This window comes from Catenulispora sp. MAP12-49, from assembly GCF_041262705.1.
Taxonomy (GTDB): domain Bacteria; phylum Actinomycetota; class Actinomycetes; order Streptomycetales; family Catenulisporaceae; genus Catenulispora.
Genome location: NZ_JBGCCP010000049.1, coordinates 1 through 56,563, shown reverse-complemented (window position 1 = coordinate 56,563; position 56,563 = coordinate 1). Strand labels below are relative to the sequence as shown.

The window sequence follows — 56,563 nt, the reverse complement described above, 5'->3', positions numbered from 1 at the left end:
GGTGGCGCCGAGGTGGGTGCGGAACAGGACCTGGACCGCGTCCTCGGTGGTGACGGCGACCTGGTCGGCGGCTGTTTCGGCCGATTCCAGGGCGCTTTCGGCTCCGCTTCCAGTAAAAGTCTCCCGCCCGGCGGCGGCACGCTGCGGCAGCACGGTCTGGGCGGCGGCGGTCAGCTCGCTGATCCGGTGCCCGCTGATCCACTCGACCAGGTCGCACCAGTGCGAGCCGATGTCGGCGAACGCCCGGGACGCCCCGCCGACGGCCGGATCCACGCGCCAGTTGTTGTCGTCCGGGCGCGCCAGCCAGTCCTGCAAGTAGTGGCCGTGGATGAGCCGGACGGCGCCGATGTCCCCGCGCCGCACGCGCTCGCGGGCCTCGACCGTCATCGGGTGGTAGCGGTAGACCAGCGGGACCGCGTTCACCAGGCCGCTGTCGGCGGCCAGCGCCACCAGGGCCTCGGAGTCCGCGCCGGTCAGGGACAGCGGCTTCTCGCAGACCACGTGCTTGCCGGCCGACAGCGCCGCGCGGACCAGCGGGCCGTGCAGGGCGTTCGGGGTGCACACGTGCAGCACGTCGATCTCGTCGGAGACCGCCAGTTCCTCGGCGGAGTCGAAGGCGCGGCCCGCTCCCACTCTGGGGGCCGCCGCCTTCGACCGCTCGGGCGTCGAGGCGGCGACACCGGCGACCGAGCCCCCGGCGCGGCGGATCGCGTCGGCGTGGACCGCCGCCACCATTCCCGCTCCGGCTATGCCCGCTCGTACCGTCATCTGTCCTCCTGAACGCCGTTTCCCGCCACAAGAGCCGACCCTCACCGGCTCCGAGATCGACGATATGGCGGCCCTTTACGACTAGCAAGAGTCATCATTAGGCTTAGTTCTGTCATAAAGAAGCGGTCGGCGAGGCTGCGGAAAACCCTCGCCGGACGCGGTCGGGAGGGGCTTTGATGAACAGTGCGGCCAAGCGGCGCATGGCGTCGCTCAGCGAACTCGCCGGGCTGGTCGCCGACGGTGCGGCGACCACGCGCTCGGCGATCGTCGGCGCCACCGGACTGTCCCGCGCCGCCATAGCGCAGCGCGTCGATCTGCTCATCGAGCGCGGGCTGCTGGTGGAGACCGAGCCCGCGGCCACCGACCGCGGCCGGCCGCCGCTGGCGCTGGACCTGTCCGACGCGCGGATCGTCGTCGCGGGCTGCGATCTGGGCGCCACCCACAGCCGCATCGCGGTCGCCACCCTGTCCGGCCGGGTGCTGGCCGAGCGGGCCCGGGCCATCGACATCAACGCCGGCCCCGAGGCCGTGCTGGCCGGCGTGCGCGCCGACCTGGAGGAGCTGCTGGCCGCCGCCGGGCGCCCGGCCGACCACCTGCGGGCCGTGGGCATCGGCGTCCCGGGCCCGGTGGAGTTCGCCAGCGGCACCGTGGTCCGCCCGCCGATCATGGCCGGCTGGGACGGCTGCCGCGTCCCGGCCTTCTTCGAGGGCCGCTACGCGGCTCCGGTCCTGGTCGACAACGATGTCAACGCCATGGCCCTCGGCGAGTACACGCACCGCCAGGCCAGCCGCCACCTGCTGTACGTGAAGGTCGGCACCGGCATCGGCTGCGGCATCGTCTCCGACGGCGTCCTGCACCGCGGCGCCTCCGGCGCGGCCGGCGACATCGGCCACATCCAGCTGCCCGGGCACGAGGACGTGCTCTGCCACTGCGGCAACACCGGCTGCGTGGAGGCGGTGGCCTCGGGAGCGGCGATAGCGGCAGCGCTGCGGGCGCAGGGCGCTGACGCCGCGCGCGCCGCCGACGTGGTCCGCCTGGTCTCCGAGGGCCACGCCGCGGCCCGGCGCCAGGTCCGGCTGGCCGGGCAGCGCATCGGCGAGGTCCTGGCCTCGCTGGTGTCCTTCCACAACCCCGACACGATCGTCATCGGCGGCATCCTCGCGCAGCTGCACGAGGACCTGCTCGCGGACGTGCGCGCCGTCATCTACCGCCGCGCGCTGCCGCTGGCCACCCGCAGCCTGGCGATCGAGACCTCGGTGCTGGGCGAGCGCGCCGGGATGCTCGGCGCGGTGCGGCTGGCCGCGCGGCACCTGCTCTCGGCCGAGGGGATGGCCGGAATCATCGGAGACGTGTGATCGGCGCTCCGGCATACTGCCGTCATGATCGATGACGCGGTGCCGGAGTCGGCCAGGCGGGCGCTGGAGCATGTGGCGTCGCGCTCGTCGGGGCCGCGGGTGGACGATGCGCTGCGGGTCACGCTCAACTTCCATCCGGACCGCGGCGACCCGCCGATCCTGGCCGCGCTCGCCGAGCAGGGGGTCTACCGTTCGCAGTTCGTCACCGGGACCAGCAACGGCGGCCTGACCGCGCACCCCGGCGGGGACCGCTGGCGGTGGGAGAGCCGCATCTTCGGCGGCGCGTACGACGCCGCCGGGGCCCAGGAGCGGCCGGTCTACGGCGCGCTGAACTTCCGCGGCAGGCCGGTCGGGGCCGCGCCGCGCTTCGGGTCGGCGTTTTTCATGCTGGGCGCGCCGGCCGTGGCGCGGGCGACGTTCTGCTACCCGGACAGCTTCCTGGAGCCGGAGCACTTCGGGGTCGCGGCGGCCATGGACCTGATCGGCGTGGCGCTCGCCGACACCGGCGGGGACCCGCTTGACGGCTACATCGAGGCCCAGGTCCACGGCCCGGTGCGGCTGGACGCGGACATCGAGGCGCTGGTGCTCGACCCCTGCTATCGGGGCACGGAGGTCGAGGAGCTGGCCGGCGCGCTGCCCTGCCGCGTGCGGTGGCATCCCGGGTTCCGCCTCACGGTCGAGGAGATGGCCCGCCACCGGGACTACCGGGGGCCGGAGTTCGTCGAGCTGGCGCGCGAGATCGCCCCCGACGGGCTGCTGACGCCGCGCGTGATCGGGCAGGCCGTCGCGACCGGGAAGTACGACCCGCAGTCGCTCAAGCGGGTGTGGCACTACGTGGCGCTGTTCGGGGCGCCGCCTTCAGAGGGCTGGTTTCAGAAGGCTGATCTCGAGAGGCTGATTTTTCAGAAGCCTGATTTTCCAGAAAGCTGAGTGCGGCCCGGCCGGATCCCTCACCGCTCCGGCCGGGCCGCGTCCGGCGCCGGACCCCCGCTCCCATGACAAGGGGCCCGGCAGCTATCTCCAGGCGCGGCCCGCTGGTTCGCGAAGCCGCGCCGCGTCTCACGCCGAAGCCCGCACCACCAGCGAGTTCGGCAGCACCACCGACTCCGGCGAGCGGTCCCCGGCGATCTGCTTGAGCAGCGAGGCGACCATCGCGCGCGCCATGGCCGACAGCGGCTGGTGGACCGTGGTCAGCGGCGGCTCGGTCAGCTCGGCGACGTCCAGGTCGTCGTAGCCCACCAGCGCCACGTCGTCCGGGACGGTGCGGCCGGTCGCCTTCAGGGCGCGCAGGGCGCCGGCGGCCATCAGGTCGCTGGCGGCGAACACGCCGTCCAGGTCCGGCTCGCGCCGCAGCAGCTCGGTCATCGCGGCCTCGCCGGAGGCCATGCTGAAGTCGCCGTGGGCGACGATGCCGGGGCCGTCGAGGGCCTGCCGGTAGCCCAGCAGGCGGTCCACGCCGGCGCACATGTCCGTGGGGCCGGCGATGGTGGCGATCTTGGTGCGGCCCAGGGCCCGCAGGTGGCCGGTGGCCTGCCGGGCGCCGTCGACGCTGTCGGAGTCCACGTGCGGGATCGGCAGCGGGCTCATCGGCCGGCCCATCAGCACCACCGGCAGGGGCGAGTCCGAGAGCTGCTTGACCAGCGGGTCGTCGCCGTGCAGCGACATCAGCATGACGCCGTCGACGTGCCCGCCGAGCAGGTAGCGGGTCAGGCGGCGGCGGCCGGAGTCGGCCGGGACCATCATCAGGACCAGCTGCAGGTCGGTCTCGGCCAGCGCCTGGCCGATGGCGCGGGTGATGCCGGCCAGCATCGGGTCGCTGAACACCCGGGCCTCCGGCTCGCTGACCACCAGGGCCACCGAGCCGGTGCGGCGGGTCACCAGGGACCGCGCCGCCCGGTTGGGGGAGTAGCCCAGGTCGGCGATCGCCGCCTCGACGGCGGTGCGGACCTCCGGGGAGACCCGCGCGCCGCCGTTGACCACCCGTGACACCGTTGCGCGGGAGACGCCGGCCGCGGCCGCGACCGTTTCCAGGGTGGGCGAGGCCACGATCCCGGCCACGCCCTTGTCGTCGACGCCTCCAGCGTCCCCCGCACTCACAAACCGCTCCCGTTGCCCTCGACGATCCGGCGGTACCAATGTCCACTGGCCTTCACGACGCGCTTCCCGGTCGCGAAGTCGACACGTACGATGCCGAACCGCTTGGAGTATCCGTAGCTCCACTCGAAATTATCCAGCAGCGACCACACGAAGTAGGCGCGCATGTCGACGCCGGCCGCCAGGGCGTCGCGCACGGCCGCGATGTGCGCCTGCAGGTAGGCGATCCGGCGCGGGTCGTCCACCTCTCCGTCGGGCCCGACCACGTCCTCGAACGCGGCGCCGTTCTCGGTGACCGCCATCGGGATCGGGCCGTACTCGGTGTTGATCCGCAGCAGCAGGTCGTACAGGCCGGAGGGGTCGACGACCCAGCCCATCGCGGTGCGCTCGCCGTCCTGCCGCGCGAACCGCACCGCGCCCTCGCTGCCCACCCAGGGCGAGTGCTCGGAGGCGCCGTGGCCGTCGTCGCCCGGGCCGGTCTCGACGCCCGGCGGCAGCGGCGCGGCGACCAGCGAGGGGTTGTAGAAGTTGATCCCCAGCTGGTCCATCGGCGCGCTGATCAGCTCCAGGTCCCCGGGCTCGACGAAGGACCAGTCGGTGACCGCGGCGGTGTCGCGGATCAGGTCCTCGGGGTAGGCGCCGCGGAACAGCGGGTCCAGGAAGATCCGGTTCTGGATCGCGTCCACCCGCCGCTGCGCGTCGCGGTCCTCTGGGGAGTCGGTCAGCGCCCGGAACTCGGTGGCGTTCAGGGTGATCGAGACCTGGGCGTGCTCCGGCAGGGCCGCGCGCAGCGCTCGCAGCGCCAGGCCGTGGCCGAGCAGCAGGTGGTGCGCGGCGCGCAGCGCCACCTCGGGCTCGTGCCGGCCCGGGGCGTGGACCCCGGAGGCGTAGCCCAGGAAGGAGGAGCAGAACGGCTCGTTCAACGTCGTCCACTGCTTCACCCGGTCGCCGAAGCGCTCGGCCACGATCGCGGCGTACTCCGCGAAGCGGTAGGAGGTGTCGCGGGCTCCCCACCCTCCCGCGTCTTCCAACTCCTGCGGCAGATCCCAGTGGTACAGCGTCAGCACCGGCTCGATGCCGGCCCCGAGCAGCTCGTCGACCAGCTCGTCGTAGAAGGCGAGCCCCTCGGCGTTGGCCGGTCCGCGCCCGCCCGGCTGCACCCGCGGCCAGGCCGTGGAGAACCGGTAGGCGCCCAGGCCCAGCTTGCCCATCAGGGCGACGTCCTCGCGGAAGCGGTGGTAGTGGTCGGCGGCCACGTCGCCGGTGTCCCCGGCCAGGACCCGGCCGGGGGTGTGGCTGTACGTGTCCCAGATCGACGGGCCCCGGCCGCCCTCGGCGGCACCGCCCTCGATCTGGTACGCCGCCGTGGCCGCGCCCCACAGGAAGCTCTCTGGAAAAACCCCGTCGCTCATCCCTTGACAGCTCCTTGCATGATCCCGCCGACGATCTGCCGGCCGAGGATGACGAACACCGCCAGGACCGGCAGGGTCCCGAGCAGGGTGCCGGCCATGATGATCGACTCGTCCGGCACATAGCCCGAGCCGAGGTTGTCGATGGCCACCTGGACCGTGGGGTTGTCGCTGGTCAGCACCACGATCGGCCAGAAGAAGTCGTTCCAGCTGGCCATGAAGGTCAGCATCCCGAGCACCGCCATCGCGGGCCGGGCGATCGGCAGCACCACCGAGAGGAAGATCCGCAGCGACGAGGCGCCGTCCACCCGGCCGGCCTCGACCAGCTCGTCGGGCAGCGCGTTGAGCAGGTACTGCCGCATGAAGAACACGCCGAACGCGCTGACCAGGGTCGGGAAGATCACCGCTTCCAGGTGGTCGCTCCAGCCCAGCTTGGTCATCAGCAGGAACAGCGGCACGATGCCCAGCTGGTAGGGCACCATCATGGTGCCGATGGTCAGGCCCAGCAGCACGTTGCGGAACCGGAAGCGCAGCTTGGCGAAGGCGAACCCGGCCAGCGTGGAGAACATCACGGTCCCGGCGGCCACGCAGCCGGAGACGATCAGCGAGTTCAGCAGCGCCTTGCCCATGTCCACGTTGCTCAAAGCGGCGTGGAAGTTCTTGAGCAGGTTGCCGCCGGGCAGCCAGTTCGGCGGGACCTTGTTGATCTCGGTGTTCGAGGTCGAGGCCGCCAGGATCGTCCAGTAGAACGGGAAGATCGAGATCAGCACCACCACGGACAGGATCACGTAGGTGAGCTTCGAGCCGTGCATCTGCTTGCCGGCCATGTTCACGCCGCCGCCCTTGCGGCCGCGGCGCGGCGGCCGCCCGGAGGCAGTCGTCGGTATCACTGTCGCCATGTCAGCGCACGCTCCTTACTTCGCCGACCGCGTACGGCGGGCCAGCAGGGTGTTGATCAGGACGAACAGCACGATCATCAGGAACATCGCCCAGGCGATCGCGGCGGCCCGTCCCAGGTGCTGGTCGGTGAATCCGCGTTCGTAGAAGTACATGGACAGGGTCTGGAACTGGCGGTTCACGCCGCCCATCTCCGGGTTGCTGCCGCCGCCGCTGAACAGCAGCGGCTCGCCGAACAGCTGGCTGGCCCCGATCGTGGAGACCACGATGGTGAACACGATCGTGGGGCGCAGGCCCGGGATGGTGACGTGCCGGAACTGCTGCCAGCGGTTCGCGCCGTCCATCGCCGCGCTCTCGTAGAGCTCGCCGGGGATGGACTGCATCGCGGCCAGGTAGATCAGTGCGTTGTAGCCGGTCCAGCGCCAGGTGACGATCACCGAGATGGCGATCTGCGCCGACCAGGTGCCGTTCTGGAAGTCGATGTTGTGGAAGCCGAAGAAGTGCAGCACCCAGTTGATGAAGCCGTAGTCGCGGCCGAAGAGCTGCGCGAAGACCAGGGTCGCGGCGGCCACCGAGGTGGCGAACGGCGACAGGACCGCCACCCGCCAGAAGGTGCGCCCGCGCAGCTTGTAGTTCAGCAGGTGCGCCAGGCCCAGGGCCATCAGCAGCTGCGGGACCGTGGAGAGCACACCCATCTGGAACGTGTTGCGGAAGGCGTTCCAGAAGTTGTGGTCGGTGAGCAGGTCCGTGTAGTTCTTCAGGCCCACCCAGCTGGCCTGGTCCGGGTTCTCCAGCTCGACCTTGTGCAGCGAGGTCCAGGCGGTCCAGATCAGCGGGTACAGGCCGAAGGCCGCGAACAGCACGAAGAACGGGGAGACGAACGCGTACGGGGAGAACTTCAGGTCCCACCGGGCCCGCCTGCTGCGCCAGGTGTTGTTCCCCGGCGGTGGGAGAGCCTTCTCGAGAGGGGATTCTGTGGTCGCCACGGCCATGCTTCGTCCTCGTATTTCGCGGTCACGTTCACGGTCAGTTCGCACCTGAACAGGGGCGGGCCCGTCGGGCCCGGCCCTTGATCGGGAAGAATGGGATCCGGCGGTCCGTCCTCACGCCCCGAGGACGGACCGCCGTCTCACCGACGGATCATCAGCCGCTGGTGGCGGACTTGATGTCGGACAAGGCCTTCGCCCACGAGGCGTCCGGGGACTGGCCCTGGGCCTCCACGCGGGTGATCGCCTTGGAGAACGTGTCCTTGATGGTCCCGTCCTTGGCGCCCAGGACGGCCTGCGGGATCGTGGTCGCCGAGGCGGAGTAGATCTGGCCCAGCGGCGAGTTGCCGAAGTACGGGTCGGTGTAGGAGGCGATGGACGGGTCCTGGGCCGCCGTCTGCGAGGACGGGAAGTGGCCCTGGCTGGTGAACATCGTCTTCTGCTGCGCCGGCGAGGTCAGCCAGTTGATCAGGTCGTAGGCCTCCTTCTGGTGCTTGCCGGCCTTGGGGATGCCCAGGTAGGAGCCGCCCCAGTCACCGGTGCCGCCGGGGATCTTGGCCACGCCCCAGTCGCCGGTCATCGCCCCGGCCTCGCTCTTGATGTAGCCGGTCATCCACGCCGGGCACGCGATCGTGGCGAACGAGCCGGTGGTGAAGGCCTGGTTCCAGGCCGGCGTGAACTGGCTGAGCTTGGCCGTCAGACCCTGGGTCGACAGCTGCATCGCGATGTCCCAGGCGTTCTTCACGGCCGGGTTGCTGTCCGCGATCTCCTTGCCGCTGCTGTCGTAGTACTGGTTCGCCGACTGCCCGACGATCGCGTTGAACGTGCCGCCGGCGGTGTCGGTCCAGGCCTGGTTGGCCGGGGCCTTGGCCTTGTACTGCAGCCCGGTCTTGACGTAGCTGGCCCAGTCCGGCCACAGCGCGCTGACCGAGGCGCTGTCGGTCGGCAGGCCGGCGGCCTTGAACAGGTCGGTGCGGTAGCAGATGGCCAGCGGTCCGTAGTCGGTGCCCAGGGCCATGACCTTGCCGTCGGAGGTGGTCGCCGCGGCCCACTTCGCCGGGTAGAAGGAGCCCTTCAGGCTCGCCGCGCCCAGGGTGTTCAGGTCGACGAACTTGCTCGACAGGTTCTGGTCGACGTCGGCGATGCGGCCGACCTCGATGCCCTGGATGTCGTCCAGCCCGCTGCCGGCCGACAGGTGGGTCTGCAGCGAGGTGTAGTACTGCCCCTCGTCCTCGACGCTGTCCTCGACGATCTTGATGTTCGGGTGCAGCTTCATGTACTGGTCGTAGAGCCCGGCCTCCTTGAAGCCGAAGGTCCCGAACAGCCCGATCTTCAACGTGATCTGCTGGCCGCTGCCGCCGGCCGCCGAACCGCTGCCCGACGAGGACGACTTGCTGCTGCTGCACCCGGACGCGAGCAGCGCGCCGGCGGCGAGGACGGCCAGCACCGCAGCGGTTCTCTTCCGTGCCCTGAGCATTGTTTATGCCTCCTGAAGTGGACCGCGCGCGGCGGCCACGAGGTGAGGTGCGATGGAGTGAGAGCGCTCTCATCCGGATGTGCGCGGGGTGTGAGAGCGCTCTCATGGGATTGCTCAGAGGGTGCTCTTCGCGGCGGTGGCCGTCAAGGTTCCGTAACCGATTCGTTGCGCGGGGAGGGGGGTTGGGGGTGATTTCGGCGGGGTGGGGCCGGTGGCGTGATCGTTGAGGAGGCGTGGCGGAAAACCAGAATCATGGTGAAAGGCCGGGCCTCCGGCGGCGCCTGCGCGTCGGGCGCCGCCGGAGGCCCGGCCTTTAACCTCCGCTGAAGCCGCTGAAGCCGCTAAAGCGCAGCGAACAGATCCACGCCGCTCCCATCCGGATCGATGACCGACGCATAGCGCTGTCCCCAAGGCGCGTCCCACGGACCGCGCAGCCCGTGGAACCCGGCGTCCATGAGCTCGGCGAACTTGGCGTCCACGTCGTGCGGTGTCTCGAACTCGAAGCAGACGGTGGTGCGCGGGCTGCCGAAGGGCCGGGTCCAGGCCGAGGTGAAGGTCTGGATCGACTCCTCGGTGTCCAGCATCAGGCGCAGGCCGTCGCCGAGCGCGGCCTCGGTGTGGCCGTGTTCGGGGTCGGCGAAGGCGAGGCCGAGGTGCTCGTAGAAGGCGACGGACACGGCCAGGTCTGCGACGACGATGCCGATCGCGGCGGCTTTCGCGCTCATGAGGCTGACCATAGTCGCGGCGTGGGAGGCTGTCGCGGTGGACAAGGGCATACGGTGGCGGGGGCCACGGCGGTGGGCCGGATTGCCGGCGGGGGCGAAGGCGGCGCTGGCCGTCTACGCGATCGGGTTCCTGGAAGGCGCCTGTTCGCACATCCTGCAGATCGCCGGCGGGGGCGTGCACACCTACGACTGGGTCTGGTGGCCCTCGCAGGTGCTCTACTACACGCTCGTCGTGTGGGACTCCCTCGTGGTGTACCTGGCGGTGCGGGCGCAGGCGGCGGTCGTTCCGCTCGGGGTGGCGATCATGGTGCTGGACCTGGGTTCCAACTGGCACTACAACTGGTCCGCGATCCGCGCGGACCCCGGTTTGTTCTGGGCGCCTGTCGGGTTGCTGCCGATGTCGTCGTTCGGCCTGTTCGTGGTCGCGGCCGGGATGCCGCTGTGGCGTGTGTTACGCCGGCGGCGCGCAACGGAAGCCACGCCGGACATCTGGTGATTCCTCCGCATCGATGGATGCTCGCGCGGCCACTATCCTGGCCCTCGTGACACACCACACACATGATCTGACCGACCGCCTCGCCCGCGCCCAAAAGGCTGCCGCCGAGGCCGGTATGGACGCCCTCCTGATCAGCCCTGGTGCCGACCTGCGCTACCTGACCGGCTATGAGGCACTGCCGCTTGAGCGGCTCACCTGTCTGGTTCTTCCCGCGAGCGGCGACCCCCTGATGGTCGTCCCGGCGCTGGAGAAGCCCGCCGCCGAGGCCTCGCCGCTGGGCGGGCTCGGCCTGGACATCGTTCCGTGGGCCGAGACCGACGACCCCTACGCGCTGGTCGCCTCCCGCCTGCCTTCCGGGCTCGGGACCGTCGGCCTGGACAACCACATGTGGGCCGAGAAGGTCCTGAACTTCCGCCGCGTGCTGCCCGGCGCGGAGCAGGCGCTGGCCGGGCAGGTGCTCGGCGACCTGCGCATGCGCAAGACCGCGGCGGAGGTGGAGTCCCTGCGTGCGGCGGCGGCCGCCATCGACGCCGTGCACCGTCAGGTGCCCGAGTGGCTGCGGCCCGGGCGCACCGAGCGCGAGGTCGGCAAGGACATCGCCGACGCGATCCTGGCCGCCGGGCACGCCACCGTCGACTTCGTCATCGTCGGCTCCGGCCCGAACGGCGCCTCCCCGCACCACGAGCTGTCCGACCGCGTGATCCAGGCCGGCGACCAGGTCGTGGTCGACATCGGCGGCGCGATGCCCGACGGCTACTGCTCGGACTCCACCCGCAACTACAGCCTCGGCGCGCCCTCGGCGCAGTACGCCGAGTACTTCGCGGTCCTGCTGGCCGCGCAGAAGGCCCAGTGCGACGCGATCCGGCCCGGCATCACCGCCGAGGAGCTGGACGCGGTCGGCCGCGACCTGATCGCGCAGGCCGGCTACGGCGAGAACTTCATCCACCGCACCGGCCACGGCATCGGCCTGGAGACGCACGAGGAGCCCTACATCGTCTCCGGCTCGGCGCGTCCGCTGGAGCCCGGCATGGCCTTCTCGGTGGAGCCCGGCATCTACCTGGCGGGCAAGCACGGCGCCCGCATCGAGGACATCGCGGTGTGCACCGCCGACGGCGGCGAGCGCCTGAACCTGACCACCCGCGAGCTCGTGGTGGTGGATCTCTGATGGTCGCGGTCGACAGGACTCTCCCGAGCGACGAGTCGCGTGCCCTTTTTGATCTGGTTCAGGATCTTTGCGCCAAGGAGCTCGCGCCGCGCGCGGCCGAGTACGAGGCCGCCGAGCGCTTCCCGCGCGAGGTGTTCCGGACCCTGGGCCAGGCCGGCCTGCTGAGCCTGCCCTACGACGAGAAGTACGGCGGCGGAGGCCAGCCCTACGAGGTCTACCTCCAGGTGGTCGAGGAGCTGGCGCGCAACTGGCTCACCATCGGCCTGGGCGTCTCAGTGCACTCCCTGGCCTGCTACGGCCTGGCCAACTTCGGCTCGCAGGAGCAGAAGGGCAAGTGGCTGCCGGACATGCTCGGCGGCGACCAGCTCGGCGCGTACTGTTTGTCCGAGCCGCAGTCCGGCTCCGACGCCGCGGCGCTCACCACGCGCGCGGTGCGTTCTGGGGATGCCAGTGTCTATACGGTCAACGGCACCAAGGCCTGGATCACGCACTCGGGCCAGGCCGATTTCTACACCCTGATGGTGCGCACCTCCGACGACGGCGCCAAGGGCATCAGTGCTCTGCTGGCCGAGCGCCGGACGCCGGGCATGTCCTTCGGCAAGCCGGAGAACAAGATGGGCATGCGCGGCTCGGTGACCGCGCAGGTGCTGCTGGACGGCGCGCAGGTCCCGGCCGACCGCCTGATCGGGACCGAGGGCCAGGGCTTCTCCATCGCGCTGTCGGCGCTGGAGGCCGGGCGGCTGGGGATCGCGGCGTGCGCGGTCGGCGTGGCGCAGGCGGCGCTGGACGCGGCGGTGGAGTACGCGATCTCGCGGCAGCAGTTCGGCAAGGCGATCTCGGAGTTCCAGGGCGTCGGCTTCATGCTCGCCGACATGGCCACCTCGGTGGCCGTCGGGCGCGCGGCCTACCTGGCGGCGGCGCGGCGCCGGGACGCGGGGCTGCCGTACGGGACCGAGGCGGCCATGGCCAAGTTGTTCTGTACTGATATGGCGATGAAGGTGACCACGGACGCCGTGCAGGTCTTCGGTGGTTATGGTTATACGGCGGACTTTCCTGTCGAGCGCTATATGCGCGAGGCGAAGGTGCTGCAGATCGTCGAGGGAACCAATCAGGTGCAGCGCCTCGTTATCAGTAGGACGCTGACGCGACCGTGATGGTCGGTCGGATGACAGGCACCGTACAAGCGCATACGTAAAACGGCGGGCCCCGAGAAGAAACCCGCTATTCCCAGATGGGGACGAATCGGGGCCTTCCGACGTCTGGTCGCGGATCGTCTTATCAGTACATCGGCAGACCATGTACCGTGCTGCCCATGACGCAGCAGCCGAATCAGAACTACCCCCAGCAAGGGGGATGGGGTCAGCAGCCCGCGCAGCAACCGCAGCAGCCGGGTTGGGGACAGCAGCAGCCGCAGCAGCAGGGCGGCGGCCAGTGGGGGGCCCAGCAGCCCCAGCAGCAGTACGGGCAGGCGCAGCCGGCCCAGCAGCAGTACGGCGGGGGCGCCCAGTACAGCGGCGGTACCGCCGGCGGCGGGGCGGGCACCGCGGTGTGGGCCAAGGCCTGGGGCTTCTACGCCACCGGCGGCCTGGCCGTGGTCGCGGCCGTCGGGGTGTTCCTGGCCTGGGCCAGCGTGAAGATCACGGCCGAGGGCAAGAGCATCACCAGCACGATCAACGCCATCGGCTCGGCCTCGACCTCGGTCAAGGGTGCCGACACCAGCGACAGCGGCGTCACCGGCATCTGGGGCTGGCTCCTGCTGGTCACCGCGGTCGTGGCGATCGCCGGCGTGGTGATGGTCTTCGTGATGAAGACCCCGTGGTCCGGCTGGGTCGCGGTCGGCGGCGCCGGCGGCGCCTTCGTGTTCGCCGTCGTGGGCGCGCTGTACTTCAACGGCAAGGCCTCCGACGCCAAGAAGCAGATCATGAACGAGGGCCTGCCGCCCGGCACCAAGTACTCGATCGGCCTGGGCATCGGCGCGTACGTCGCGCTGGCCGCGGCGCTGATCGCGGTGGTGTTCGCCGTGTTGGCGCAGCTGTCGATCAACCAGGCCGGGGCCACGGCCGCCGCGCCGTCCTACAACCAGGGCTACCAGCAGCAGGGCTACCAGCAGGGCGGCTACGCCCAGCAGGGCCAGCAGCAGGGGCAGCAGCAGGGCTACCAGCAGCCGCAGCAGCAGCAGGGCGGCTGGGGCCAGCAGCAGCCGCAGCAGGGGCAGCAGCCCCCGCAGCAGGGCCAGCAGCAGGGGCAGCAGCAGTGGGGCAACCCGCAGCCCCCGCAGCAGGGCGGCCAGCAGTGGGGCGGCTACAACGACCCGGCGGCCAACCAGCCGACCCAGGCCGTGCAGCCCGGCTACATGCCGGGTCAGCAGCCGCCGCAGCAGTAACGTCATCAGCGCACGGGGTATCTTCAGCAGCGGCTGCTGAATCCTGCGTTAGTACATAGGGGAGCGGCGGTCCGTGGAGTCATCCACGGGCCGCCGCAGTTTTTTGCTATCAGAGCTCTTAGCGGTCCGCGGAGTGCTCATCGTGCCCGTCGTGTTCAGTGTGCTCGTCGTGCTCATCGTGCCGCTGGCGCTCGGTGACCGCCCGGCGCAGCTGCTCGAACCGGACCGGCAGCGGGATCCAGCCGGGGGAGCCGGCCAGGGCCATGTTCGCCTCCACCACGGCGCGGGTGTAGGCGCGCTGCATGCCGCGCGGCATCAGGGGCATGCCCGGGGGGCGGCGGATGGCCTCGCCCTCGACGTTCAGCCGCCCGGCGTGGTTGGGCATCACCGAGACCCACAGGGCCTTGGCGGTGCCGTGCAGCGGCTGCACGAGGGTCTCGCGGACCTCGAGCCAGGCCTTGAGGGCGGCGCGCGTGCCGTCGGAGAGTTTGACGGTGTCGTGCACCGCCTCGCTGACGGTGCGGGCCTGCGGGCGGCGGATGATGCGCAGGGAGCTCAGATCCTCGGCGAGGTCGTCGAGCGTCAGCGCCGCGAGCTCGCCGACCCGGGCGCCGGTGTCCAGCTCCACGCCGATCAGCGCGAACAGCCGGACCCGGGCGGCCGGCGCGCCGACGTGCTCGGCCCGCTTGGCGAGGTAGTCGCGCAGCTGGGAGCGGGACGGGCCGTCCACCGTCTCGCGCAGCTCCGGCAGGCCCGGCCGGTCGGCGACGGCGACCAGGATGCCGGCGTGCTCGCCGAGGATCTTCAGGCAGTCGGCGCGGATGCGCATGGAGGCGTTGGTGGCGCGCGCGTCGCCGGCCTTGGCGCGCCGCCGCAGCTCGCCGCGGGCGGCCAGGTCCAGGTAGGCCGTTATCGGGCCGGGCTCGAGCAGGTCGGCGGCGCCGGAGGACTCGCGGAACGGGAACTCCTCGTGGTTGCGCACCAGGGCCAGCTCGCCGGCCACCCAGCGGAGCTGGCGGGCGCGGGACTTGCTGACCTCGCGCTCGGTGATGACGCGCTCGGTCCAGGCCTCGATGCCGGCCTTGCCGGCCTCGCTGGCCTTCTTGGCCCCGCTCACCGTCTTGGCCCCGCTCACCGTCTTTGCCGGCTGCTTCGGCACGGCGCGTTCCTCTCGCTGGGCGACAGATAACTGGCCCTTAGCCTGCCATAGTGAGCGACCGGCCGGACTGAGGCTCACGGTAGAACACGTGTCTGACAGATCCGCGGGCACACGCGAGTGACTGCCGGGGCGCGTGGGAAAGGCCGGCGTGGCGCATGAGGGCGGACCATGGCGAGATCCACCGCTTCGGCTGGCATTCTGAGGACACTGACATACCCTGTTCACTATGAGCGCGCCACTGCTGTTCCTGGACGTGGACGGCGTCGTCCTGCCCTTCGGCGCGGAGCCCGGCGATCTCGGGACCGACCTCGGCGCCCGCCTGACCGCACTCCCGGCGGAGCTGGTCTGGGCCACGGCGTGGGAACACGGCGCGAACGACGAGATCGCCCCCCGCATAGGCCTGCCCCGGCTCCCGGTGGTGGAGTGGGAACTCCCGACCCGCGCCGAGGAGACCCTCGACGAGTACTTCGGCCTGCACTGGAAGACCCGCCAGGTGGTCGAATGGGCCGGCGGCCGCGACTTCGCCTGGGCCGACGACGAGGTCACGGCCGCCGACCGCGAGTGGGTGGCGCAGAACCACCCGGGACGCGCGATGCTGCACCGGGTGCGCGCGCTGCTGGGGCTGACCGGGATGGACTTCGACGTGCTGGACGAGTGGCTGCGGGCGGTGGGCGGGGGCCCGGGCACGCAGGATGGCGCGCCGGGACCCGGACCCGGGCCGGAGCCGGGGCCGGGGCCGGGGCCCGAGTCCGAGCCAGAGCCAGAGGACGAGCGCCCGGCCGCACTCTGAGGAGTCTGCCTACCCCTCCAGCCTCTCCAGCCTCTCCAGCCTCTCCAACCCCTCCAACCGCCCCATCCGCACCCGCAGCGCCCGCTGGAACCACTCGAACACCGGCCCCAGGCTCTCCGGCTCCGGCCACCGGTTCACCGCCGCGAGCAGCCGCCAGTAGCGCTCCACGCGCGGGTCGGCGGCCACCTCCAGACGGCGCCACAGCCACGCGCGCAGCGCCGGGTCGTCGGGCTTGCCGAAGGTGGTGGCGTACTGCGCCGCCAGCTCGGCGATGATCGGGTCGGCGGCCGGCGACTCGGGGTCGACGCCGTCGGCGATCGCGCCGGCGATGCGTTCGCGGACCAGGGCGGTCAGGTCCTGGTGCAGGCCGCTGGTGTCGCCGTCGGCGCGTTCGGCGGCCTGGTATTCGGCCATGCGTCGGACGCTGGTGCGGAAGTCCGGGTCCTGGGTCAGCTCCGCCAGTTCGATCCAGGCCTCGACCTGCTCGGCGGTGGCGTCCTCGGGCAGGTCCGGGGTGGCTGCCCGGACCAGCTCGACCAGCTCCGGGTTGGCGTCGAGGTCGCCGAAGGCGCTGTCGACGAAGTCCTCGATCATGCGCTTGCGTTCGGTGTCGGACATTCTGGCGATCTTGTGCATGAGATCCATCTCCTGGTGTGTGGCACCCCGGGCCGCGACCGTGCCCAGGACCGCGCGCCGCAGTCGCAGGGTGCGGATCTGGACGTCCAGCGCCTGCGCGTGCGAGGCCGCGACCTCGGTCAGCGTCGCCTCGCGCGCCAGCACGCGGCGGATCGTCGGCAGGTCCACGCCCAGTTCGCGCAGCGTGCGGACCAGGTCCAGGCGGGCGACGGCCTCGACGTCGTAGACGCGGTAGCCGCTCGGGGTGCGGCCGGTTTCCGGGACGATGCCCTCATCGGCGTAGAACCTGATCGTCTTCACCGGCAGGCCGGTGCGGCGGGACAGATCGCCGATGGTGTAGCGGGTGTCGTCCTCGTTCATGGCCTCACCTTCGGGGCTCCAGCAAATGGAGACTCAAGTACCGTAAGCGCCGTGGACGATATCGACAGGCACATCGTGGCGGCCCTGGTCGCCGACGGCCGGATGAGCTACACCGACCTCGGCAAGCTCATCGGGTTGTCGACCTCGGCGGTGCACCAGCGCGTGCAGAAGCTGGAGGAGCGCGGGGTGCTGCGGGGGTTCCGGGCGGTGGTGGACCCCGAGGCGCTGGGACTGAGCCTGACGGCGTTCATCTCGGTGAAGCCCATCGACCCGGCGGCCCCGGACGACGTCCCGGACCGGCTCAAGGGCCTGGAAGAGGTCGAGGACTGCTACAGCGTCGCCGGCGACGAGAACTACATCCTGAAGGTGCGCGTCGGCACCCCGGGCCAGCTGGAGTCCCTGCTGAGCCGCATCCGCACCGCCGCCGAGGTGTCCACCCGGACCACCGTGGTGCTCTCGACGCCGTTCGAGGCCCGGATGCGGGGCGACAACGGGTCGCCTTAAGGCGGGCGCGGAGCCTGGTCATGCGTACGAGACACTGTTCAGCATGACGAACACCGCCGAGCCAGACCCCGAACGACCCCTCCCGCAGCGCGTCCTGCTGCGCGGCGGCACCATCCACTCCCCGGAGGAGCCGTTCGCGACGGCGATGCTGGTCGAGGACGGCGCGGTGGCCTGGCTCGGCTCGGACAGCGCGGCCGACGTCGCGCACGCGGATTCCGTCGACGAGATCGTCGAGCTGCGCGGCGCGCTGGTCACCCCGGCCTTCGTCGACGCGCACGTGCACCTGACCTCCACCGGCCTGACCCTGGCCGGCCTGGACCTGCACGACGCGCCCTCGCTGGCCGCCGCCCTGGACCGCGTCGCCGCCTTCGCCGCGGGCGTCCCGGCCGGCCAGATGGTGATCGGCCAGGGCTGGGACGAGTCGCGCTGGCCGGAGCGCCGCGTGCCCTCCCTGGCCGAGCTGGACCGCGCCGTCGGCGGCCGGCCGGCGTACCTCTCGCGGGCCGACGTGCACAGCGCCCTGGCCTCCTCGGCGCTGATCGCGGCGGTCCCGGAGGCGCGCGGCGCGGTGGGCTTCGAGGAGTCCGGCCAGCTCCGGCAGCAGGCGCACCACCTGGTGCGCAAGGCGGCCTTCAGCATGCTGAGCCCGGCCGTGCGCGGCGAGTTGCAGGCCGCGGCGCTGCGCCGGGCCGCGGAGCTCGGCATCGGCGCGCTGCACGAGTGCGGCGGCCCGGACATCAGCGGCGAGGCGGACTTCCTCCAGGTGCTGGCCTCCGGGCTGAAGGGCATCGGGCCCGAGGTGTTCGGGTACTGGGGCGAGTTCGGCGGCGTGGAGAAGGCCGGCTTCCTGGGCGCGGTCGGCGCGGGCGGGGACCTGTTCCTGGACGGCGCGCTCGGCTCGCACACGGCCTGCCTGGCCCACGCCTACGCCGACAAGGACACCCTCGGCGCCGCCTATGCCAGTGCCGAGCAGGTCGCCGAACATGTCGTGGAGTGCACGCAGGCCGGGATGCAGGCCGGCTTCCACGTGATCGGCGACGCGGCGATGGCCACCCTGCTGGACGGCTTCGACGCCGCGGCCGCCAAGGTCGGGCGCGACGCGCTCCACCGGATCGGGCACCGGGTCGAGCACGCGGAGATGATCCCGGCCGGCGGCATCGGCCGGCTGCTGGACTTCGGCATCGTGGCCAGCGTGCAGCCGGCCTTCGACGCGGCGTGGGGCGGCCCGGACGGCATGTATGTGGAGCGTGTCGGCGCCGAGCGCGCCCAGGCGATGAACCCCTTCGCGGCGCTGCAGAAGGCCGGGGTCCCGCTGGCGTTCGGCTCCGACGCCCCGGTGACGCCCCTGGACCCCTGGGGCACGGTGCGGGCCGCGGCGTTCCACCAGACCCCCGAGCACCGCGTCTCGGTCCGCGCCGCCTTCGCGGCCCACACCCGCGGCGGCTGGCGGGCGCTGGGCGCGCGGGCGACGTCGACCGGCGTGCTGCGGGTCGGGGAGCCGGCGACGTACGCGGTGTGGGACGTGGCGCCGGAGGACGTGGTCGTGCAGGCCGCCGACGAGCGCCTGTCGGCGTGGTCGACGGACCCGCGCTCGGGCGTGCCGGGACTGCCGGACCTGACGCCGGGCCGTCCGCTGCCGACCGCGGCGCGCACCGTGGTGCGGGGACGGACGGTGTTCGACTCGGGGCGGCTCGCTGAGGGGTAGCAAGGCAGCGGGGCAGCGGGATAGCCGGACGCGGCGGGCCGCTGGCCGCAAGTCGGCGGTTGGTCGCCGGCCAACCAGCGGTCGGTCGGCGGGCAGCCGGCGGTCGGTCGGCGGTCGGTCAGCGGTCGGTCGGCGGACAAGTCGGCGAGCAGTCGGCGGCATGTCGCGGCGATGTTGAGGTGTTGAGGGCGTCGCCGCACGCCCGCGGCACCGGCGCGCCGGGTGCTTGAGCACGGTTCGGTCACAAAAATCCCCCGCGCCCTTCCGAGTGATCGTCGCCCCTGCTGCCCGCTTTCGCCGACGGCACTGTGACCTGCGCTTTTATCGCATTCGCGCAGGCCACGACTGGTCGGATCACTGGTTGACAGGAGTCCCTGCAGTCCGCGTAGCGTGGGTGACCACGTCCACCGGCCGCACGCGTCGCACGGTGGTCCTGTCTGGCCGCGGTGCGATCCGGCGCCGGGGCGTCTGCACGGGGGCATGGCGACGGATGCGGCGAAAGATGGTGGGTCTTCACCGGGAACCCGGCGGATCCAGTAGACAACGGCGTGCGGGACTCGCAACCAACGGGTCCGCAGCCGGTCCGAAGGGTGCCGCCGGGTTTTCGCGTGGACCGGGGCACCCGGCAGCGGCGGCGCGGTGATCTCGGCGGCTTCGCGCTGGTGAACCTGCCCTCATGCTCACCGCCGAAGGTGTCCTGCGGCTTTCCGGCAGGTGAAGAGTGTTTCCCGCCGGGCCCAATCTTGAGATCCTGGATTCACACCCTGCTCGTATAGGGTGCGCTCAACGTGTGTCCGCAGATCTTTTCTAGGGTGGGTCCCGCTGGTGGCGAAAGTGGATGAGGCCGGTACCCGCCGGCGGCGGCGGTTCGGGTTCCGCCGGCCGAGCGCGCAGTCGGTGCGCCTGGCCGCTCTGGCCCTGTTCGCCGGGGCCGCGCTGAACCTGGCCTTCGCGCCGATCGGCTGGTGGCCGGTGGCGCCGCTGGCGGTGGCCGCTTTCTCGGCGCTGGTGTCGAACAAGACCGGCCGGCGCGGCATGCTCGTCGGGTTCTGGTTCGGGACCGGTTTCTGCTGGGTGATGTTCCAGTGGCTGCGGGTCTTCGGGCCCGGGGCGCAGGAAGCGGTCGGCATCGTCGAGTCGCTCTACTTCATCCCGTTCGGCTGGGGCATGGCACGCGTGTCGATGATGCGCTTCGCGCCGCTGTGGCAGGCGTGCCTGTGGGTCACCGAGGAGTACGGCCGCTCGCGCTGGCCCTTCGGCGGCTTCTCCTGGGGCCGGCTGGCGTTCTCCCAGCCGGACTCGCCGTTCACGCCGCTGGCGGCCGTCGGCGGGGCCCCGCTGGTGACCTTCGCGGTCGCGCTGTCCGGGGCGCTGCTGTGGCGCGCCGTGGTGGTCCTCAGGCGCGATCAGCGGGCCGGGATCAAATGGGTCGCCGCTCTGCTCGCCGGGGCCTTGGTGATCCCCGCGCTGGGCTATGCCGTGCCGTTGCAGTCCCCGGACTCCGGCACGCCGGTGCGCATCGCGCTGATCCAGGGCAACGTGCCGCGCGTCGGCTTCGGGCGCGAGGAGCAGGAGGCCGCGGTCCTGGACAACCATGTCAAGGAGACCGAGGCCCTGGCCGCCGACATCCGCTCGGGCAAGGCGGTCAAGCCGGACCTGGTGGTCTGGCCGGAGAACGGCTCGGACATGGACCCCTACTCCGACCCGGGCGTGGCGGCCCTGATCCAGCAGGCCGTCGACGACGTCGGGGTCCCGGTGCTGGTCGGCGCGGTGATCAACGCCAACCCGGCCGGGACCAACGTGCTGAACCGGCTGATCGTGTGGACGCCGGACCCCGGCGGCGGCATGGGCGCCACCTACGACAAGACCCACCTGGTGCCCTTCGGGGAGTACCTGCCGTTCCGCGCCATCCTGACCAAGATGATCACGCGGTTCAACATGATCCCGCGCGACTTCGTCCCCGGCCACGGCAAGGGCGTGCTGACCCTGGGCGGGGTCACCGTCGCCGCGGTCATCTGCTTCGAGGTCGCCTACGACGACGTGGTCCGCAACGCGGTCAAGGGCGGCGGCCAGGTCCTGCTGGTCCCCAGCAACAACGCCTCCTACATGGGCACCGGCCAGACCTACCAGCAGTTGGCGATCGCCCGCTTCCGCGCCGTCGAGCACGGCCGCTGGACCATGGAGGCCGCGACCTCCGGGGTGTCGGCGGTCATCGACCCGCACGGCAAGATCCTGGCGCAGACCGGGGAATATCAGGCCCGATACCTGGACATGCAGGTGCGCCGGAACACCGCGATCACCCTGGCCGACCGGGTCGGCGCCTGGCCGGAGTACGTCTTCGCGCTGCTCGGGCTGCTCGCCGCGATCGGACTGGGCGGCGCGGCGACGACATGGCGACGTACTCGGTCCCTGATTCCGGGTAACAGAGCTCCAACCGATACCCTGCCCGATGCCCCGGACGGCGCGGCGGCCCCCAGCGGGTCCGACGACGCCGCCCTCCAACCCGTTCAGACCGCTGTGAAAGGCCGAGCACGTTGACGAACCTGCGCGTCCTGGTGATCATCCCGACGTACAACGAGGCGGAGAATCTGCCCACGATCGTCGCCCGGGTGCACACGGCTAATCCCGACGTGCACATCCTGGTCGCCGACGACAACTCCCCGGACGGCACCGGGAAGCTGGCCGACGAGCTCGCCGAGAAGGACGAGCGGGTCAAGGTCCTGCACCGGGCCGGCAAGGAGGGCCTGGGCAAGGCCTACCTGGCCGGCTTCGCCTGGGGGATCGACCACGAGTACGACGTCATCTGCGAGATGGACGCCGACGGCTCGCACCGCCCCGAGGACTTCCCGGCGCTGCTCAAGGCCCTGGTCGACACCAACGCCGACCTGGTCCTGGGCTCGCGCTACGTGCGCGGCGGCAAGACCGTGGGCTGGCCCAAGCACCGCGAGATCCTGTCCAAGGGCGGCAACACCTGGGTCCGCCTGGTCACCGGCATGAAGCTGGCCGACGCCACCGGCGGGTACCGGCTGTTCCGCCGCGAGACGCTGGAGCGCATAGAGCTCTCCACGGTCGCCAGCGCCGGCTACACCTTCCAGGTGGACCTGGCCTGGCGCACGGTGCGCGCCGGCCTGAAGGTGGTCGAGGTGCCGATCACCTTCGTCGAACGCGAACTCGGGGCGTCGAAGATGAGCACGAACATCGTCGCCGAGGCCTTGTGGCGCACCACCGTCTGGGGGATGCAGTACCGGGTGAACCGGTTGCTGGGCCGGCGCTGAGAGCCTGACGCTGACGGGGAGACCGTCGAGGAAAAGGCCCGAGCCGCACTGTCGGGGGGATGCAGTGCGGCTCGGGGATTGTGGGCGCGCCACCGACTGAGGTGACCGCGCAGCTTCTACTGTAGTCGTATCGATGGGTTCTGTGCGCGGATCATTCGCGCCTCGCGCAGGACTCAGTCGGACGTGTGCGCCACGGCCTTGCGTGCGCCGGCACGGGCCGCGGTGGACTTCGGCTTGCCCGCCGGGGCGGCCGGAGCCTTGACCGAGGATGCCTTAGCCGCCGCCGCCGACTTCTTGGCCCGCCCGCCCATGGTGCGGGCCGGGGCCGGGCGCACGACGTCGCTGTTGGCGATGCCGCCGTCGCGAAGGACGGCCAGCCGCTCGGCCAGGACCTCCTCCAGGTCGGCCATGGTGCGGCGCTCCAGCAGCATGTCCCAGTGGGTCCGGGCCGGCTTGCCGGCCTTCTCCTCCGGAGCGGTGCCGTCGACCACCAGGGCCGTGGCGCCGCAGACCTTGCACTCCCAGGTCGCCGGTACGTCCGCCTCCACGGAGAAGGGCATCACGAAGCGGTGCTCGTTCGGGCACACGTACTCGATGTCCTGGCGGGGGGCGAAGTCGATCCCCGCGTCGCTTTCATAGCTGGTCGCGCCGAGGCGCGTCCCGCGCAGTGCCCGCTCGCTCATTGGTGTTCCCTCCAGATCGTCTCACCCGCTCACAACGCGTCGCGGCGTACGTTTTGTTCCGGGCCGGGGCCGGTCGGCGCGGGCGGGTGTGCCAGCCAGAGCCTCCCACGGATGGGTTCCACCGGGCAAAAACGGGCAAACGTCTTTAGTCGCTTCATAGGAGTAGTGCGACGTGGGCTTTGTCACACTGCGTGATGGTGACCTGGGGAGGAGGGCCTGGCGGGCTACAGACGTTCGGGGACCGGGTTGCCGGCGGTGCGGATGGCGGTGCGCAGATCGGTGCGCGCCAGCAGCACCAGCCCCACCACGAAGAACACCACCAGCGAGATGATCGCCAGCCGGTAGGACCCGGTGAACTGGATCGCCAGCGCCACGGTCAGCGAGCCGATCCAGGCCACGCCGTTCTGGCTGACCTCGTACAGCCCGAAGTACTCGCTCTCCTGCCCGGCCGGGATGATCTGCGCGAACAGCGAGCGCGACAGCGCCTGCGTCCCGCCGAGCACCAGGCCGATCGCGCAGCCCAGGACGTAGAACTGCCAGGCGGCGTGCTTGGTCATCACGAAGGCCGCGGCCAGCAGCACGATCCAGGCCAGCAGCGAGCCGCTGATGGTCCGCCGGGTCCCGTGCCGCGCGGCCAGCCGCCCCATCCACAGCGCCCCGCCGAAGGCCACGAACTGCACCACCAGGATGGCGCTGGCCATCACGGACTGGCCGAGGTCCAGCTGCTTGGTGCCGTAGGTGGAGGCGAAGGAGATGACGGTCTGCACGCCCTCGTTGTAGGCCATGTAGGCGAGCAGGAACAGCAGCGCGTTGCGGTTGCGCGACAGTGCCGCCAGGGTCCGGCCGAGCTGGCGGTAGCCGGTCCCGGAGTCCGGGCCTGCTCCTTCCGGGCGCCGGTCCCGCGGGAGCCGCGAGGTGCCGGCGGTCAGCCGCCGGATCCCGGCGGTGCCGAAGACCAGCCACCACAGGCCGGCCGAGGCCAGCGCGACACGCGCGGCGTGCCCCTCGGACAGGCCCAGTGCGCTGTGCGCGGTGTAGATCGCCAGGTTCACGGTCAGCAGCACGGCGCCGCCGAGATAGCCCACGGCCCAGCCCTTGGAGCTGATCGCGTCGCGCTCGTCGGGCTCGGCCAGCGTCGGCAGGTAGCCGTTGGCCAGCACATTGGCGGTGGAGTAGCCCAGCGAAGCAGCCAGGAACAGCGCGCCGCCCCACAGGTAGGCGCCGCCGGTGACGGTGTAGAAGAGCAGGGTCGCGACGACACCCAGGCCCATCGCCCCGGCCAGTAGCCCGCGCGTGCGCCCGCTGCGGTCGGCGGCGGCGCCGACCAGCGGCAGGACCGCGGCCTGCAGGAGCGCGGCGGCGGTGACGGCGAAGGGGTAGAAGGACTCGGCCCGCACGCTCAGGCCCGCCAGGTGCAGGTAGTGGTTGTCGCCGCCGGCGGCGTTGCGCGCGATGTCGGTGAGGTAGGGCCCGAGGAAGACGGCGGTGACGGTGGTGGGGAAGGCGTGGGCGCCCCAGGCGTAGCGGTACCAGCCTTTGCGGCGGGAGAGCTGGGCCGGGTCGGCGGGTGGTTCTGTGGGTTCGGCGGCGGGTTCGGCTATGTCCGGCGCCTGCGTGGTCGGCTCAGCGAAAACCGCGGCACCACCCCCGGCCGCGAGTGGGCCCACGGAGCCCAGCGTGGAGGAGACCCCGGCGCCGTCGGCGGTGAACGCGTCGGCGGTGTCGTCGATCGGCATCAGGACCAGGTCCCTCGTTTCGTCAGCACGGTTTTGAGCGTGTCCAGCCGGTCGGTCATGATGCCGTCCGCGCCCAGGTCGAGCAACCGTTCCATGTCAGCGGCCTCGTTGATGGTCCACACGTGCACAGGCAGCCCGACGGTGCGGGCGGCGGCCAGCAGCCGGTCGTCGACCACGACGATGCGCCCGAGGGCCGGCGGCAGCTGCAGGCACGCGGCGTCCAGCGGCGGCAGCAGGTCCGCCTCCGGGACCTCACCGGGCTTGAGACGGCGCGAGGCCCGCCAGAACCGGAACGCCTCGCGCGGCCCGGCGCTCGTGCACAGCGCGGGCCCGAACGCGGCGCGCATCGCGGCCAGGCGGGTGTCGGAGAAGGAGCTGATGCAGACCCGGTCCACCGCGTTCATGTGGCGCAGCAGGACGGTCAGCGGGCCGATCGTGTTCGGCTCCTTGACGTCGATGTTGAACCGCGCGTCGGGGAAGGCCTCCAGCAGGTCGGCCATCGTCGGGATCGGCTCGTCGCCGATGCGCGCCTGGGCCACCTCGGCGGCGGTCAGCACCCGGATGCGGCCCTTGGCGTCCGTGACGCGCTGCAGGCGCCGGTCGTGGAAGGCCAGCAGCACGCCGTCGGACGTGGCGTGCACGTCCGTCTCCAGGTACCGGTAGCCGGTGTCGACGGCGATCTTGAACGCGGACAGCGTGTTCTCGCCGGCCGGACCGTCGGCGCCGCCTCGGTGGGCGAACGCGATGGGGCCGGGGTGGTCGAGGAACGCGTGGCGGGCGGTGCGGGCGGACATGGGCGCAAGTATCCCAAGCGCCGGGTCACAACTTCATCAAAGTGCGCGTGGCGGCATGCGCGGCAGGCCGCCAGTCCATACTCTGATGCGATCGCAGCCCGGGGGGAGCGAGTTTCATGGTTTGCTGAGGGCGCGATGGCGCGAGCGAGCGTGGGGAGTGCGGGTTGAGTACGGCGGGCCGGACGGCGGACGATGCTGAGTCGGCCGGGGGCGACGACGCCGACCTGGACCCTGCCCCGGAGCAGGACTCGGAGCAGGCCGGCGGGGGCGGGCGGTTACGCCGTGCCTCGGACATCCTCGGCGAGGTGCTGTTCGGCGGCGGGGCCGGACGTGCGAAACCGGGTGAGGAGCGCCGCTCCGGCCTTGGAGCAGATCCCGATTCCGAAGCAGATCCCGGATACGACCCCGCACCAGGCCCCGAAAAAAGACGCGACCCCGCACCAGGCCCCGGGCCTGCCCGCCCCGCCGAGTACGTCGCCCCCGCCCCCAGCGTGGCCACCGCCCCGACCGCGCCCCGCCTAACCCCCATCCCCACCCCCACCTGGTCCGCCCCCGCCCCGGGCGACGAAGCCACCCGCTACCTGTGCGCCGCCACCCACCTCGACGCCGCCTTCACCCGGCGCGCCCTGAAGGAGTTCGTCTTCGACGAGGGCCGCGCCCCGGCCCCGGCGTCCGGCGTCGACGAAGTCCTGGTGCTGCGCCACGCGCTGGCCGCGCGCACCCGCCGCCTGCACCGGGACATGGCGCTGGTCGCCCTGATCGGCGTCGCGCTGCTGGTGTCGGTGTGGACCGTCGCGGCGTGGCTGGTGTGGGGCGCCGGGCTGCGGCTGCTGCTGGCCGGCGCCGGGCGTGGCGTGCCGGGCGACGGCCAGACCGGCCGCCCCGAGGACTGGGCCGGCTCCGGCTCGGGGCCCGCCGACGCCCTGCGGCCGCCGCAGACCGGCCCCGCGCCGGCCGGGCGGGTCGCGACGCCCTCGTTCGCCCCGCTGGCCCGCTTCGTGGCGCTGGTGTGGGGCGTGGCCGGCGCGGGCGCGATCGCCTCGGCGGCGGGCCTGGCGCACCCCTTCGGTCTGCGCGTCCCGGCGCGCTTCCACGACGCCGGCCCCGGCGCGCCGTGGGTGGCCTGGCTGTTCGTCCCGTTGGCCGGGGCCCTGACCGCGTGGCTGATCGTGCTGGCCGAGCGGCTGGCGGCCCGCCACGTGCTGGTCGACAAGCTGCGCCGGGACCGCTTCGGCACGCACCGCTGGATCACCACCGAGACGGTCTGGGCCCGCCGCGCGCTGGCCGAACTCGCCGCGCGCGCCCCCAGCGAGCGCCAGGTCCTGGCCGACCCCGCGCGCCCCTTCGCCGGCTCGGGCCGCCAGGTCCTGCGCCGCCGCTGGCTGCTGGAGACCGGCCCGATCCGCTACGACGTCGAGGACCTGATCGAGCGCGTGACCGAGGCGCTGGCCGCCGGCGTGCCGGGCCTGGGCCCGGAGGGGCTGCTGGACAAGGTGGCCTGGGACGACTTCGTGGTCGCCACCGGCCCGGTCCTGGCCGTCGGCCAGACCACCGACGCCTCCCTGCGCCTGCTGCCCTCACCCCGCAACACCGCCGGGCCCCGGGTCTTCCGCCGCTTCCGCATCGCGGCGGACCCGGCCGAGACCGTGGTGACGGTCTACCTGTCCGGCTCGGCCGCCCCGGGCCTGGCCCTGATCGAGATCCACGGCCTGGTCCTGGAGCCGGTCGCGGCGGCCTACCGAGGCGTGGACCGCCTGCCGGGCCTGGGGGTCGCGGCGGCTCTGGTCGAGGGCTGGCACGCCGCCGCCTCGGCCCCGCGCCTGCTGTTCGCCGCCCCGCACGCCGCCGCCGGCGCGGCCGCCGACCCCTGGCGCTGGCGCCACCGCCGCGCGGTCCTGGACCGCGCCGCCGCCCGCGGCCTGCCGGCGGCCGACGGCGCCCGCACGTCGCTGCGCGAACTCGGCGTCGCCGGCGGCCGCAGCGGCCCCCACGGCCCGCTGGTGGACCGCGAGGGCGCCCCGTTCGCCCGCGAGGACGCCAACCTGGCGCTGGCGGTGGTGGAGCGGCGGGTGCGCGAGGCGCTGCGGCCGCTGCTGTAGGGCGGTCGGACGCGGGTCGGGTGCCGGTCGCACGCCGGTCGCACGCCGGTCGCACAGTCGCGCGGGCCTCAGCTAGCCTGCCGGGCATGGAGTTCCTCACCCGGCTTCGCAGGGCGCTGCGCGCAGCCAAGGCACCGCTGTACACGGACCTGGGTACGACGGTCGCCGAGGCCGCCTCGACCGTCTCGATCGCGAGCGGGATCAGCGGGGGAGCGCCGCTGCCGAAGGAGAAGCAGCCGCGGGATTAAGGGCCCCGCCCCAGCCTCACATCTCCGCCGACTCGCTCATCTCCGCCCACACGATCTTCCCGTGCTCCGTGGGCCGCACCCCCCACCGCCGCGACAGCTGCGCGACTATCAGCAGTCCGCGGTGCCGCTCGTCCATGTGCTGCGTCACCGCCGGGCGCGGGATGCGGCCGTCGGCGTCGGCGACCTCCACCATCAGGCGGCCCGGGTGGGAGCGCAGGGCCAGTTGGCTGGTGGTCGCGGCGTGCTGGGTGGCGTTGGTGACCAGTTCGGTCACCACCGAGAGCACGTCGTCGGTCAGGTGCTCCAGTTCCCACTCCTGCAGGGTGGTCGTCACGAACCGGCGGGCCGCGCGCGCGGCCATCGGGTCCGGGTCCAGGTCCAGGGCCGCCTTGCGGATGCGGGTCTGCCGGGTGCGGACCATCAGCAGGGCCACGTCGTCGTGCTCGTCGCCGGAGAGCATCGCGTGCAGCAGGCGGTCGCAGGTGCGCTGGACGGTCTCCGCGCCCAGCGGGGCCGAGGTGCCCAGGGGGCCGTCCTCGGGCCGGACCAGTTCGGTGGCCAGGCGGTTCAGGCGCTCGGTCAGCGGTGCGTTGTGGCACTCCACCAGGCCGTCGGTGTACAGCAGCAGCCTGCTGCCGCCGCCCAGGGGCTGGACCTTCTCGTCGAAGACCGCCTCCTCGATGCCCAGCGGCATCCCGAGGTCGTCCTCCAGCAGGTGCGCGGTGCCGGCCGGGGTGATCAGCGCCGGGGGCATGTGGCCGGCGCTGGCCCAGGTCAGCACCTCCTCGGCCGGGTCGTAGACCGCGTACACGCAGGTCGCGATCTGCTCGGTGACCCCGTCGTCGACCGGTCCCAGGGCCCCGATCCCGGCCGGGTGCGTGCCGGAGGCACTCAGGGCGCTGATCGCCGCCGAGCTGCTCGCCGCCGAGGCCGGCATCGTGCAGACCAGGCGGTTCAGCAGGTGCATGATCTGCCCCGGCGGCAGGTCCATCACCGCGTAGGCGCGCACCGCCGTGCGCAGCTGCCCCATGATCGCCGCGGCCTTGATGCCGCGTCCCATCACGTCGCCGATGACCAGTGCCACCCGGCCGCCGGCCAGCGGGATCACGTCGAACCAGTCGCCGCCGACCTGCGTGCCCTGCGCGCCGGGCAGGTAGGTGAACGCGATCTCCAGCTCCGCCAGCCGCGGCGGGTAGGCCGGCAGCAGGGAGTTCTGCAGCTCCACCGCGGTCTCGCGCTCCTGCCGGTACAGCCGCGCGTTGTCCATCGCCGAGGCCGCCTGGCCGGCGATGCCCTTGACGATCTGCTCGTCGCGCTCGGTGAACCGGTTCGGCTCGGAGTGGCCGAAGTACATCGAGCCCAGGACCGTGCCGCCGATGGTGGTGATCGGCAGTGCCAGGAACGACTTCACCGGCGGGTGCCCCGGCGGCAGGCCGTGGAACGGCGCGCGCTGGCCGTAGCGGGGGTCGGCGGCGATGTCGCCGGAGCGGATCGGCGCGGTGCCCGGGAACGCCGCGCCCACCAGCGAGGTCGGCCGGGGCATCGGCAGGTTCTCGAAGCGCTCGGCCGGGATCGTCCCGGCCAGCGCGAACCGGGTCTGGGCCTGGCCGTTGGTGGAGGTCAGGGTGTAGAAGCAGGACCCGAACTCGGCGTCGATCGCGGTGGTCGCGGCGTCGGTGGCGAGCTTGGCGATCTTGCGGGTGTCCAGCTCCCGGTGCAGCGACTGCCCGATCATGTAGAGCGTCTCGACGATCCGCGTTTCCTGCGTCAGCCGTCGCTGCGAGGCCCGCAGCTCGGCCTCGGCGGCCAGCGTCGCGGCGTTGCCGTCGGCGACCGGCACCGAGGAGGACGACGGAGGCGGCGCGGAGGCCTGCTGCGGTACCAGCGGCGCCGGCGGCCGGTGTCCGTTCCCTGAGATCTCCGGCGCGGGCGCCGGAGCCGGGACGCCGTTCCCGGACGGCGCCGAGGCGCTCACGCCGTTGCCGGTGCCGCTGCTCGAGCCGTTGCCGTTGCGGGCCCCGAACACCTGGTGCCCGGCCGCCGGGGGAGAGGGCGCGAACAGCGGGACGGTCAGCAGCGGGGTCAGCGCCAGCCGGATCGCCGCGGCCAGCGTCCGGAAGTGCGTCGCGGTCTCGGCCGGGATGCGGACCCGCGAATACAGCAGCGCCGTGTACAGCGAGGTGTTGCGCACCCCGGGCAGATCCGGGTGGTCCGGCCCGCCGGAGTCCAGCACCGCGCCCAGCGCGATCGCCGAGCGGATCTGGTAGTCGCGCACGAACTCCGGCGTCGGCACGTACGGGCTGCCCAGCGCCTCGGGGACGTGGAAGACGTCGAACCGGTCCCGCAGCCGCGCCGACAGGCCCGGCGGCTCACCGCCGTGCGGCCGCGCGGCCACCGGGTCGGGGGTCGGCTGCAGGCCCAGCAGCCGGTCCAGCAGCGCCAGCGCCAGCGGCGCGCGCCGCACCACGTCCGAGGCCGACAGCGGGATCGCCTGGTGGTCGCGGCTGTTGCGGCGGTCCCCCCAGTGCGGGTGGTCGCCGGAGGTGGCCAGCAGGGTCAGGTACGGCAGGCCGTCGTCCTTGGCCGCCGCGGCCGGGTCCCGGGTGCCGACGTAGGAGCGCAGGTCGGGGGTGAGGCGGTCCCAGGTGACGGTGTGGAACATCCGGGCCAGCGCGAAGGCCGGGCGGCCGGTCGCGGGGTCGGTGAAGGCGTGCCGCAGCCACTCCACGATGGCCGCGGAGCCCTCCTCCATGGAGGTGGCCCCGGCGGTGGCGGATCGCAGTTCGCCGGAGGCGACGACCATGTCGGTGACCGAGAAACCGGAGAGGTCGAACGCCGACGCCATTCCCGCCGTCCTGTGGGTGGTCCGTGCGGACCCCGGCGGGGGCCCAGACACAATCATGCCGACACATCCTCACCGCGCGCCGTGGTTTGCCCCATCCGGCGCGGCGCTTCTGCCCGGTCGAGGGGCCGCCTCACCAGCGGCCCGGCCACGGACGTTGTTCCCCGTTCCGGCCCGGGCGATAGCCGGTGTCCCCGATCGTGGCATCGGCGCGCGAAGATCGCGGCAATGCCAGGATGTTGACACCCAAACCGGGGATGGACGACGTGGCGTGCCGGCCTTGACCGCCCCGACGACCCCAACCCCTGCCGCGTCATCCTCCGCTCCCGTCTCAGCCTCCGCACTCGTGCAGTTCAAGGTAGCCAGTCATCGGGGCGAGGGCTATCGCGCCGACTTGACGATCACCGATACCGGTGCCGCACTGCTGGCCGCGGCGTGGTCGCCGTCATGCCCGCGACCTGAGGTTCGGTGTGCTGCGGGCATGCGTGCTCGACGGAGCGCCGCGTGAGATGCATAACACGGACGCGGTGCCAGGACAATGATTCCGCACCCGGACCCGGTGTCAAACCACTGACAATCAGGGGCCTGTGCGGGTGCGGCCGCACTGGGAGCGCACAGAAGAGCGCACAGAAGAGCGCGCAGGAGCGCACAGGCGGCCGCACAGACAGCTCAGTGCCGGCCGAGCCCGCCGAGCAGCCCGGTCACGCTCCCGAGCGTGCCCAGGATGCCGTCCAGCAGGCCGCCGATGCCCCCGCCTCCGCCGCCTCCATCGCCGCCCCCGGGCTGCGAGGGCGCGTGGGACGGCGGTGTGGTCGGCGGCGCCGGCGATGTGGTGACCGGCGGGTCGGTCGGGGTCTGTGCCGGCTGGCTGGGCTCGCCGGTCGGCGGGACCGGCGGTCGCGAACGCAGCACCGGTGCGGGCGTCGAAGGCCCCTGCGTGGGCTGCGGGCTGTTCGGCGCGAAGGTCAGCGCCGGGGCCGTGGGAGCCGCGTGAGTGGGTTCGTACTGTATGCGCGTATCGGTCCCGTCCCCGTCCGCGCCGCCCGAGGGCGCCGACGAATCCGTCGCGCTCGGCGCCGCCGGCGCGGGCGTCAGGGCGGTCGTCGCCACGGTGCTGCCGACCACCGCCACGGCCGGGTCGGCGCCGACGCCGCCGCCGGAGGACGCCCCCGGCTGCGACGGCGCGCTCTGGGCGGACGTCCCGGCCGCGGCGGGGGTGCCCGCCCCGGTGTGGAGCACGGTGGCCACGGCGGTCACCGCCCCGATGCCCGCGGCGCCGCCCAGCAGCGTCTCAGCGGTCTTGCGTATCGGGCCGGGTTTCCTGTGCCGGGTAGCCACGCGTACCCACCTCCCCATTTTCTCCCCATTTGCGCCGCACCCTCCTGGGCTGCGGACCTGACGGTCAGTGTGTTGCCCACAGCGGTGAGTATGCGGTGCCCGAACCCTGCGTTCCCCCGAAAGAGGGACCAAAAGACCTCGGAAAGTCCGGGTCCGGCCGCCGCCGCATGGCGGGGCCGGACCGGGAGGTGGTGCGGGGGTGTTCGGGAGGTGTTCAGCAGTGTTCAGTCATGACCGGTTCTGATCGGGTGTTCGACCAGGGTGTTCGACCGCTCAGCCGTTCACGCAGTGGTTGTCCTCGGCGCCGGTGCCGAAGCCGAGGACCGACAGCGCGTCGCCGCAAGCCTGGACCGGCGCGTTGGCCGAGACCTGGACCACGTCGCCGGAGACGGCGCCGGGGGAGTCCGCGGCGGCGCCGACGGCCTTCGCCCCGGTGCGCACGTTGTCGCAGCTGTTGCCCTCGGCGTCGGTCTGCGCGGCGGCGACGGACGCGGCGTCCCCACACACCTGCACCGGCACGTCCGCCGGAACCTGCGCCACGTTGCCGGAGGCCAGCCCGGGGCTGTCGGCGGCGGCGCCCTCGGTGGCGGCCGAGTCGGACGCCGCGGCGGCGCCGGCGCCGGCGCCGGTGACCATCAGCGAGCCGGCCGCCAGCGAGAGCAGCAGACCCTTCTTCACGAACCCGTGCATGGATGTCCTTGGGGAGTCGATGAGACCGGGGCGTCGACCGCCCCTTGTGAGATCGACAACGAACATCCGCGCCACCGGTTGCGGACGCGAAGCGCCGACTGGCCCGGATGTCAGCCATCCGGGCCAGTCGGCGCATGATCACACTGGTGGCCGCCGCGGCCGCCGTGGCAGCCGGGACCTACCGGGACCTACCGGGTCAGCTTCGGCAGCACCTCGCGGCCGAAGGCCTCGATCCACTCGGCCTGGTTGCGGCCCACGTTGTGCAGGTAGATCCGGTCCACGCCGAGGTCCAGGAAGGCCTGGATGGAGGCCCGGTGCACGTCGGGGTCGGAGGAGATGACCATCCGGCCCTCGAAGTCCTCCGGCCGCACCAGCTTGGCCATCTGCTCGAAGTCGAACGGCGAGCGGATGTCCTGCTTGGGGAACTTCATCCCGCCGTTGGGCCACTCGGTCACCGCGTTGGCCAGCGCCTCCTCGTCGGTCGGCGCCCAGGACAGGTGCAGCTGGAGGATCTTCGGCATGGTGTCCGGGTCCTTGCCGGCCTTGCGCGCCCCGGCCGCGAAGTTCTCGAACACCCCGGCCACCTTGGAGTGCGCCGCACCCGGGGTGATGATGCCGTCGGCCAGCTCGCCGGTCTTGCGGGAGGTGTAGGGGCCGGCCGCAGCGATGTAGATCGGCGGCGGGGTCGAGGGCATCGTCCACAGCCGGGTGGTCTCCAGCGTGAAGTACTTGCCGGAGTACTTCACGTCCTTGCCGGTGAACAGCTTGTTGATCACCTCGATGGCCTCGAACATCATCGCCACCCGGGTCGGGGCCTCGGGCCAGTACCCGCCGATGATGTGCTCGTTCAGCGCCTCCCCGGACCCCAGCCCCAGCCAGTGCCGCCCGGGGTACATCGCCTCCAGCGTCGCCGAGGCCTGCGCCACCATCGCCGGGTGCATCCGGAACGACGGACAGGTCACGCCCGGCCCCAGGTCCGTCCCGGTGCGCTCGCCGATCGCGGTCAACACGTTCCACACGAACGGCGCGTTGCCCTGCTGCGGCACCCACGGCTGGAAGTGGTCGGCGGCCATGGTGCCGGTGAACCCGTGCTGCTCGGCCAGCGCCGAGTATTCGGTGACCTCGATCGGCCCGAACTGCTCCAACATGGCGGCGTAACCGATATGCGGTGTGCTCACGACTATGGCTCCCAACGAAACTGGAACATGTTCACTGCTACGTCATAGCCGACCTTAGAGCAGGGTCCTGTACATGTCGTGTGCGATCGCTGTGGCCTTGGGCACGGTGTCGGCACCGCGCCCACGGTGGCCGGAACGTTCAAGACGGGCCGGTCGCGCGCGGATAGCTTCGAGGCATGAACCACAACATTTCCCCGGCGGCATCGGCATCGGCGCTTGAGCGGGCCGCGGCCTTCGTGTGGACCTCCGGCCGTGTGCTGGAGCAACGGCGCTTCGAGCTGCTGTTCGGCGGCGCCCCCGACGGCTCCGGCCTGGCCGCGGCCCTGGCGGCGTACCGCACCCCCGACGGCGGCTACGCCTACGGACTCGAACCGGACATCCGCGGCCCCGAACCCCAACCTCTGACCGCCGCCACCGCCCTGGCGGTGCTCCAGGACGCCGGCCGCCCGGACGCGGCATCGGTGACCCCGGTCCTGGACTGGCTGACCACGGTCACCACCGCCGAAGGCGGCGTCCCGGCGGTCCTGCCGACCCTGGCCGCCTACCCCCATCCCCCGTGGCTCCCGGTCACCGCCGACCCCGCCGCCGACCTGCTGACCACCGGCCAGGTCCTGGGCCCGGCCCTGCGCAGCGGCGTCACCCACCCCTGGATCCCGGCGGCGGTCGCCTTCGCGCGCCGCGAGGTCGAGGCCATGGAGCAGACGCATCCCTACGGAGTGCAGTCGGCCCTGATGTTCCTGGACGCCGCCCCCGACCGCGCATGGGCCGCCGCCCAGGCCGACCGCATCGGCAAACTCCTGCGCGAGCAGCGCACGGTTTTGTTGGACCCGGCGCACCCCGAGGACGCGGTACTCGCCCCCGGCTACGCCGAGGGCGAGTACCACCTCCCGCACGACTACGCCCCGGACCCCGCGGGACTGGCCCGAGCCTGGTTCACCGACGAGGAGATGGCCCGCAGCCTGGACCACCTGGCCGCATCGCAGGAAGCGGACGGCGGGTGGCCCATCAACTGGGCGAAGTGGTCGGCGACCACGGAGGTGGAGGCGCGGCCGGGGGTGACGGTGAAGGCGCTGCGGGTGTTGCGGGCCTACGGAAGGTTGTAGGGCTGGTTGTAGGGCCTGGTTGTAGGGCCTACTTCGCCGGCGTCAGCACCGCACCGATCAACCGCTGGCTCAGCGGACTCGGCGCCGAGAAGTCCACGCTCAGGTTCGAGACCGAGTACACGGCGCGGATCGACAGGTCCCGTGTGGCGAACATGCCGTTGGCGTACCCGTCGTCGTGCCCGGTCTTGCCCCACAGCACCACGCCGTTCGGCAGGGTCGTGGACATCAGCCCGGCGCCGAAGCAGGCCACCTTCGGGCAGGAGGTGCCGTTGACGAACGGCAGCAGGTGGCCCTGGGCGTCGGTCGGCAGCGTGAACAGCTCCTGCTGCTGGGCGGCGGGCAGCAGGCGGCCCTGCATCAGCGCCGTGATGAAGCGGTCCAGGTCGGCGGGGGTGGTGATCAGGTTGGAGGGGTCGCCGCCCTGCTCGCTGACGTCCACGGCCCGGCCCTCGTCGTCGGTCATGTAGCCGTGCAGGTAGGGCTTGGGCATCACCGGGTCGTCCCCGGGCACCGAGGTCTGCGTCAGGTGCAGGGGACGCAGGACGCGCTCCGTCAGCTCCTGCTTGTAGGAGTGGCCGGTGATGTGCTCGATCAGCGCGCCGGCGATGCGGAAGCCGAGGGAGTTGTACTCCTGCTCGGTACCGGGGGTGAAGTGCGACACGGGCCCCGGGCGGCCGACCGGGCTCAGGGTCTGCTGGATGATCTGGTCGAAGGTCCGGTAGGTGTAGCGGGTGGCGATGACCTGGTCGGCGGTGGTCGGCGGCGCGCCCTCGTCGACGTCCGGCAGGCCGCTGGTGAAGGTGATGAGTTGGCGGACGGTGATCGGCGTGAACCTGTCCGGCAGCAGGCCCGGCATGTAGTGCTGGACGCTCTGGTCGAGGTCGATGCGGTCCTCGCCGGCCAGCTGGAGGATCACGACGGTCTCGAAGGTCTTGGCGATGCTGCCGGCGTGGAAGTGCGCGTTCGGCGGGATCTGCCGGCCGGTCTCGGCGTCGACCGTGGACCCCGTCCACAGCTGGCCCGGCTCGCCGACCCGGACGATGTCCCCGGCGGCGCCGTCGCTCGGGAGGGTCTGGATCGCCGCTTGGAGGGCCGCCGGGTTCAGCGGCGGGAAGGATGGCGCGGCGGTGGCGGAGGCGGACGTGCTCGATACGGCGGTCAGACCGGCGAAGGTGGAGCAGGCGATGGTCAAGGCGGCAGCGCGGCGCGCGAAAGCTGTCATGCGATCGATTCTGCTGAGCCGTGTCAGCGCACGAAATGGGGCTAGCCCCAGGTAGGGCCAGCCCTACCCGGCCTACCCATCCGGCCCATCCGGCCCATCCGGCCCGTCCTGCCCGCTCTACCCGAGCGGTTCGGTCAGCGTCATCCCGGCCAGCCGCCGCACTTCCCGCGTGAAGTGGGCCTGGTCGGCGTACCCGGCCTGGTAGGCGATCGCGGCGAGGCCCGGGTCACCACGCCGGCCGAGGTCCAGAGCGTGCTGGAAACGCAGAATGCTGTGCAGAGCCTTCGGGCCGTACCCGACCGCCTCGGTGAACCGGCGCCGCAGCTGACGCTCGGACAGCCCGACCTTCTCGGCCAGCGCCGGAACGTGCGGCGGCGCACCGCCGGAAACGCCACCGGCCTACCCCACCGCCGGAAACGCCACCGGACTCCGCAACCCGCCCGGCCCGACCGCGCGCAGCCCGAACTGCACGTTGTCCTTAGCGATCGGCAGCGTCACGCTCGTCACGTCCCCGACCGCCAGCGCCTCGGTCCACACCGCCGCGGTGGTCTCCCGCAGCACCACCTCGTACCCGGCCAGCCCGGCGTCGTCGCCGCGGGTCCAGGTCAGCGTGGTGCTGTTGGTCCCGCTGAAGTTCGCCGGCGGCGTGGTCAGGACGGTCGCGCCCTTCGGCGTGCCGGGGCCGGCGGCCAGGGACCACAGCGTCGCGGCGTTGACGCGGGTGACCCGGGCCAGGTAGTCGAAGTCGCAGAACTCTGCCAGGTCGCCGTACTGCACGCCGTCGGCGACCCGCGTGTCCTGGTGCTCGTGGTTGAAGTTCTCCCGCGGCTCGGTGAAGCGCCCGGCCGGGTAGGCCTGCTGTAGGAACGAGATGTGGTCGCTGCCGCGCAGGTAGCGGTCGCGGCGCCAGATCACGCGGATGTCCATGCCGGTCGCGTCGTTGGCGGCCACGTCTTGCGCGAACCGGGCCAGCTGGCGCGAGGGGCCGTCGTTCTCGCCGCCGACCTCCTGGCGGATCACGGCCTGCGCGGGGGTCTCCGAGGTGGGGACGCCCTCGACGAACAGCCGCACCGTGTGCGGCTCCGGCGGTGTGCCGTCCCAGGCGCTGCTGGCCCCGATGATGTCGTTGCTGAACATGGCCTGCACGTCGGTCCCGGCGGCCTTCATCTGCTGGGCCATGTACGCCGACCCGAACAGCCCCTGCTCCTCGCCGGCGACCGTGGCGAACACCAGCGTGCCGGGGAAGCCGCGGGTGGCGAACAGCCGCGCCATCTCCAGCACCGCCGCCACGCCCGAGGCGTCGTCGTCGGCGCCGGGGGCGTCGCTGGTGAAGTTCATGACGTCGGTGACACGCGAGTCCAGGTGCCCGGTGACCACGTACACGCGCTCGGTGGCCGCGGTGCCCTTCAGCGTCGCGATCACGTTCGTGATCGTCGTGGGCACCGGGATGCGCGGCCCCACCGGCTGCACGAAGCTCTGCCGCGCGACCGTCATCCGGCCGCTGGAGGCCGCCGCGATCGCCTCGAACTGTGCCGCCACCCAGTCCGTCGCCGCACCGATGCCGCGCGCCGGATCGGTCTGGCTGGACAGCGTGTGCCGGGTGCCGAACGTCGTGAGCTTCAGGACGGTGGCCTTCAGCCGCGCCGGGTCGACGGCGGCCAGCAGCGCGCGCAGTTCGCGGCCGGGCTGCTGGCGGCCGATGCCGATCGGGGTCGTGCCGATGCCGTGCCCGGCGCCGGCATCGTTGGTGTCGTTCGCGGCGTTGCTCGCCGCGGCGGCGGCCGTGCCGGTCCCGCCGAGCGTCGCGGCGGCGCCGAGCACCGCGGCACCGGAGAGGGCCTGCCGCCTGGACGGGCCGGAGCGGGGGGATCCGTGCTCTGTCACGATGCACCTGCCGGGATTCGGGGGAGTGCCGTCGCTGCGGAACCTACTCGCCGCAGCGCCGGACGTCTCCTCCCTCCGGGGGCCTCAGTTCTCGCGCAGCAGGACCCCGCGCACATAGGCGGCCTGCCCGACGTGCTGGAGCGTGTCGTTCACGACGCTGACCAGCCGCACGCCCAGCGTCACCGCCGGGTCCCACCGGGTGTCGACGACGCGGTCGAAGTCCTCGTCGTTCAGGCCCTTGACGTAGTCGACGGTGAGCTCGTGCACCGCGTCGTGGTAGTCCGTCAGCGCCTCGGCCGAGGGCACGGTCAGCTTGCCCACCTCGTGCGAGGACTGCCCGTAGCCGACGGCGCCCACCGGATACGGCGAGCCGAACTTGGCGTCGAAGCCCTGGGACGTCCAGACCTGCTCCAGGCCCGCGACGTCGGCGACGTGGTCGTCCTGCACGCGGGTCAGGTGCCAGACGAGCCAGCCGACCGGGTTGGCGTCGTCGTCGAGGCGGCGGTGCAGCTGGTCCACGGACAGCCCGGCGACGGCGGCGTGGACGGACTCGTGGACCCGCCCGAAGGCGTCGACAAGGAGATCATGGCCTCTCATGCGGTTCACGCTATCGCGGCGCGCCGACAGTCACAGGCGTCTGAGAAGCGCGTGTCCCAGGGGCGGTCATGAGCGGCCATTGACAGACATGTCCACAATAATCCCAAGCGACAGAAGCCTTGACAGCCATCTGATTCATAACTACGAATACTGATGAAGCGATCGCTGCTCACAAACCTCTCACAAGGATGGTGTCAAGTGGCTCGTATCCTCAACGCCGCGGCCGACAAGCTCGTCGCGCGACTGGCGCCGAAGGCCAAGGCCTCGGCGTGCATTCCGAACGACCCGTACTACACCTGCTGGAACCACGCCAAGATGTACTGCACGAACAACTGCACCGGCGCGGAGTTCTGCCACCAGGTCGGCACCTGCTGATCCAGCGGCACCAGCAGTGAACACGGGGCGCCGGGTTATGCCGGCAGTGTAGTCCGGCGTCCTCTTTTGGGGGTTCTCCCCTTTCGTTCGGACTCTTTCTTCTTTCACGGTGGGCATTCCTGGCATGCAGTGGCACCAGTCTCTCGCGCTCGGCCTGCGGGCGGCCTTCGTCGTCCTGTTCCTGGTCGCCGCAGGCTCCAAGACCCGCTCCGGCGCGGCCCGGCGCGCCTTCGCCGGCTGGGTCGGGGACCTCGGGCTGGTCCCGCCCGGCGGCGTCGGCGCGGTCGCCGCGGCGGCCGTCGCGGCCGAGTGGTCGGTCGCCCTGCTGCTGCTCACCCCCTGGGCCCCGGCCGGGTTCGCCCTGGCCGCGGCGCTGCTCGCGGGGTTCGCCGGCGCGACCGCGCTCGTCATCCGGCGCGGCACGAGAGCGCCGTGCCTGTGCTTCGGGACCTCGCCGGCGACGCTGGCCCGCCACCACGTCGTGCGCGACGCGGCCCTGGCCGCCGCCGCGGTGGCCGGCGCCGCTCTGGGATCGGCCGCGCTGCCGCCGGCCGCCGGGACGGCGGTGTTCGGGGCCGCCGGCTGCGCCGTGGCGCTCGCCGTCGTCCTCCTCGACGAATTCCTGGAGCTTTTCTCGCTGTGAGGATTGCTCTCCCCTTCCGCCCCTTCCGCCTCGCCGACGATTTCGGAGGAATCGGACAATGCCATACCTGATTGCCGCCGTCATTCTGCTTTCCCTGTTCTCCGTCGGCCACATGGTGGTGACTCTCGGACTGGTTCGCAGAATGCGGACAATGGCGACGGAAACCGGGAGCGCTCCGACAGCTCCGCCGACATTGGCGATCGGCGAATCCCCTGCGGAATTCGCGGCGACCGCCGAGAGCGGACGCCGGTTCCAGCGCTCCGGGTTGTCCGGAGGTCGCAATCTCGTCGGCTTTTTCTCCACGACCTGCGAGCCCTGCCTGGAGCACGCGCCGAGATTCGCCGAATACGCGCGCTCCTTCGAGCCCGGCCGGGTTCTGGCGGTCATCCAGGACGGCGAACCCGGCGCCGCGAAGGCCTTCCACGAGAACCTTCTGCCCGGCGTCGAGGCCGTGGTGGAGAAGATGGACGGCCCGGTGGCGCGCGCCTTCGCCGTCGAGGCGTTCCCGACGATGTACGTCCTGGACTCCGAGGGCCGGGTCGAGCACTTCGCCTTCACCACGGCCCGGCTGCCCCAGCCCGCGGCGGCCTGAGGCGTGGCCGTCACCGCGTTGATCTGGCGGTCCTCGGCCCGGTTCGCGCTCGGCCAGGCGGTGGCGACGCTGCTGCTGGGCTGCGGGCCGGTGGTGTCCGCGTGGGCGCTGCGCGGACTGCTGGACTCGCTGGCCGCCGGGCCTGCCGGGCCTGCCGGGGCTGCTGGGACCGCCGGCGCCGCCGAGGCCGGGCATCGCTCCGGCTATCTGGTCGTGCTGGTGGTCACCGTCGCGATCACCGCGGTGGCGCCGCACGTCAACCGCTTCCTGGACGCGGGCCTGCGGCGCCGCGTGAGCCTGCGGATGCACGAGGAGCTGTTCGCCGGACTGAACCGCCTGGAGGGTCTGGGCAGCTTCGAGTCGCCCGAGCACCTGGACAAGGTGCGGCTGGCGCAGCAGGCCACGCAGATGGCGCCGGGCCAGCTGGTCGCGGCCGGCTTCGGCTCGGTCCAGGCGGTGGTCTCGGCCGCGGGCTTCCTGGTCGCGCTGACCACGATCGCGCCGGTGCTGGCCCTGGTGACGTGCGCCGCGGCGGTGCCGGCGGTGTGGGCGCAGCACCGGCTGGGGCGCCGCCGGGCCCAGACGCAGATGACGGTCTCGCCCAACCTGCGCCGGCAGATCTTCTACGCGAGCCTGCTCACCGACCTCAACGCGATCAAGGAGGTCCGGCTGTTCGGCCTCGGCGACTTCCTGCTCGGGCGGATGCGCCGGGAGACCCGCGTGGTGCACGGCGAGGAGGAGAAGGTCGACCGCGCGACGCTGGCCACGCAGTCCACCCTGGCCGCGGCCGCCGCCGCGATCACCGGCGCGGGCCTGTTCTGGGCGGTCGGCGGCACGTCCGGCCGGTTCTCCGCCGGGACCGTGATGCTGTTCTTCACCGCGGTGGTGGCGGTGCAGAACGGACTGGGCACGGTCGCCGGGAAGGTCGCGGAGATCACCGAGGCGCGTGGTCTGCTGAAGCACTTCGAGGCGGTGTGCGGCGCGGACTCGGATCTGCCGGTGCGGGCTGATCCGCTTGCGGTGCCAGTGCTCAGCGATGCGATCGAGATCGACGACGTGTGGTTCCGCTACGGCCCCGAGCAGCCCTGGATCCTCAAGGGCCTGTCGTTGACCGTGCCGCGCGGCGCCACGGTCGCGCTGGTCGGGCTCAACGGCGCGGGCAAGAGCACGTTGATCAAGCTGCTGTGCCGCCTCTACGACCCCGAACGCGGCGCCATCAGCTGGGACGGCGTGGACCTGCGTGCCATGGAGCCCGCCGCGCTGCGCTCCCGCATCGGCACCGTCTTCCAGGACTACATGGCCTACGACCTGCCGGCGTCGGAGAACGTCGGCATGGGGGACCTGCCCGCGCTCGCCGAAGCCGAGCGGATCCGCTCGGCGGCGAGCCTGGCCGGGATCGACGCGACGCTGGAGGCGCTGCCCTTCGGCTACGACACGCTGCTGAGCCGCCGGTTCTTCGACATGGCCGACAAGGACAACCCGCGCACCGGCGTCACGCTGTCCGGCGGCCAGTGGCAGCGCGTGGCGCTGGCCCGCGGCATGATGCGCGAGGGCGCCGACCTGCTGATCCTCGACGAACCCAGCTCCGGCCTGGACGCCGAGGCCGAGCACGACGTCCACACCCGCCTGCGCCGCCACCGCGCCGGGCGCACCACGCTGCTGGTGTCGCACCGGCTCGGTGCGGTGCGCGAGGCGGACCTGATCGTCGTGCTCGAAGACGGCGTCATAGCCGAGCAGGGCAGCCACACGGAGCTGATGGCCGCCGGCGGGCGCTACCACGCGCTGTTCACGCTGCAATCGGCCGGCTATCAGGAACCCGCCGGGGTGGGGAGTCCGGCCTGATGGCCGTGGCGCTCGTGACGGGGCTGGCCGCGGTGCTGATCCTGGCTGTGATGGCCGCCGGGGTTGCCCTCAAAGCCCGCCGCCATGTGGTGGTGACCGTCGAGGGCACCAGCATGGCGCCGACCTACCGCCCCGGTGACCGGCTGCTCGTCCGGCGCTGCGCCCTGGCCGGCGTTCAGCGCGGCCAGGCCGTCGTGGTGCTGCGCCCGGACCTGGTCACCGGCTGGAAGGTGGCCGGGCGCGCCGGCGGGATGCCGGGGGACAGCCCGTGGTTCGTCAAACGGGCCACCGCTCTGCCCGGCGATCCCACGCCCGACGGCGCCGTGCCGCCGGACCACCTGTACCTGCTCGGCGACAACCCGGCGAGCGAGGACTCCCGCCGCTGGGGCTGGTGCCCCGGCGAACGTCTCGTCGGCGTGGTGGTGCGCGAGCTCGGGCGGTAGCCGCGCCTGGTGCCGACTTGCGCCTGGTGCGGACTCGCGCCTCTTGCCTTCTGCCGCCACTTGGTAGAACGTGTTCTCGTTTTCCCGAGCACCCGCTGACGCAGAGGGGACCTTGATGGGCGGCACCGAGCACTGCACCGTCGACCGCGACGGCCACACCCTGGTCGTCACCATGAACCGGCCCGAGGCCAAGAACGCGCTGTCGCTGCCGATGCTGGTCGGGATGGCCGACGCCTGGGTGGAGGCGGACGCCGACGACGACGTCCGCTCGATCGTGCTCACCGGCGCCGGGGGAGCGTTCTGCGCGGGCATGGACCTCAAGGCCATGAACATGTCCGCCGGCTCGCAGTACGCCGAGCGCCTGAAGGCCGACCCCGACCTGCACTGGAAGGCGCTGCTGAGGCACTACAGCCCGCGCAAGCCGCTCATCGCCGCCGTCGAGGGCTACGCGGTGGCCGGCGGGACCGAGCTGATCCAGGCCTGCGACATCCGCGTCGCCGCGGCCTCGGCCACGTTCGGGCTGTTCGAGGTGCGGCGCGGCCTGTTCCCGGTCGCCGGCTCCACGGTGCGCCTGCCGCGGCAGATCCCCTACAGCCACGCCATGGAGATGCTGCTCACCGGCCGCCCTTACACCGCCGCCGAGGCGCAGGCCATCGGGCTGGTCGGGCACCTGGTCGACGATGGCAAAGCCCTGGACAAGGCCTTGGAGATCGCGGCGCTGATCAACGCCGCCGCGCCGCTGTCGGTGGAGGCGGTGAAGCGTTCGGTGAAGGAGGCCTCCGGGATGGGCGAGGCCGACGGCCTGGCCCGCGAGCTGGAGATCGGCTGGCCGGTGTTCGCCACCGAGGACGCCAAGGAGGGGCCGCGGGCGTTCGCCGAGAAGCGCGAAGCGGTGTGGAAGCGGAAATAGCGACGATCGGACCATATGACGTCGCCGCAGGTGACGGTATGTGCGCGGAACGTATCAGGATGAGCGGTAAGGAGCGTCCGGACGGTCTCGATTGGGTTATCGGGGCATTCGCAGGGCAGAGTATGAACCGTGCGTCTCGATCACGTTTCCTATGCTGTGTCCAACTCCGAGCTCGGCTCCACGGTGAACCGGCTCGGTACGCTGCTCGGCGCGACCTTCCGCGACGGCGGCGTCCACCCGCGCTTCGGCACCCGCAACTTCGTGCTGCCCCTGGCCGGCGGCTCGTATGTGGAGGTCGTGGCCCCGCTGGACCACCCGGCCACCGACTCGGCCCCCTTCGGCAAGGCCGTCAAGGCCCGCGCCGAGGAGGGCGGCGGCTGGCTCGGCTGGGTCGTCGGCGTCGACGACATCACCCCCTGGGAGCAGCGCCTGGGCCGCCCCGCGGCCCAGGGCCACCGCGTCCGCCCCGACGGCTTCGACCTGTGCTGGAAGCAGCTCGGCGTCCTGGACCTGATGGCCGACCCGCAGCTCCCCTACTTCCTGGCCTGGGAAGTCGCCCCCGAGCAGCGCCCCGGCGCCGGCGCCGAGAACGGCATCCCGGCCTTCGAGCGCCTGGAGATCAGCGGCGACCGCGACCAGGTCCTGGGCTGGATCGGCGGCTCGCCGGACCACGACCCGCTGGAGGAAGTCACCGTCGACTGGATCGACGCCGAGGAGCCCGGCGTGCTGGCGGTGCACTTCCGCTGCGCGAGCGGCAGCGTGCGGATCGACTAGTCGACTAGGGGTCTGTCCGGCGTTTTCGGTTTTCGAGCGCGGGTGGTCATCGGCTGAGGCCGGTGGGCGCCCGCGCTTTCTTCGTTTCGGGCACTCGCCCCCGCTCAGCCCCCGAACCCGAAGCACACGAACCCGCCGATCCCGGTCGCGGCCGAGGCCTCGGCCAGCGCCGCCGCGGGCGGGCGGCCGGCGGCCAGGGCGGCGTGCAGGGCGAGCATCAGGGTGCGGGTGTCGGCGTCGTCGACCGGGGTGACGCTGGCGATCAGGGTGCGGGTGCCGAGGGCGAAGACCGCCGAGGCCAGGCCCATCAGCTCATCGCCCGGGCGCACGCCGGACAGTGCCGACTCGCAGGCCGAGAGCACCAGGGTCTGCGGGGTCGAGCCGAGGCGCTCCAGGTCGTAGACGTACAGGGGGCCGTCGAAGGCGTCCAGGCTGGAGAACAGCGGATGGTCGGCCCGGAAGCGGCCGTGGGTGGCGACGTGGGCCAGGGCCGCGCCGTCCAGGGCCCGGGCGGCGTTCGCGGCGGTGGCCTCGGCGCCGGCCAGGACGACGGCGTCCGGGTAGCGGGCGGCCAGGGCGGCGATCTCGGGCTCGGCGTGCGCCAGGCCGGGACCCGCCATCAGGACCGTGCCCAGGCCGGTCGCCGAGGTGGCGGCCGTCCCCGGTCCGGCCGCGGTCGCCGCGCCCAAGGCCCCCTCGACGGCGTTGGCCGCCGCCAGCCACAGCCGGGCCGAGGGCGTCACGCTCACCGCGCGGCCGGCGCACGTCGGCAGCGCGGTCCAGGGGAGCGCGTGCAGCGAGCCGGTCGGGACCACGATCAGCGGGCGGTCCCCGGCGCCGGCCGCACCAGCCACCCCAGCTACCCCAGCCGCGCCAACCACCCCACCCACCTCACCCACCCCGTCCAAAGCCCGCCGCACCGGCCCGAACAGCAACCCGTCCAGCACCTGCCGGCTGTGGTCATAAGCCTGCACCGCGGCGGCCTGCATCGTCGCGGACCCGAACCGCCGCGACATCCGGTTCATCGTGAACCGCACCACGTCCAGCTGCTTCAGCACCGCCGCGTACGACCCCAGCCGATGCCGCCGCACCACCCCGTCCCGCACCGTCACCGCGTGCAGATCGTCGTCCAGCCGCACGAACTCCACCAGCACCCGCGCCCCCAGCGCCCCGGCCAGCGCGGCGGGGGAGAACGGCGGCTCCGGCGCGTACGTCCCGCGCGCGTACCGCGACCGGTCCCGAATCGCCGCCTCCAGCCGCAGCCGCTCGGCGTTCAGCCGCGACACCTCCGAGCGCGAGGACTCCAGCGTCGTCGGCGCCTCCACCGCCGCCAGGTCCGCCACCACCCCCCGCAGCTCGGCCAGATCGGCGGCCAGCTGCTCGTCGTCCGGCGGCCGCACCGGCCGGCGCCGCAGCGAGGCCGCCCGCCAGGTCTCGGCCCAGCGCAGGACCGCCCGCGCGTCCCCGCGCTCCAGCGCCAGGCGCAGGCCCAGCTTGGCCAGCTCCTCGCCGCGCGCCGCGGCGTGTGCGCGCAGGTCGGTGGCGCCGAGGACCGCGTTGTTCTCGGCGTGGACGCGCAGCGCGGCTTGGAGCGCCCGTTCCGCGGAGGACGGCCGGCCGGCGCTGAGCGCGTGCAGCGCGTGGGCGTGCCACGCCAGGGCCCTGATCTCGACCTCGCGGCGGTTGCGGTGCCGGGCCACCTGGTCGAACAGCGCCAGGGCCTGCTCCCGCAGGTTCAGCGCCGCGGCGACGCGGCCGGCCAGCAGCCTGGCCTCCAGCGGGGCCACCGGCCACTTCGCCGCGTCCATCCGGTCGCCCAGCTCGACTGCGGTCTTCAACAGCGCCGGGCTGCGTTCCCCGGTCGCGAACCGGGCCGAGGCCTCCACGTACCGGGCCAGATCGGCCCAGGCCGCACGGCGCTGCCGGCCGAACATGCCGCGGGCGGTGCGCGCGGCCTGCTCGGCCACCGCCGGATCGCCGTCGGCCAGGGCGGCCCGGGCCCACGCCAGGTGGTACTCGGCGCGGTCGTAGCGGAAACCGCTGCGCTCCTGCTCGGCGATCGCCTTGCGCAGCGAGGTGTGGGCCTCGGTGCCCAGCCCGGCCGTCAGCAGCGCCTCGGCCCGGTCCACGAGCATCGGCGCGACCGGCTTGTCGATCTCTGCGAACCGTTCGATGGCCGCGTCGAACCAGAACAGCGCGGAGGGCAGGTCGCCCGCGCGGTGTGCGGCGAAGCCCAGATTGCCCAGGACCATCGCGTTGATCAGGCCGTAGCCGCCGTCCTCGGTCAGCTGGGCGGCGCGCAGCAGGTCCGACTGCGCGGGCTGCCCGGCACCCCGGTAGACGTGGATGATCCCCCGCAGGTTCAAGGCGATGGCCTCCCAGCGGGCGTCGCCGTAGGCGGCCAGGACCGGCTGGCTGGCGTCCAGCGCCTCCAGGGCCTCCGCGCTGCGCCCGATCCGGCCCAGCACCAGCCCGAGGTTCACCCGCAGCCGCGCCCGGTCCAGGCCCGTCAGCACACTGTCGGCCAGCGCCACCTCGGCCAGCGCGCCGTCGGTGTTGCCCAGGTCGGCCAGGATCACCACCAGCGTCATCCGGGCCTCGGCGGCCCGATACGGCATGCTCGCGCGGTCCGCCATGGCGATCGCCCGTCTCAGGGTCCTGCTGGCACGCCGCAGGTCGCCGTTCTCCCGCCACGACAGCCCGATCGCGCGCAGGGCTATGATCGCGGCCTCGTCGCCGTCGTCCTCGGCCAGCACCGCCTCGGCCGCGGCCCGGCCCTCCGCGGGCTGCGCCAGCACCTGGTCCAGGGCGCTCAGAGCACGGCTGAGCCGGTCCGCGGCAGAAGATGGCATGCGGACACTGTCTCAAAGGTGGGGTGATTTCTTCCACCGCGCATGACTCATCGCCGCCGAGCGGTGACGCCCGGCGGCGATGACGAGTCGGCGGCGGCCGCGGGGGAAGCGCGGTCGCCGACCGGGTCTAGACGGTCACCCAGCTGGTGACCACGGCGCCCCCGCCGGGCACGCTCAGCGCCACGCGCGCAGGTCCCGCCGGTAGCGAGTCGGCGCTGAACAGGCCCTGGCCGTCCACGGAGACGGTGGTGGTCCCGGCCGGGTGCTCGATCCGCAGTGTGTCCGAACACGCCGGGATCAGCTGCCCGACGAGCTTGCGCCGCTCGCCGATCTCGGTCACCTCCACCACCACCGAGACGCTGGGAGCCTCGAAAGTCAGCAGCCTGGTGTCGGTGCCGCGGGTCGAGCCGGCCCCGGCCAGCATCGAGTCCTCGGCGAGTTCGGCCAGTTCGGCGTCGATGGTCCGCCAAGTGAAGGCGGCGTAGCCGGCCCGCACCACGTCCTGCGGCACCGGGTCGACCTCGTCGAACATCTCGCCGAGGGCGGACAGCAGTCCGATGTCCTCCGCTGAGGCCCCGTTCGTCAACTTCGGCATCGTTCCCCCTGGATCAGGTCCTTCATCGTGTGCCCGTGTACTGGTGGTTCGGACGGCGGTGCGGTGGTGGTGCTGGTCATGGCCGGGTCGTCTCCGGCACCGTGCTCAGCGCCTTCAACGCCCGTTTGAGGTGCTCCAGGCACCGCGAGCGGGTCGGCCCGATCGACCCCACTCGCATGCCCAGCGCCTCGGCGACGGCCGCGTAGCTCTCCAGCGGCGTCACCGCGACGACCCGCAGCAGGTTCCGGCAGCGTTCCGACAGCGTGGCGAAGGCCTGCCACAGATCGCTGCTGTCCTGCTGGGCGACCATGGCCGTCTCCGGGTCGCCGTCGTCGTCGGAATCCCCGAAGAACGAGACGTTCGCCTCGGCCTCCTCCGAATCGGGGACCTCGCGCTGCGTCTTGCGGATCAGGCGCAGCGCCTCCCTGCGTGTCGTCGTGGCCAGCCACCCCGCGAGCTGCTCCGGATTCTGGATCCGGTCCAGGTTCTCCACCAGGCGCAGCCAGGTGTTCTGGGTGACGTCGGCGGCGTCGGCCAGCGAGAGCCGGAACCCCCGGGCCACCGACCACACCAGTCGGCTGTAGTCGTCGACGATCTGCTGCCAGGCCGAGGCGTCGCCGGCGGCGGCGGCCTTGACCAGCAACGCAGGGGAGCGGTCCATATGAGCCTTCTTACTGGTGTGGGGAACGTGACCGGCGCACGGCGGCGCCTCAGCCGAACGCCGCCTGCACGACCACCCCGAGGTCGGGGATGCGGGTGCCCGCGGGATCGAGCAGTTCGGTGGCGGCGTCGCGGACCGACATGTCCTTGGCGGCCATCAAAGCGGCGATCCTACCGGCCACGACGGGCGCGGCGAAGCTGGTGCCGCTCCACTTCGCGTAGCCGTGGAAGTCCTTGCCCTCCTCGCTGCCGTGGGTCAGGAAGGCGCTCTTCAACTTCACGCCGGGAGCTGCGGCGTCCACCCACCAGCCGTAGTTGGAGAACGACGCCCGCTCCGGCTCGCCGGAGGACGACTGCGTCAGAGCCCCGACGGCGCAGACCTCCTTCAGGGCGGCGGGCCAGTAGGGCCGGTCGGAGTCGAAGTTTCCGGCGGCGGCCACGATCAGGGTGCGCTGGCCCAGCCGGGACATCGCGTCGCAGAGCACCGGCGAGGGCCGGTCGTCGAAGGTGTAGCAGCCCAGCGACAGGTTCAGGATGTCCAGGTGGTCGCCCTCGGCCCGGGTCTGCTTCTCGATCCGGTCCAGGCCGTTGAGCAGCTCCACCTCGTCGGTGACGCCCGCCGGGCTCAGGACCCGCTCGAACCGCAGGTAGGCGCTCGGCGCCTCCTGCATGATCAGGCCGGCGATGAACGTGCCGTGTCCGGACTCGGACTCCAGGTCGTGGTCCAGGGCCTCGTTCAGCGCCTCGTGCTGGGCCTCGGTGCAGGCCAGGTACCAGGGCTGGCTCTGGAACCACGGATGCGGGTCCACGCCGGTGTCCAGGATCCCGACCGTGACCGGCCGTGCGCCGTCCCCGCCGACGGTCGGGACGGGCATGTCCCCGGCCGGGGCCGGACGGCCGTGGGGACCGCCGCCCCAGTTCGGAGCCCCGCTGAGCACATGGTTCGGCGTCACACTCCACCGCCGGTGGGCCTTGGCCCCGCCGCGCAGCGTGTGGGTCAGGTCGGCGGCGTCGGTGCCGGCCACCAGCCGCAGCCGCGTCACCCCCGGCGCGGCCGAGTCCTCCCGGGAGTCGACCCACCGGCGAGCCTTGTCGTGCACCTCGTCCGCGTGCGCGTCGAGCACCAGCAGCTCGTCGCGCTTGATCAGCGTCTCGGTGGCGCCGTCGACGTGGACGACGTCCGGGTGTGTCTCCAAAATCCGGGCCAGCCAGGCCGCGTGGTCCGTCATGGTTCCCTCCCTGTGAACAACCTAGTCAGCACTTATGCTGCCCTGCCAATAGCCGCAGGCGGAACTGGACCCCCGTCCCAGTCCCGCCTCCGGTCTCCCCAGGCGGCCGCGTTCCCCCACAGACCGTTGCCGCCGGTCTTGCTCCCCCGTGTTCCCCGATCCCCCCAGCTCCCCCGGTTTCTCAGTTCCCCCCGAGTCCCCGTGGTCCCCGTGTTGTTTCCCCCAGGTGTCGCACTCCGCCCGCGGAGTCCCCCTCTTACCTCGGTGGCGGTGGTGTGCCGCACCCACCCCCCGGCGTCACGGCACACCACCCTTTCCACCCGGCCTGGCCGGCGGCGCGTCCCCCCTAGAGACACACACCGACTGGACCACGCCCGCGGGCCCCCCGACCCGCTCACTTACAAGAGCACCCCAAACGCTCCCTGATACATGGCGCCCGAAGTTTTTTCTGGGAAGTTTTTCGGGCTCTCCTCAGCGCTGTCACAGCGGCCGGATAGGTTCCTCTTATGCGTGAACTCATCCCCGCCTCCTGGGCGCCGGTGCTGGCTGCCGAGACCGAGCAGCCGTACTTCGCCGACCTGGAGGCTTTCCTTAAGACCGAGCGTGCCGAGCACCAGGTGTTCCCGCCTGAGGACGAGGTGTTCGCGGCGTTGGAGGCCACGCCGTACCAGGACGTCAAGGTGGTGCTGATCGGGCAGGACCCGTACCACGACGACGGCCAGGCGCACGGCATGTGCTTCTCGGTGCGCCCCGGCGTGCGCATCCCGCCGTCGCTGCGGAACATGTACAAGGAGCTGGAGACGGACCTGGGCGTCCCGCCGGTCAAGCACGGCTACCTGAAGGCCTGGGCCGACCAGGGCGTGCTGCTGCTCAACACGGTGCTCACCGTGCGCGCGCACGAGCCGGCCTCGCACAAGGACCGCGGCTGGGAGAAGTTCACCGACGCCGTCATCAAGGATGTCTCGGCGCGGGAGAAGCCGGTGGTGTTCGTGCTCTGGGGCGCGCACGCCAAGAAGAAGCGGAAGCTGATCGACACCTCGCGGCACGTGATCGTCGAGGGCGCGCACCCCTCGCCGCTGTCGGCGAAGCTGTTCTTCGGCTCCAAGCCGTTCTCGGCGGTGAACGAGGCGCTGGTCGGCTTCGGGCAGGAGCCGATCGACTGGCAGCTGCCTGAGACGGTCTGAGAGTTCTCGCTATAGCGTTCGCAGACAAGTCGGCCCGGCGGATCGGATCCGCCGGGCCGACTCTGTTCTCTGTTATATGAGGACTCCTATATAGCGAGTCCTATATAGGGACTCCTATATAGCGGCGCCCGCAGTCTCCGTCTCCCGCTCGCCGTCCTCATGCCCGGCGGCGAACGCCTCCCACAGCTCCGCGTACGTCCCGCCGGCCTCCACCAGCTGCGCGTGCGTCCCGTCCTCCACGATCCGCCCGCCGTCCATCACCAGGATCCGGTCGGCGCGCGCCGCCGTGGTCAGCCGGTGCGCGACCACCAGCGTGGTCCGGGTGCGCCCGGTGACGCCGTGGTCGGCGTCGCGGGCCAGCTCGGCGCGCGTCACTGCGGCCTCGGTGGCCAGGTCCAGGGCCGAGGTCGCCTCGTCCAGGATCAGCACGTCCGGGTCGGCCAGCTCCGCGCGGGCCAGCGCGAGCAGCTGCCGCTGCCCGGCCGACAGGTTCCGGCCGCGCTCGGCCACCCGGGAGTGGAACCCCTCGGGCAGCGACGCGATCATCTCCTCGGCGCCGACCGCGCGGGCCGCCGCCTCGATCTCGCGCGGCGGGGCGTCCGGACGGGCGTAGGCGATGGCCTCGGCGACGGTCCCGTCGAACAGGTACGCCTCCTGCGGGACCACGCCGAGCCGGTGCCGCCAGTCGGTCAGCGGGAACTCGCGCAGGTCGCGCTCGCCGGCCGTCACGGCGCCGCCGGTCGGGTCGTAGAAGCGGGCGACCATCTTCACGAAGGTCGACTTGCCCGCTCCGGTCTGCCCGACCAGCGCCACCGTCTGCCCGGCCGGGATGCGCACGCTGACGCCCTCCAGCGCCGGCCGCGTGTCCGGGCCGTAGGCGAAGGTGACGTCGTCGAACACGATCTCGCCGAGCTCCGCCGGGACCGGCACCGGCCGCGCCGGCTCCGGCGTGGAGGGCACGGTGCGCAGCAGGTCGCCGATCCGGCGCAGCCCGACCGCGGCCTGCTGGTAGCCGTCGAACACCTGCGAGAGCTGCTGCACCGGCGAGAACACCATGTCGATGTAGAGCAGGTAGGCGATCAGCGCGCCGGCGGTCAGCTCCCCGGAGTGCACCCGGGAGGCGCCGGCGGCCAGCACCAGCAGCCCGGCGATGTCGGCCAGGAACTGCACGAACGGGAAGTACGTGGCGATGTACTTCTGCGCGCGCAGCCGCGAGACGCGGAACTCGTCCGACAGCCCGGCGAACCGGGCCGCGTTCGTGCCCTCCCGCCGGAACGCCTGCGTCACCCGCATACCCGCGACGTTCTCCTGCAGGTCGGCGTTGACCGCCGAGACCTTCTCGCGGGCCTCGGTGTAGGCCTTGCTGGACTTGGACCGGAACACCGCGGTCGCGATCAGCAGCGGCGGCAGGACGCTCAGCGCGATCAGCGCCATCTGCCAGTCGATCACCACCAGCGCCACCACGATGCCGACGAAGGACAGGACGCTGACGACCGCCTGCTGCAGACCGGTCTGCAGGAACGTGGACAGCGCGTCCACGTCGGTGGTCATCCGGGTCATGATCCGCCCCGAGAGCTCGCGCTCGTAGTAGTCCAGCCCCAGGCGCTGCAACTGCGCGAACACCTTCACCCGCAGCGCGTACAGCAGGCGCTCGCCGGTGCGGCCGGTGACCCGGGCCTGGCAGACGTTGACCACGGTGTCCACGACCACGACGGCCAGCGCCGCGACCGAGACCCCGACGATGGCCGACAGCGAGCCGGCCAGGATGCCCCGGTCCACGCCGCCGCGGATCAGCGCCGGCAGCGCCAGCCCGGCCGCGGTGTCGGCGGCGACCAGCAGCAGGCCGAGCAGCAGCGCAAGGCGGAACGGACGCAGCAGCTTGCGCAGCGCGAAGCCGGGGTCGGCGGCCCGGGCCTGGCTCTGGACGACGTGGGGGACGTCGGTGGCCGGCGGCAGCTTCGCCACCTTCTCCAGCAGCTCCGGGGTCGGGGGCATCGAGGCCAGGAAGCCGCCGAAGCCGCCGCCCCCGCCTCCGACGCCGCCCCGGCCGCCGCCTCCGCCGCCCATGCCGGGCAGCGCGCGGGTGCCGGAGCCCTTGGCCCCGGCCAGGCCGTCGCCGTCACCGTCGTCCTCGACCTCCGGCCACAGGCTCGGGGTGATGCCGTCGACCATGCCGTCGGTCAGGCCGTCGGTCAGGCCGTCGACCATGCCGTCGGTCTGGGCCTCGGTGCCGGCGGGCAGCGTGCTGATCGAGTCGGCGGCCTGCGGGCGCGCGCCGTTGCCGGCCGTTGTCGCAGCTCGCGTCAGGTCCCCGGCAGCCGCAGCTCGCGTCAGATCCCCGGCGTCGATGCCCTCCGCGTCGTCCCCCGGCCCGGACAGCAGCAGCCGGTACAGCGGGCAGCGCTCGGTGAGCTCCTCGTGCGTGCCGATGTCGACGACCCGGCCGCGGTCCAGTACCGCGATCCGGTCGGCCAGCGCCAGCGTGGAGCGGCGGTGCGCGATCAGCAGCGTGGTGCGTCCGGCCATGACCCGGCGCAGCGTGTCGTGGATCTCCGCCTCCACGCGGGCGTCCACCGCGGAGGTGGCGTCGTCCAGGATCAGCACCCTGGGGTCGGTGATCAGCGCCCGGGCCAGGGCTATGCGCTGGCGCTGGCCGCCGGACAGGGTCAGGCCCTGCTCGCCGACCACGGTGTCGTAGCCCGCGGGCAGCTGCTCGACGAACTCGTCGGCCTCGGCCATCGCCGCCGCGGCCCGCACCTGCTCGTCGGTGGCGTCGGGGCGGCCGTAGGCGATGTTGGCGCGCACGGAGTCGGAGAACAGGAAGCTGTCCTCCATCACCAGGCCGATCGCCGCGCGCAGGGACTCCAGGGTCACGTCGCGCACGTCCGCGCCGCCGACCCGCACCACACCGGCCTGCACGTCGTAGAAGCGGGGGAGCAGCATCGACACCGTGGACTTGCCCGAGCCGGAGGTCCCCACCAGCGCCACCGTCTCCCCGGGGCGCACCGCCAGGTCCAGCCCGCGCAGCACCGGCCGGGAGGCGACGTAGCCGAACACCGCGCCGTCGAACTCCACCCCGGAGGCCTGGCGCGGCAGCACCGCGGCGTCCGGCTTCTCGGTGACCTTCGGCTGGGAGTCGATGATCTCGAAGATGCGCTCCACGCTGGCCCGGGCCTGCTGCCCGATCGTCACCAGCGAGGACAGCATCCGCACCGGCCCGAGCATCTGCGCCAGGTAGGTGGAGAACGCCAGGAACGTGCCCAGCGTGATGGTCCCGCGCAGCGCCAGCCACCCGCCGAGGAACAGCACCCCGACCTGCCCCAGCGCCGGGATCGCCATGATCGCCGGGTTGTACCGCGCCGAGAAGCGCACCGCGCGCAGCCGCGAGGCGAACAGCCGCTCGCCGGCCGCCTCGAGCTTGCCGAGCTCCTGCTCCTCCTGCCCGAAGCCCTTCACCACGCGCACCCCGCCGACCGCGGCGTCCACCACGCCGGCCAGCGCCGAAGCCTGCTGCTGCGCCTCCCACGTGGCCGGGTACAGCCGCTTGCGCGCGGCCACCGCCACCAGCCACAGCAGCGGCCCGGTCGCCACCGCGACCAGCGTCAGCAGCGGTGACAGGAACGCCATCACGCCGAGCGCGACGAAGAACAGCAGGAAGTTCCCGGTCAGCATCGGCAGCATGCCGAGCAGCCCCTGCACCATCGTGACGTCGGAGGTGGCCCGCGAGATCAGCTGCCCGGTCGCCAGCTCGTCCTGCCGCGCGCCGTCCAGCCGCGACAGCGCGCCGAAGATGCGGTTGCGCAGGTCGTACTGCACGTCCAGGGACAGCTTGCCGCCGACGTAGCGGCGCAGCCGGGTCCCGGCGAAGTTCAGGATCGCCAGCACCAGCGCCATGGCGGCCCACGGGGCCAGCGGCGAGGTGCGGCTGATGACGACGTCGTCGATGATGTGCCGCTGGATCAGCGGCATGGCGGCGTTGGCGAGCATCGCCAGCAGCGAGCCGCCGAAGGCGATCAGGACGCTGCGGCGGTAGACCCAGCTGACCGCGAACAGGCGGCGCATCCAGGAGCTGGAGGGGTTGTCGGCCTTGGCGATCCGGCCGGGCCTGGCCGGCTCGGTGCCTGTGTGGTTCGTGCTGCTCGCGTTGTTCTTGTCGCTCGTGTGGTTCGTGCTGCTCGTGCTGCTCGTGCTGCTCGTGTGTTTCGTGCTGTTCGAGCTGCTCGTGTGGTCCGTGTTGCTCGTGTTCTCGATGTCGTTCGTCCTGTCATCACCGGCGTCATCGCCGGCCCTGATCCCGCGCGCGTCGCGGCGCTCGGCGTTCGTCACATCCACCCCTAGTCGTCGTGCTTATTCGGCCTGCGCGGCCAGGTGCCGGGCCCGATGCTCGGCGAACCGCCGGTTCAGCGCCCCGTCCAGCGCGTCGAAGCTGTTCAGCAGCGCCTCCGCGCCGCCGTCCAGGTGTGCGGCCGCGTCGCCGAACAGCGGCGCCAACGCGGCGGCCAACTGCTCCTCGGCGCTCCGTACAGCAGCCAGACCGGCCTCGGTAATCCGCACCCGCACCACCCGGCGGTCCCCGGGGTCGGCTTCCCGCTCCAGCAGCCCGGCGGCCACCAGGGCGTCGGCGGCGGCCGTCAGCGTGGGCTTGCGCACCGCGAGCTTGTCGGCCAGCCGTGCCGACCGCTCCCCGCCGCCGCGCACCATCGACAGCAGCTGGTACTGCGGCAGGGTCAAGCCGGTCTCCACCCGCTCCAGCGACCGCCGCAGGCGCACCAGCACCTGCACGGCGTCGACCACCCGCTCCGCGGGCAGCCCGGACAGTTGGTTCGACTCACTCATGATTAGATGGTCGAACAATTAGGGGAGGACGTCAAGTCGCGCCGTCCAGGCGGTCGGGGCCGGACGGCGTGACGGGGGTACCGGACTCAGCCAGCCTGCTCCTCACCCAGCGCGGTCAGTACCCGCGCGCGCAGCAGCTCGTACTCCTCACGGCACCGCCGCGGTCCCTCCGGCGGCCGGTGCACCACCTTGTCGTTGACGACGGTTGCGCCGTCGAGGAAGCGGAACTGGTCGGCCGTGAAGTCGACGTCGGTGCCGTCGGGCAGCCGGTTCCAGTAGTGGTTCCAGACCTTGGCGCCGTTCATGTGGACCTCGGCGTGGATCAGGTCCCCGCCCAACAGGTCCTGGACCACCAGCGCCGTCATGCTGCACTGGCTCCCCGAGGGGTTCTCCGGCCGCCACTGGTCCCGGCCGGCCGGATCGCAAGTGTCACGTCCCCAGGAGGCCTCGATCACCGGCCGCAGCGTCTCTATATTCAGCATCCCGGGAGGCTTTCACAGGGGTCTGACACCTCGCGCACGGTCCCGCCGGAAGCGTCCGCTTCGGCATCAGCCATTTGAGGCGCTCCTGACCCATGTGTGGGTGCGGCTGGGGTGGGGGCTTACGGGCGTTTCTTGACGGCTTCGCGCATGGTTCACGGGATCCGCTGGTGGCGCGGGTCGGGGGTGGCGCTGGTTTCGCGGGGCGGCGGTGGTGTGGGCAGGTGGGCGGTTCTACTGCGAAGGTCAAGGGCAACAGTCAAAGGGCGACAGTCAAGGGCGCCTCCGGCGGCGCCTGCGCGGCGAGCGGCCTCGCTCCGGGGAGTGGGGGGCCGCGCTGGCTGCCGGCGGACGCTGCTTGTGGTCGCCTTCGTCCCGGATTCCCCGTCGCATCGTCGCCTTACGGAAGCAGACCGGTCCGGTGGTATCAAGTCGGATCGCCCAGCTGTGGGTCCAGTATCAGCGACTTGACACCACCGGCCCGGCCTGCTTGGCTTCGCCCGCCGAAGCGACGGGGAATCCGGGACAACCCCGGTCTGTGGTGTGGACCG

The 56,563-nt window shown here is 72.2% G+C and carries 48 protein-coding genes and 1 pseudogene (1 of these 49 cut by a window edge); 22 read left to right on the top strand and 27 right to left on the bottom strand.

All coding sequences use genetic code 11. The features are described 5' to 3' along the window. Window positions 1-768 carry the 5' portion of a Gfo/Idh/MocA family protein gene (locus ABIA35_RS45040; protein ID WP_370362071.1) on the bottom strand. Its footprint begins 384 nt before the window's first position, so only the first 768 of its 1,152 coding nucleotides appear in the window; it begins with the start codon at window positions 766-768; its stop codon lies beyond the left edge, outside the window. A 176-nt stretch (window positions 769-944) separates the two neighbouring features. Here ABIA35_RS45040 and ABIA35_RS45035 point away from each other — a divergent pair, with 176 nt between their 5' ends. Continuing rightward, window positions 945-2,123: an ROK family protein gene (locus ABIA35_RS45035; protein WP_370362070.1), complete on the top strand. Its 1,179-nt coding sequence runs from the start codon at window positions 945-947 to the stop codon at window positions 2,121-2,123. 24 nt (window positions 2,124-2,147) lie between these two features. Further along, complete coding sequence (locus ABIA35_RS45030) at window positions 2,148-3,053, top strand: DUF3626 domain-containing protein (protein WP_370362069.1); 906 nt, start codon at window positions 2,148-2,150, stop codon at window positions 3,051-3,053. Between the two features lie 129 nt (window positions 3,054-3,182). Here the strand turns inward: ABIA35_RS45030 and ABIA35_RS45025 are convergent, their stop codons facing one another. From ABIA35_RS45025 to ABIA35_RS45000, 6 genes are all read right to left on the bottom strand, one after another. After that, complete coding sequence (locus ABIA35_RS45025; protein ID WP_370362068.1) at window positions 3,183-4,220, bottom strand: LacI family DNA-binding transcriptional regulator; 1,038 nt, start codon at window positions 4,218-4,220, stop codon at window positions 3,183-3,185. After that, window positions 4,217-5,629: a GH1 family beta-glucosidase gene (locus tag ABIA35_RS45020; protein ID WP_370344367.1), complete on the bottom strand. Its 1,413-nt coding sequence runs from the start codon at window positions 5,627-5,629 to the stop codon at window positions 4,217-4,219. The genes ABIA35_RS45025 and ABIA35_RS45020 overlap by 4 nt, the downstream gene beginning before the upstream one ends. Next, window positions 5,626-6,525, bottom strand: a complete 900-nt coding sequence (locus ABIA35_RS45015) for a carbohydrate ABC transporter permease (protein ID WP_370362067.1) — start codon at window positions 6,523-6,525, stop codon at window positions 5,626-5,628. The genes ABIA35_RS45020 and ABIA35_RS45015 overlap by 4 nt, the downstream gene beginning before the upstream one ends. A 15-nt stretch (window positions 6,526-6,540) precedes the next feature. Then, window positions 6,541-7,515 carry a carbohydrate ABC transporter permease gene (locus tag ABIA35_RS45010; RefSeq protein WP_370344369.1) on the bottom strand — a complete coding sequence of 325 codons (975 nt, stop codon included), beginning with the start codon at window positions 7,513-7,515 and terminating at the stop codon, window positions 6,541-6,543. A 151-nt stretch (window positions 7,516-7,666) separates the two neighbouring features. Next, the gene (locus ABIA35_RS45005) at window positions 7,667-8,986 is read right to left on the bottom strand and encodes an extracellular solute-binding protein (protein ID WP_370344370.1); all 1,320 of its coding nucleotides are present in this window, start codon (window positions 8,984-8,986) and stop codon (window positions 7,667-7,669) included. A gap of 341 nt (window positions 8,987-9,327) precedes the next feature. Beyond that, a complete protein-coding gene (locus ABIA35_RS45000; protein WP_370362066.1) occupies window positions 9,328-9,711 on the bottom strand; it encodes a VOC family protein in 384 nt (127 codons plus the stop codon). Between ABIA35_RS45000 and ABIA35_RS44995 the strand changes: the two genes are divergently transcribed. The 4 genes from ABIA35_RS44995 (at window position 9,710) to ABIA35_RS44980 (ending at window position 13,755) form a co-directional block, all read left to right on the top strand. After that, entirely contained in the window at window positions 9,710-10,207 is a 498-nt protein-coding gene (locus tag ABIA35_RS44995; RefSeq protein WP_370362065.1) for a hypothetical protein, read from the top strand. The genes ABIA35_RS45000 and ABIA35_RS44995 overlap by 2 nt on opposite strands. A gap of 13 nt (window positions 10,208-10,220) precedes the next feature. Then, the gene (locus tag ABIA35_RS44990) at window positions 10,221-11,372 is read left to right on the top strand and encodes a M24 family metallopeptidase (RefSeq protein ID WP_370344373.1); all 1,152 of its coding nucleotides are present in this window, start codon (window positions 10,221-10,223) and stop codon (window positions 11,370-11,372) included. Continuing rightward, window positions 11,372-12,526: an acyl-CoA dehydrogenase family protein gene (locus ABIA35_RS44985; RefSeq protein ID WP_370344374.1), complete on the top strand. Its 1,155-nt coding sequence runs from the start codon at window positions 11,372-11,374 to the stop codon at window positions 12,524-12,526. The genes ABIA35_RS44990 and ABIA35_RS44985 overlap by 1 nt, the downstream gene beginning before the upstream one ends. 158 nt (window positions 12,527-12,684) lie before the next feature. Next, window positions 12,685-13,755 carry a hypothetical protein gene (locus ABIA35_RS44980; protein WP_370344375.1) on the top strand — a complete coding sequence of 357 codons (1,071 nt, stop codon included), beginning with the start codon at window positions 12,685-12,687 and terminating at the stop codon, window positions 13,753-13,755. Between the two features lie 118 nt (window positions 13,756-13,873). Here ABIA35_RS44980 and ABIA35_RS44975 read toward each other — a convergent pair whose 3' ends face one another. Further along, window positions 13,874-14,914 (bottom strand): hypothetical protein, encoded by a 1,041-nt coding sequence (locus ABIA35_RS44975; protein WP_370362064.1) that lies wholly within the window; start codon window positions 14,912-14,914, stop codon window positions 13,874-13,876. Window positions 14,915-15,140: 226 nt separating this feature from the next. On the opposite strand from ABIA35_RS44975, the gene ABIA35_RS44970 reads away from it, so the two are divergent. Then, window positions 15,141-15,704: a hypothetical protein gene (locus tag ABIA35_RS44970; RefSeq protein WP_370344377.1), complete on the top strand. Its 564-nt coding sequence runs from the start codon at window positions 15,141-15,143 to the stop codon at window positions 15,702-15,704. A 9-nt stretch (window positions 15,705-15,713) separates the two neighbouring features. Here the strand turns inward: ABIA35_RS44970 and ABIA35_RS44965 are convergent, their stop codons facing one another. Continuing rightward, complete coding sequence (locus tag ABIA35_RS44965) at window positions 15,714-16,700, bottom strand: MerR family transcriptional regulator (RefSeq protein WP_370362063.1); 987 nt, start codon at window positions 16,698-16,700, stop codon at window positions 15,714-15,716. A 51-nt stretch (window positions 16,701-16,751) separates the two neighbouring features. Between ABIA35_RS44965 and ABIA35_RS44960 the strand changes: the two genes are divergently transcribed. From ABIA35_RS44960 to ABIA35_RS44945, 4 genes are all read left to right on the top strand, one after another. After that, window positions 16,752-17,204: an Lrp/AsnC family transcriptional regulator gene (locus ABIA35_RS44960; RefSeq protein WP_370344379.1), complete on the top strand. Its 453-nt coding sequence runs from the start codon at window positions 16,752-16,754 to the stop codon at window positions 17,202-17,204. A 43-nt stretch (window positions 17,205-17,247) separates the two neighbouring features. Continuing rightward, window positions 17,248-18,909 (top strand): amidohydrolase, encoded by a 1,662-nt coding sequence (locus ABIA35_RS44955; RefSeq protein WP_370362062.1) that lies wholly within the window; start codon window positions 17,248-17,250, stop codon window positions 18,907-18,909. Between the two features lie 825 nt (window positions 18,910-19,734). Next, window positions 19,735-21,447 carry an apolipoprotein N-acyltransferase gene (lnt, locus tag ABIA35_RS44950; RefSeq protein WP_370362061.1) on the top strand — a complete coding sequence of 571 codons (1,713 nt, stop codon included), beginning with the start codon at window positions 19,735-19,737 and terminating at the stop codon, window positions 21,445-21,447. Beyond that, window positions 21,444-22,184, top strand: a complete 741-nt coding sequence (locus tag ABIA35_RS44945) for a polyprenol monophosphomannose synthase (protein WP_370344382.1) — start codon at window positions 21,444-21,446, stop codon at window positions 22,182-22,184. The genes lnt and ABIA35_RS44945 overlap by 4 nt, the downstream gene beginning before the upstream one ends. 314 nt (window positions 22,185-22,498) lie before the next feature. Here ABIA35_RS44945 and ABIA35_RS44940 read toward each other — a convergent pair. From ABIA35_RS44940 to ABIA35_RS44930, 3 genes and pseudogenes are all read right to left on the bottom strand, one after another. Continuing rightward, window positions 22,499-22,867, bottom strand: a pseudogene (locus ABIA35_RS44940) (RNA polymerase-binding protein RbpA); the annotation flags it as partial. 224 nt (window positions 22,868-23,091) lie between these two features. Continuing rightward, window positions 23,092-24,603: an MFS transporter gene (locus ABIA35_RS44935; RefSeq protein WP_370362060.1), complete on the bottom strand. Its 1,512-nt coding sequence runs from the start codon at window positions 24,601-24,603 to the stop codon at window positions 23,092-23,094. Then, a complete protein-coding gene (locus ABIA35_RS44930; RefSeq protein ID WP_370362059.1) occupies window positions 24,603-25,397 on the bottom strand; it encodes a glycerophosphodiester phosphodiesterase in 795 nt (264 codons plus the stop codon). Before ABIA35_RS44930 ends, ABIA35_RS44935 begins: the two co-directional genes overlap by 1 nt. A 164-nt stretch (window positions 25,398-25,561) precedes the next feature. On the opposite strand from ABIA35_RS44930, the gene ABIA35_RS44925 reads away from it, so the two are divergent. Beyond that, the gene (locus tag ABIA35_RS44925; protein WP_370362058.1) at window positions 25,562-27,496 is read left to right on the top strand and encodes a hypothetical protein; all 1,935 of its coding nucleotides are present in this window, start codon (window positions 25,562-25,564) and stop codon (window positions 27,494-27,496) included. 86 nt (window positions 27,497-27,582) lie between these two features. Continuing rightward, a complete protein-coding gene (locus tag ABIA35_RS44920) occupies window positions 27,583-27,744 on the top strand; it encodes a hypothetical protein (protein WP_370344386.1) in 162 nt (53 codons plus the stop codon). A gap of 16 nt (window positions 27,745-27,760) precedes the next feature. On the opposite strand, the gene ABIA35_RS44915 is transcribed toward ABIA35_RS44920, so the two are convergent. From ABIA35_RS44915 to ABIA35_RS44900, 4 genes are all read right to left on the bottom strand, one after another. Beyond that, the gene (locus ABIA35_RS44915) at window positions 27,761-30,589 is read right to left on the bottom strand and encodes a SpoIIE family protein phosphatase (protein WP_370344387.1); all 2,829 of its coding nucleotides are present in this window, start codon (window positions 30,587-30,589) and stop codon (window positions 27,761-27,763) included. 666 nt (window positions 30,590-31,255) lie between these two features. Continuing rightward, complete coding sequence (locus tag ABIA35_RS44910) at window positions 31,256-31,924, bottom strand: hypothetical protein (protein WP_370344388.1); 669 nt, start codon at window positions 31,922-31,924, stop codon at window positions 31,256-31,258. Window positions 31,925-32,197: 273 nt separating this feature from the next. Continuing rightward, complete coding sequence (locus ABIA35_RS44905; RefSeq protein WP_370362057.1) at window positions 32,198-32,614, bottom strand: chaplin; 417 nt, start codon at window positions 32,612-32,614, stop codon at window positions 32,198-32,200. 188 nt (window positions 32,615-32,802) lie between these two features. Then, complete coding sequence (locus tag ABIA35_RS44900) at window positions 32,803-33,792, bottom strand: TIGR03557 family F420-dependent LLM class oxidoreductase (RefSeq protein WP_370344390.1); 990 nt, start codon at window positions 33,790-33,792, stop codon at window positions 32,803-32,805. A 176-nt stretch (window positions 33,793-33,968) separates the two neighbouring features. On the opposite strand from ABIA35_RS44900, the gene ABIA35_RS44895 reads away from it, so the two are divergent. Beyond that, window positions 33,969-34,895 carry a hypothetical protein gene (locus ABIA35_RS44895; RefSeq protein ID WP_370362056.1) on the top strand — a complete coding sequence of 309 codons (927 nt, stop codon included), beginning with the start codon at window positions 33,969-33,971 and terminating at the stop codon, window positions 34,893-34,895. A 28-nt stretch (window positions 34,896-34,923) separates the two neighbouring features. Here the strand turns inward: ABIA35_RS44895 and ABIA35_RS44890 are convergent, their stop codons facing one another. The 4 genes from ABIA35_RS44890 to ABIA35_RS44875 all read right to left on the bottom strand — a co-directional run bounded on the left by ABIA35_RS44890 (window position 34,924) and on the right by ABIA35_RS44875 (window position 38,598). Further along, window positions 34,924-36,117: a serine hydrolase domain-containing protein gene (locus ABIA35_RS44890; protein WP_370362055.1), complete on the bottom strand. Its 1,194-nt coding sequence runs from the start codon at window positions 36,115-36,117 to the stop codon at window positions 34,924-34,926. Between the two features lie 117 nt (window positions 36,118-36,234). Then, a complete protein-coding gene (locus tag ABIA35_RS44885) occupies window positions 36,235-36,474 on the bottom strand; it encodes a helix-turn-helix transcriptional regulator (protein ID WP_370362075.1) in 240 nt (79 codons plus the stop codon). A gap of 42 nt (window positions 36,475-36,516) precedes the next feature. After that, entirely contained in the window at window positions 36,517-38,001 is a 1,485-nt protein-coding gene (locus ABIA35_RS44880) for a M20/M25/M40 family metallo-hydrolase (protein ID WP_370362054.1), read from the bottom strand. Window positions 38,002-38,085: 84 nt separating this feature from the next. Then, a complete protein-coding gene (locus ABIA35_RS44875) occupies window positions 38,086-38,598 on the bottom strand; it encodes a DinB family protein (RefSeq protein ID WP_370362053.1) in 513 nt (170 codons plus the stop codon). A gap of 198 nt (window positions 38,599-38,796) precedes the next feature. On the opposite strand from ABIA35_RS44875, the gene ABIA35_RS44870 reads away from it, so the two are divergent. From ABIA35_RS44870 to ABIA35_RS44840, 7 genes are all read left to right on the top strand, one after another. Further along, window positions 38,797-38,973 carry a hypothetical protein gene (locus ABIA35_RS44870; RefSeq protein ID WP_370344394.1) on the top strand — a complete coding sequence of 59 codons (177 nt, stop codon included), beginning with the start codon at window positions 38,797-38,799 and terminating at the stop codon, window positions 38,971-38,973. Between the two features lie 124 nt (window positions 38,974-39,097). Further along, window positions 39,098-39,616 (top strand): MauE/DoxX family redox-associated membrane protein, encoded by a 519-nt coding sequence (locus ABIA35_RS44865; protein WP_370362052.1) that lies wholly within the window; start codon window positions 39,098-39,100, stop codon window positions 39,614-39,616. A 151-nt stretch (window positions 39,617-39,767) separates the two neighbouring features. Next, on the top strand, window positions 39,768-40,208 hold the full coding sequence (locus tag ABIA35_RS44860; protein ID WP_370362051.1) for a TlpA family protein disulfide reductase: 441 nt from the start codon (window positions 39,768-39,770) through the stop codon (window positions 40,206-40,208). Between the two features lie 3 nt (window positions 40,209-40,211). Continuing rightward, on the top strand, window positions 40,212-42,050 hold the full coding sequence (locus ABIA35_RS44855) for an ABC transporter ATP-binding protein (protein WP_370362050.1): 1,839 nt from the start codon (window positions 40,212-40,214) through the stop codon (window positions 42,048-42,050). Continuing rightward, window positions 42,050-42,493, top strand: a complete 444-nt coding sequence (locus ABIA35_RS44850; protein WP_370362049.1) for a S24/S26 family peptidase — start codon at window positions 42,050-42,052, stop codon at window positions 42,491-42,493. The genes ABIA35_RS44855 and ABIA35_RS44850 overlap by 1 nt, the downstream gene beginning before the upstream one ends. A gap of 115 nt (window positions 42,494-42,608) precedes the next feature. Continuing rightward, complete coding sequence (locus ABIA35_RS44845; RefSeq protein WP_370362048.1) at window positions 42,609-43,403, top strand: crotonase/enoyl-CoA hydratase family protein; 795 nt, start codon at window positions 42,609-42,611, stop codon at window positions 43,401-43,403. Window positions 43,404-43,532: 129 nt separating this feature from the next. Continuing rightward, window positions 43,533-44,177 carry a VOC family protein gene (locus ABIA35_RS44840; RefSeq protein ID WP_370344400.1) on the top strand — a complete coding sequence of 215 codons (645 nt, stop codon included), beginning with the start codon at window positions 43,533-43,535 and terminating at the stop codon, window positions 44,175-44,177. Between the two features lie 104 nt (window positions 44,178-44,281). On the opposite strand, the gene ABIA35_RS44835 is transcribed toward ABIA35_RS44840, so the two are convergent. From ABIA35_RS44835 to ABIA35_RS44820, 4 genes are all read right to left on the bottom strand, one after another. Further along, a complete protein-coding gene (locus tag ABIA35_RS44835; protein ID WP_370362047.1) occupies window positions 44,282-47,029 on the bottom strand; it encodes a CHAT domain-containing protein in 2,748 nt (915 codons plus the stop codon). Window positions 47,030-47,156: 127 nt separating this feature from the next. After that, a complete protein-coding gene (locus tag ABIA35_RS44830) occupies window positions 47,157-47,624 on the bottom strand; it encodes a hypothetical protein (RefSeq protein ID WP_370344402.1) in 468 nt (155 codons plus the stop codon). 76 nt (window positions 47,625-47,700) lie between these two features. After that, on the bottom strand, window positions 47,701-48,285 hold the full coding sequence (locus ABIA35_RS44825) for an RNA polymerase sigma factor (protein ID WP_370362046.1): 585 nt from the start codon (window positions 48,283-48,285) through the stop codon (window positions 47,701-47,703). Window positions 48,286-48,334: 49 nt separating this feature from the next. Next, the gene (locus ABIA35_RS44820; RefSeq protein ID WP_370362045.1) at window positions 48,335-49,513 is read right to left on the bottom strand and encodes a S8 family serine peptidase; all 1,179 of its coding nucleotides are present in this window, start codon (window positions 49,511-49,513) and stop codon (window positions 48,335-48,337) included. A gap of 506 nt (window positions 49,514-50,019) precedes the next feature. Here ABIA35_RS44820 and ABIA35_RS44815 point away from each other — a divergent pair. Continuing rightward, a complete protein-coding gene (locus ABIA35_RS44815; protein ID WP_370362044.1) occupies window positions 50,020-50,697 on the top strand; it encodes a uracil-DNA glycosylase in 678 nt (225 codons plus the stop codon). 114 nt (window positions 50,698-50,811) lie between these two features. Here ABIA35_RS44815 and ABIA35_RS44810 read toward each other — a convergent pair whose 3' ends face one another. The 3 genes from ABIA35_RS44810 to ABIA35_RS44800 all read right to left on the bottom strand — a co-directional run bounded on the left by ABIA35_RS44810 (window position 50,812) and on the right by ABIA35_RS44800 (window position 56,015). Further along, entirely contained in the window at window positions 50,812-54,759 is a 3,948-nt protein-coding gene (locus ABIA35_RS44810; RefSeq protein ID WP_370362074.1) for an ABC transporter ATP-binding protein, read from the bottom strand. 285 nt (window positions 54,760-55,044) lie between these two features. Further along, entirely contained in the window at window positions 55,045-55,533 is a 489-nt protein-coding gene (locus ABIA35_RS44805) for a MarR family transcriptional regulator (RefSeq protein ID WP_370344406.1), read from the bottom strand. Window positions 55,534-55,619: 86 nt separating this feature from the next. After that, window positions 55,620-56,015, bottom strand: a complete 396-nt coding sequence (locus ABIA35_RS44800) for a hypothetical protein (RefSeq protein ID WP_370362043.1) — start codon at window positions 56,013-56,015, stop codon at window positions 55,620-55,622. Window positions 56,016-56,563: the final 548 nt, after the last annotated feature.

Bases quoted from the DNA above. Each gene is read 5' to 3' on its own strand.
- ABIA35_RS44810 (WP_370362074.1), bottom strand. From the start codon at position 54,759: ATGCGCCGCCTGTTCGCGGTCAGCTGGGTCTACCGCCGCAGCGTCCTG.
- ABIA35_RS44955 (WP_370362062.1), top strand. From the start codon at position 17,248: ATGACGAACACCGCCGAGCCAGACCCCGAACGACCCCTCCCGCAGCGC.
- ABIA35_RS44835 (WP_370362047.1), bottom strand. From the start codon at position 47,029: ATGCCATCTTCTGCCGCGGACCGGCTCAGCCGTGCTCTGAGCGCCCTG.
- ABIA35_RS45000 (WP_370362066.1), bottom strand. From the start codon at position 9,711: ATGAGCGCGAAAGCCGCCGCGATCGGCATCGTCGTCGCAGACCTGGCC.
- ABIA35_RS45020 (WP_370344367.1), bottom strand. From the start codon at position 5,629: ATGAGCGACGGGGTTTTTCCAGAGAGCTTCCTGTGGGGCGCGGCCACG.
- ABIA35_RS45030 (WP_370362069.1), top strand. From the start codon at position 2,148: ATGATCGATGACGCGGTGCCGGAGTCGGCCAGGCGGGCGCTGGAGCAT.
- ABIA35_RS44830 (WP_370344402.1), bottom strand. From the start codon at position 47,624: ATGCCGAAGTTGACGAACGGGGCCTCAGCGGAGGACATCGGACTGCTG.
- ABIA35_RS44935 (WP_370362060.1), bottom strand. From the start codon at position 24,603: ATGCCGATCGACGACACCGCCGACGCGTTCACCGCCGACGGCGCCGGG.
- ABIA35_RS44845 (WP_370362048.1), top strand. From the start codon at position 42,609: ATGGGCGGCACCGAGCACTGCACCGTCGACCGCGACGGCCACACCCTG.
- ABIA35_RS45035 (WP_370362070.1), top strand. From the start codon at position 945: ATGAACAGTGCGGCCAAGCGGCGCATGGCGTCGCTCAGCGAACTCGCC.
- ABIA35_RS45010 (WP_370344369.1), bottom strand. From the start codon at position 7,515: ATGGCCGTGGCGACCACAGAATCCCCTCTCGAGAAGGCTCTCCCACCG.
- ABIA35_RS44970 (WP_370344377.1), top strand. From the start codon at position 15,141: ATGAGCGCGCCACTGCTGTTCCTGGACGTGGACGGCGTCGTCCTGCCC.
- ABIA35_RS44805 (WP_370344406.1), bottom strand. From the start codon at position 55,533: ATGAGTGAGTCGAACCAACTGTCCGGGCTGCCCGCGGAGCGGGTGGTC.
- ABIA35_RS44890 (WP_370362055.1), bottom strand. From the start codon at position 36,117: ATGACAGCTTTCGCGCGCCGCGCTGCCGCCTTGACCATCGCCTGCTCC.
- ABIA35_RS44995 (WP_370362065.1), top strand. From the start codon at position 9,710: ATGAGGCTGACCATAGTCGCGGCGTGGGAGGCTGTCGCGGTGGACAAG.
- ABIA35_RS44850 (WP_370362049.1), top strand. From the start codon at position 42,050: ATGGCCGTGGCGCTCGTGACGGGGCTGGCCGCGGTGCTGATCCTGGCT.
- ABIA35_RS44820 (WP_370362045.1), bottom strand. From the start codon at position 49,513: ATGACGGACCACGCGGCCTGGCTGGCCCGGATTTTGGAGACACACCCG.
- ABIA35_RS44860 (WP_370362051.1), top strand. From the start codon at position 39,768: ATGGCGACGGAAACCGGGAGCGCTCCGACAGCTCCGCCGACATTGGCG.
- ABIA35_RS44865 (WP_370362052.1), top strand. From the start codon at position 39,098: ATGCAGTGGCACCAGTCTCTCGCGCTCGGCCTGCGGGCGGCCTTCGTC.
- ABIA35_RS44980 (WP_370344375.1), top strand. From the start codon at position 12,685: ATGACGCAGCAGCCGAATCAGAACTACCCCCAGCAAGGGGGATGGGGT.
- ABIA35_RS44825 (WP_370362046.1), bottom strand. From the start codon at position 48,285: ATGGACCGCTCCCCTGCGTTGCTGGTCAAGGCCGCCGCCGCCGGCGAC.
- ABIA35_RS44815 (WP_370362044.1), top strand. From the start codon at position 50,020: ATGCGTGAACTCATCCCCGCCTCCTGGGCGCCGGTGCTGGCTGCCGAG.
- ABIA35_RS44990 (WP_370344373.1), top strand. From the start codon at position 10,221: ATGGATGCTCGCGCGGCCACTATCCTGGCCCTCGTGACACACCACACA.
- ABIA35_RS44965 (WP_370362063.1), bottom strand. From the start codon at position 16,700: ATGAACGAGGACGACACCCGCTACACCATCGGCGATCTGTCCCGCCGC.
- ABIA35_RS44985 (WP_370344374.1), top strand. From the start codon at position 11,372: ATGGTCGCGGTCGACAGGACTCTCCCGAGCGACGAGTCGCGTGCCCTT.
- ABIA35_RS44915 (WP_370344387.1), bottom strand. From the start codon at position 30,589: ATGGCGTCGGCGTTCGACCTCTCCGGTTTCTCGGTCACCGACATGGTC.
- ABIA35_RS44895 (WP_370362056.1), top strand. From the start codon at position 33,969: ATGAACCACAACATTTCCCCGGCGGCATCGGCATCGGCGCTTGAGCGG.
- ABIA35_RS45005 (WP_370344370.1), bottom strand. From the start codon at position 8,986: ATGCTCAGGGCACGGAAGAGAACCGCTGCGGTGCTGGCCGTCCTCGCC.
- ABIA35_RS44875 (WP_370362053.1), bottom strand. From the start codon at position 38,598: ATGAGAGGCCATGATCTCCTTGTCGACGCCTTCGGGCGGGTCCACGAG.
- ABIA35_RS44920 (WP_370344386.1), top strand. From the start codon at position 27,583: ATGGAGTTCCTCACCCGGCTTCGCAGGGCGCTGCGCGCAGCCAAGGCA.
- ABIA35_RS44905 (WP_370362057.1), bottom strand. From the start codon at position 32,614: ATGCACGGGTTCGTGAAGAAGGGTCTGCTGCTCTCGCTGGCGGCCGGC.
- ABIA35_RS45015 (WP_370362067.1), bottom strand. From the start codon at position 6,525: ATGGCGACAGTGATACCGACGACTGCCTCCGGGCGGCCGCCGCGCCGC.
- ABIA35_RS44800 (WP_370362043.1), bottom strand. From the start codon at position 56,015: ATGCTGAATATAGAGACGCTGCGGCCGGTGATCGAGGCCTCCTGGGGA.
- ABIA35_RS44930 (WP_370362059.1), bottom strand. From the start codon at position 25,397: ATGTCCGCCCGCACCGCCCGCCACGCGTTCCTCGACCACCCCGGCCCC.